This window comes from Streptomyces sp. NPDC030143 (genome assembly GCF_055573695.1).
In genome coordinates this window covers 169,760-225,690 of the sequence record NZ_JBVIAY010000016.1, presented here as the reverse complement: position 1 = coordinate 225,690, position 55,931 = coordinate 169,760, and the positions used below count along the sequence as shown (strand labels likewise).

Sequence of the window (55,931 nt, the reverse complement as noted above, 5' to 3'; positions counted from 1 at the left end):
CCATCAATGGTCGGTTGCGTACTCGTTCTTGGAGGAGTAGATCCTACCCCCTCCCCACCCCCCCCCCCCCCCCCCCCCCCCTCCCTCCCCCCCCCCCTCCCCCCCCCCCCCCCCCCCCCCCTCCCTCGACTGCGCGCGGCTAGGAGATTCTCACCGGGTTCACGACGTCCGCGATGAGGACGAGGATCGTGAAGCAGATGAAGATCCCCGCCACGACGTAGGCGACCGGCATCAGCTTCGCCACGTCGAACGGCCCGGGGTCGGGCCGCTTGAGCACCTTGGCCGTGTTGCGGCGCAGCGACTCCCACAGGGCGCCCGCGATGTGCCCGCCGTCGAGCGGGAGCAGCGGCAGCATGTTGAACAGGAACAGGGACAGGTTGAAGCCCGCGACCAGCATCAACGCCATCGCCAGCTGCTGGGTGGGCGGGATGTCCAGGGTGAAGATCTCACCGCCGACGCGGGCCGCGCCGACCACGCCCATGGGTGAGTCGGGTTCGCGGGGGGCGCCGTCGAAGGCCGCGTCCCACAGGGCGGGGATCTTGCCGGGCAGGGCGGCGAGGGAGTCGACGGCCTCGCCGATGCGCTCGCCCATCCAGGTCACGGACTCTCCGAAGTCCTGTTTGACGATGCCGGTGGCGGCGCTGAAACCGAGGAAGCCGGCGGTGACGAACTGCCCCTGGACGATCTGGCCGCCGGAGTCCTTCCTGGCGACCTGGTTGGTGGCGATGGTCGCCGTGAGGGTGACCTCCCGGCCGTCGCGTTCGACGACGATCGGGACGGTCCGGTCGGGGTTGGCGCGGATCAGGTCGGACAGTTCGTTCCAGTCGTCGGTCCGCACCCCGGCGAAGGAGACGATCTGGTCGCCGGCCTTGAGGCCGGCCGCCGCGGCCGGGGAGGCGGGGTCGCCGGTCCGGCAGGTATCGCGGTTCTCGCTCTGCTTGATGACGCACTGGGAGACCGAGCTGACCGTGGTGGTCTGCTGGGAGATGCCGAAGCCCATCAGGACGGTGAGGAACAGCGCCACGGCGAGGACCAGGTTCATGAAGGGGCCCGCGAACATCACGATGACCCGCTTCCACGGCTTGCGCGTGTAGAACAGGCGGGTCTCGTCGCCGGGCTTGAGCTCCTCGAACGCGGCGGAGCGGGCGTCCTCGATCATGCCGCGCCACGGCGAGGTGGAGCGGGCGGTGATCCGGCCGTCGTCACCGGGCGGGAACATGCCGATCATGCGGATGTAGCCGCCGAAGGGGATCGCCTTGACCCCGTACTCGGTCTCGCCCTTGTGGCGCGACCAGATGGTCGGGCCGAAGCCGACCATGTACTGCGGGACGCGGATGCCGAAGAGCTTGGCGGTGGACAGGTGTCCCAGCTCGTGCCAGGCGATCGAGACCAGCAGGCCGATCACGAAGACGACTATGCCGAGGATCATCATCAGGGACGTCATCAACGCGCCTCCGCGGTCGCCGTCTGTGCTGTCAGTTCCCGGGACCGGGCACGCGCCCAGGTCTCCGCTTCGAGGACGTCCGACACGGTGAGCGAGGTTCCCGTGACCGGCGTGCCGTGTTCCTCGACGACACGGGTGACGGTCTCCATGATCCCGTTGAACGGCAGGGCGCCCGCCCGGAACGCCTCCACGCACTCCTCGTTGGCGGCATTGAACACCGCCGGGGCCGTCCCCGCGAGCTCGCCCACGCGCCGGGCGAGGTTCACCGAGGGGAAGGCCTCGTCGTCGAGCGGGAAGAACTCCCAGGTCGACGCCTTGCTCCAGTCGAAGGCGGGGGCCGCGTCGGGCACCCGCTGCGGCCAGCCGAGGCCGATGGCGATGGGCCCGCGCATGTCGGGGGGCGTCGCCTGTGCCAGTGTCGATCCGTCCGTGAACTCAACCATCGAGTGGACATACGACTGAGGATGCACGACCACCTCAATGCGGTCGAAGGGAATGTCGTAGAGCAGGTGCGCCTCGATGACCTCCAGGCCCTTGTTGACGAGGGTCGCGGAGTTGATCGTGATCACCGGGCCCATGGCCCAGGTGGGGTGGGCGAGGGCGTCCTCGACGGTGACGTGCGCCAGCTCCTCCCTGGTGCGGCCGCGGAAGGGGCCGCCGGAGGCGGTGACGACGAGCTTGCGGACGTCGGCGCGGGTGCCGGCGGCGAGGGCCTGGAAGAGGGCGGCGTGCTCGGAGTCGACCGGGATGATCTGGCCGGGCTTGGCGAGCGCCTTCACCAGCGGGCCGCCGACGATGAGCGACTCCTTGTTGGCGAGCGCGAGGGTGCGGCCCGCCTCCAGGGCGGCGAGGGTGGGCGCGAGGCCGATGGATCCGGTGATGCCGTTCAGGACGGTGTGGCAGTCGGAGGCCGCCACCTCGGTGGCGGCCTGCGGGCCGGCGAGGATCTCGGGCAGCGGCTCCCCGGCGCCGTACTCGGCGGTGAGCGCCTCGCGCAGCGCGGGTACGACGTCCTCGCGGGCGACCGCGACGGTCCGCACCCGCAGTCGGCGGGCCTGCTCGGCGAGGAGGGCGACCCGGCCGCCGTTGGCGGACAGGCCGGTCACCCGGAAGCGGTCCGGGTTGCGCAGCACGAGGTCGATGGCCTGCGTGCCGATCGATCCGGTGGAGCCGAGGACCACCACGTCCTTGGGTCCGTCGCCCGCGACGGGGTCGTAGACGAGGTGTGGATCGGCGAGGGGGGCTGGACTGTCGCTCATCCCCCCATTGTGGCCGTAACGGCCGCACGGCAGGACAGGGTGTCCCCCGCACGGGGGGACACCCTGGGCCCGCTCACCGGATCGGGCGGTGGACGTTCTCCCGCGCGCTCGGGCCGGGTGGGGTGTCGGCGATCCAGGGGCCGTCGCCCGACGGGTCGACGATGCCCTGCTCCAGCCAGGTGTAGCTGCCGGCCATGACGCCCTTGACGACCTTGCGGTCGAGGTCGTCGGTGTTGGACCACAGGCGGCCGAAGAGCTCCTCGACGCGGATGCGGGACTGGTGGCAGAAGGCGTCGGCGAGCTGGTAGGCCTCGCGGCCGTTCTCGCCGCGGGAGCGCAGCAGTTCGGCGCGGACGCAGGCCGCGCTCATCGCGAACAGTTCGGCGCCGATGTCGACGATGCGGCCGAGGAAGCCCTGCTTGGTCTCCATCCGGCCCTGCCAGCGGGACATGGCGTAGAAGGTGGAGCGGGCGAGCTTGCGGGCGTGGCGCTCGACGTAGCGCAGGTGCGGGGAGAGGTCGACGCCGTGCCTGAACTCGCTGTAGGAGTTCGGGAGCTGACCGGGCCCGGCGACGAGCCTGGGGAGCCACTTGGCGTAGAAGACGCCCGCGCCCGCACCGGCCCTCGCCTTGTCCTGGAGGGACTTGTCGGGGTCGATGAGGTCGCCGGCGACCGAGAGGTGGGCGTCGACGGCCTCGCGCGCGATCAGCAGGTGCATGATCTCTGTGGAGCCCTCGAAGATGCGGTTGATGCGCAGGTCGCGCAGGAGCTGTTCGGCGGGGACCGCCCGCTCGCCCCGGGCGGCCAGCGAGTCGGCGGTCTCGAAGCCGCGGCCGCCGCGGATCTGAACCAGCTCGTCGGCCATGCGCCAGCCCATCTCGGAGGCGAACAGCTTGGCGAGGGCGCCCTCGATGCGGATGTCGTTGCGGTCCTCGTCGGCCATCTGGCTCGACAGGTCCAGCACGGCCTCCAGGGCGAAGGTCGTCGCCGCGATGAAGGAGATCTTCGCCCCGACGGCCTCGTGGTGGGCGATCGGCTTGCCCCACTGCTCGCGGGCCGCCGACCACTCGCGGGCGATCTTCAGGCACCACTTGCCGGCGGCGACGCAGGACGCCGGGAGCGAGAGCCGGCCGGTGTTGAGGGTGGTCAGCGCGATCTTCAGGCCGGCGCCCTCGGGGCCGATGCGGTGGGCGGCGGGGACGCGGACCCGGTGGAAGCGGGTGACGCCGTTCTCGATGCCGCGCAGACCCATGAAGGCGTTGCGGTTCTCGACCGTGACGCCGGGCGTGTCGGCCTCCACGACGAAGGCGGTGATGCCGCCGGGGTGGCCCTCGGACTTCGGCACCCTGGCCATGACGACGAGGAGGTCGGCGACCACGCCGTTGGTGGTCCACAGCTTCACCCCGTCGAGGACGTAGTCGTCGCCGTCGGGCACCGCGGTGGTCGCGAGGCGGGCCGGGTCGGAGCCGACGTCCGGCTCGGTGAGGAGGAAGGCGCTGATGTCGGTGCGGGCGCACCGGGGCAGGAAGCGCTGCTTCTGCTCGGGTGTGCCGAACAGCTTCAGCGGCTGGGGGGCGCCGATCGACTGGTGCGCCGACAGCAGCACCCCGATCGCGGGGCTCGCGGAGCCGGCCAGGGCCAGGGCCTTGTTGTAGTACACCTGAGTGAGACCGAGCCCGCCGTACTTGGGGTCGATCTTCATGCCGAGCGCGCCGAGTTCCTTCAGGCCGGCCACGACCTCGTCCGGGATGCGCGCCTCGCGTTCGATGCGGGCGCCGTCCACCTGCGTCTCGCAGAAGGAGCGCAGCTTGGACAGGAACTGCTCGCCGCGCCGGACGGCCTCGTCGGTGGGCAGGGGGTGGGGGTGGATGAGGTCGGGGCGGAAGCGGCCGAGGAACAGTTCCTTGGCGAAGCTGGGCTTGCGCCAGTGCTGGTCGCGGGCGGCCTCGGCCACCTCACGGGCTTCACGCTCGGTGACGACGGGTTTCTTCAGGGGTGGTGCGGACATGAGGCTCACCTCGCCGCGAATCGGGATCTCGGACCTGAATCGGTTACTGACGGGTCCTACCCGATCGTTGGTACCCGATCCGGGGCGACCCCACCACCCCTCGCGCGTCCGGTGCCCCGATGCTTGCGCCGAACGGGTGCCCCGGAGGGGGTTCCCGAGGGTTGCGGGGCGGGGCGTTCCGGGGGGACGGTGCGCGTGCGCGGCCCGGTGGGTCGCCGCCCGGCGCGAAAAAGGTGTCGAAGCGCTTCGACAACGTATGGACACCCACTCCCGCTAGAGCTACTGTCGAACCACCCCCACTAGCCCTTGTTCCCACTGCGCGCTGTCGAAGCGCTTCACAAAGCTTGGAGAGCTGGATGGTCACCCTCGCCGAGGTCGCCCAGCACGCCGGAGTCTCGGCGAGCACGGTGAGCTATGTCCTCAGCGGCAAGCGGTCCATCTCCGCGACCACCCGGCATCGGGTCGAGCAGAGCATCCGCGAACTCGGCTATCACCCCAACGCCGGGGCTCGCGCCCTGGCCAGCAGCCGGTCGAACATCATCGCGCTGATGATCCCGCTGCGCACCGACATGTACGTGCCGGTGATGATGGAGATCGCCATCGCGGTGGCCACCACGGCCCGCACGCACGGCTACGACGTCCTGCTGCTCACGGGCGAGGAGGGCCCCGACGCCGTCCGTCGCGTCACCGGCAGCGGGCTCGCCGACGCGATGATCCTGATGGACGTCCAGCTCGACGACGAACGGCTGCCGCTGCTGCGCGGCACCGACCAGCCGTCCGTCCTGATCGGACTGCCCGCCGACACCAGCGGTCTGACCTGCGTCGATCTCGACTGGAGTGCGACCGGCGCGTTGTGCCTGGAACATCTGGCGACGCTCGGGCACCGGGATGTCGCCGTCATCGGCGAGGCCCCCGCGGTCTACGAACGGCACACCGGCTTCGCCGAGCTCACCCTCGACGGACTGCGCTCCCGGGCCCGGGAGCTGGGTCTGCGGGTGCTGCACCGACCGTGCGAGGGCGGTTACGACGCCATGGCCGTGACGCTGGCCCGGATCCTCGACGAGCGGCCGGGCATCACCGGCTTCGTCGTGCAGAACGAGTCGGCGGTCGAACCGCTGCTCGCGCTGTTGCGCCAGCAGGGCCGGGCCGTGCCCGAGGACGTGTCGGTGGTCGCGATCTGCCCGGACCAGGTCGCCGTCCAGGCCTCGGTGCGGCTGACCTCGGTCGCCATCCCCGCACAGGAGATGGGGAGGCGCGCCGTGGAGCACCTCGTGGCCAAGCTCGACGGGCGGGGCAGCGACGAGGTGGTGCTGATCGCCCCCGAGCTGACCGTCCGGGCGAGTTCGGGACCGTCCGCTTCCTGATCCCTGCGCCCCCGCCCGCCGACCGGCACCTCCCCCGTGTGACCCCGCTCGCCGACCATGACCTCCCCCGTCTGGCCCCTGTCGGGGCATCCCCGTGTCCTCTTCCAGGAGTACGCCTCGTGAATCAGCCTGCCGAGATCCACCCCAAGGTCAGCCTGGCCCAGTCCTCCCCCACCGTCGGCACCTTCCGCGAGCGGGACGGCGCGCTGGAGTGGAGCGGCCGTCAGGAGACCGTGCGCGTCGAGCCGTGGGGCCCGGACGCGGTACGTGTGCGGGCCCGGCTCGGCGGGCCGGTCCTTCCGGGGCTGCCGGGCGCCCTGCTCGACACCGCCCCGGCCACCGAGAGCACCGTCAAGATCGAGGACGGTGTCGGGCGGCTGACGGTGGGCGCGCTGACCGTCGAGGTCGACGCCGAGGGCCTGATCCGCTTCCTGCGCACCGAGGACGGCCGTGAAGTGCTGGCCGAGGAGCGCGCCCACTTCTGGTGGCCGGGCTCCCGCCTCTACACGGCCGTCGGCAACGGCTACCACCGGCTGGAGCAGCGGTTCGCCGCCTACGACGACGAGAAGCTGTACGGCCTCGGCCAGCACCAGCACGGGCGGCTGGACCAGAAGGGCCTGGTGCTGGACCTGGTGCAGCGCAACGCGGAGGTCGGCATCCCGGTGCTCACCTCCAGCCGCGGCTACACCCTGCTGTGGAACAACCCGGCGATCGGCCGGGTGGAGCTGGCCGGCAACGGCACCCGCTGGGTGGCGGACTCGGCCCGGCAGATCGACTACTGGATCACGGCGGGCGCCCCCGCGGACGCCCAGCGCCGCTACAGCGCGGTCACCGGCCGCACCCCGATGCTGCCGGAGTGGGCGGCGGGCTTCTGGCAGTGCAAGCTGCGCTACCGCACGCAGGACGAACTGCTCGCCGTGGCACGGGAGTACAAGCGCCGGAACCTGCCCCTCGACGTGATCGTCTGCGACTTCTTCCACTGGACGCATCTGGGCGAGTGGAAGTTCGACCCGAAGGAGTGGCCGGACCCGGCCGCGATGGTGCGGGAGCTGGACGAGCTCGGCATCAAGCTGGTCGTCAGCGTCTGGCCGTCGGTGTCGCCGCTCTCCGAGAACCACCCGGTCATGGAGCAGCGCGGCTACTTCATCGGCACCCAGTACGGCCCCATGGCGCACGCCGACTGGCCGGACAAGGAGGTCGCCTCCACGGTCCAGGTGGCCTTCTACGACGCCACGAACCCCGAGGCCCGTGACTTCGTGTGGTCGCGCGTCCGTGACAACTACCTCGTGCCGTACGGCATCACCGCCTTCTGGCTGGACGCCTGCGAGCCGGAGCTGAAGCCGGGCTTCCAGGAGAACCTGCGCTACTGGGCGGGCCCCGGCCTGGAGGTCGGCAACCTGTACCCGGCCGAGAACGCCCGCACCTTCCACGAGGGCCTGCGCGCGTCGGGCGAGGAGGAGATCATCACCCTCAACCGCTCCGCGTGGGCGGGCAGCCAGCGCTACGGCGCCGCCCTGTGGTCGGGGGACATCGGCACCGACTTCGCGACCCTGCGCCGGCAGATCGCGGCAGGTCTGAACACCGCGCTGTCGGGGATCCCCTGGTGGAACACGGACATCGGCGGCTTCCACGGCGGCGACCCGGACGACCCGGCGTACCGCGAGGTGATGGTCCGCTGGTTCCAGTTCGGCGCGCTGTCGCCGCTGATGCGCCTGCACGGCTTCCGCGACCCCGGCATGCCGCTCGGCCCGGACATGACCGGCGGGCCCAACGAGGTGTGGTCGTACGGCGAGGAGGCCGGCGCGATCCTGGAGAAGTACCTGCGGCTGCGCGAGCGGCTGAAGCCGTACGTCCTCGAGGTCATGCGGGAGGCGCACGAGGAGGGGCTGCCGGTGATGCGGCCGCTGTTCCTGGAGTTCCCGCAGGACGCGGCGACCTGGTCGGTGGACGACTCCTACCTCTTCGGCCGGGACCTGCTCGTCGCACCGGTGCTGACGTCGGGGGCCACGGTCCGCACGGCCTACCTGCCGGCGGGCGCGCGCTGGACGGACGCGTGGACGGGTGAGACGTACGAGGGCGGGACGGCCGTGACGGTCGACGCCCCGCTGGACCGGATCCCGCTGTTCCTGCGGGACGGGGCGCGGCTGCCCGTAGCGGAGTAGCGGCGTCGGGGGGAGGGTGCGGCCGGCCCCGTGGGGGGGGGAGGGACCGGCCGCACCGTCGGGTGCGTCAGCGGCAGACCGAGGCCAGGGAGCGGACGAGGGCGCGGGTGTGCAGGGCGTCCGGGTGGCGTTCGCGAAATCGCATGGCGTCATGCAACCGCACCCGCGCCCGGGCGGGGAGCCGCCCCGCGGACGGCTCCCCGTTTTCTCAACTGCTGCTTACCGTCAGGTTGTTGGTCTGGAAGTTCAGACCCCCGGACGACGAGGTGATCTCGAAGCCGAACTGCACGTCACCGATCGTCTCGTTGCCCATCCAGCCCTTGGTGTCCTTGATCCACTTCATGATCGGCAGGATCTGGACGGTGCCGGCGGTGGAGTCCGAGGTGCGCAGGAACGAGAAGACGTCCCAGTAGGTGCCGTCGCCCCGGTAGACGCGGCCCTTGTAGACGTTCCAGCTGTGCCCGCCGAGCGTGACGCTCTGCTGGAAGGTGCCGAGGGCGCCGACGGCCCCGTTGTAGTTGACCCACAGCATCGTCTCGTAGTCGTAGTCCGTGTCCCAGATGTCGTACGAGGTGTTGTACGCGCCCGAGGACGGGACGGTGACGTTGTAGCTGCTGTTGAGCGAGCCGAGGGAGGTGATCGTCTTGTTGATCACCTTCTTGGCGTTGGGGTAGGACTTGATGCCGCCGGTGTTGGGGTGGTTGGCCCAGACGCCCCAGTTGGTGCCGGAGTTGGCCCAGATGCACTGGCTGCCGGCACCTCCGCCCCAGATGTTGTTGTAGAGGGTGTAGCCGTTCAGGCTGGTGTTGCCCCACCGGTCGCAGGTGTTCCAGACGGCGGCCGAGGCGGGGGCGGAGGCGAGGCCGATGGTGGCGCCCAGCGCGAGGGCGGGGGCCAGCAGGACCTTGGTGATCCTGTTCAGGGTGTGGGAAGCCATGGGGTCCCTTCCAGGGGTGGGGGGAGGTGCGGGGGGAGGATCACCACGACCCCAGAGTGAGGACGTGGTCTTCTCCGGCGACGAGGTCGAGCGGTTCGGCGCCGGAGGAAGTCCGCAGTTCGACGCGGTGGGTGCGGTGCGGTCGCAGGACGGCGCGGGCGCCCTCGGGCCGCCAGCGCAGGTCGAGCTCGGCACCGAACCGGGTGCGGACCCCGCGCAGTTCGCCGGCCGGGAGCGCGGCAGGCAGCGCGGGGAGCAGGACCAGCCGGTCGGGGGTCGACTGGACGAGCATCTCGATCAGGACGGCGGGCAGGGTATGGGCGGCGTCGGCGTTGTAGACGTCGCGGTGGGGGTAGTGGGCGCTCATCAGCGAGTCGTGGAAGAAGTCGCCCTCCAGCACCCGGGCGAGGGCCCGGTCGACGCGCCGGCCGTCGCGCAGCCGGGCGGCGATCAGCGCGTGGTGGAGGTGGCCGTGCGCGGAGTCGTTCTCGGCGCCGCGCAGTTCCAGCGCGCGGTGGGCGGCGGCGGCCAGGCGCGGGGTGTCGTAGGGGTTGATCTCGTCGAGGGGCCAGACGGCGTAGAGGTGGCTGAGGTGGCGGTGGTCGTAGCTGTCGTCGAGGCCGGGGCGGGCCCATTCGGCGAGGGCGCCGTCGGCGTTGGTCCGGTGCGGCGGCAGCCGGTCGGCGAGGGCGCGCCAGCGGTCGGCCTCCTTGGGGCTGTGCGGGTGGTAGTCGGCGGCGGTGAGGAGGGCGTGCCGGGCGGCGGAGAGGTCCATGGCCGCGTTGATCGCGCCCCAGCTCGCGTTCGCGGGCCGGTTCTCCGGGGAGTAGGACGGGACGACGACGAGCCGGCCGTCCTCGTCGGTGCGGGTGAGGAAGTCCTCGTAGAAGCGGGCCACTTCGGCGAGGGCCGCGGCGGTGCGCGGGTCGCGTGCGCCGCGGGTGTCGTCGTGGTCGACGAGCGGCTTGAGCAGCCAGTCGGCGCCGGCGGTCCACAGGTGGAGGGGGTACTCGCGGCTGAAGTGGTACGTCAGCCCCGACTCGCCGTCGGTGTGGGCGGGCGCGACCGCGCCCCGGGCGCCGAAGACGGCGCGGGCGTTCTCCCGCCAGTCCGGCAGCTGGCGCTCGACGAGGGCGGCCAGGGCCGCGGTGACCTCGGGCAGGGCCGCGGCGGCCGCGGACGCGGTCTGGAGGTTGAGGTTGGCGTCGTTGGTGAACGCCCCCGACCAGGCGGTGTCCCAGTCTCCCGTCCACAGACCGGTGAGCCGGGGCGGGAGGAGGCCGCAGGCGCTGAGCAGGTGGTAGCGGCCGGCCGCGAAGAGCCGCTCCAGGAGCGCGCCGCTGCGGGGGCGCTTCAGCAGTTCGGAGCCGGGCAGGGCGCGTTCGTCCGGGTCGGCGGCGAGGTCGAGGGCGACCCGTTCGTAGGCGGCGCGGTGGAGGTCGGTGTGCCGGGCGAGGAGGTCCTCGTACGACCGGTCCGCGAGCAGGGTGCGCAGGGCGCGGGTCTCCGCGGTGACGTCGAGTTCACCGGTGTGCCGCCGCACGCGGGTGAGGAGCAGGACGGAGTCGGCGTCCTCGACGCGGGCGGCGCCGGACGCGGCGAGGGTCACCCGGCCCCCGGTGACCGCGACGAGGGTGACGCCGGTGTAGCCCTCGTCGTCGCCCGGGTAGCGGGCGCGGAGGCTGAGGGCGGCGCCCTCGGGGGTGAGGAGGGTGCCGTGGCCGACGGAGAGGCCGGTGGGGGCGCCCGGGAGACGGTGGTCGAGCTCGATGCCGAGGGTGAGGCCGCGGGCGGTGACGTGCTGGACGATCACGTCGTCGGCGCGGGAGACGAAGACCCGGCTGGTCCAGTCGCCGCGGGTGGCGGTCGTCTCGCCGGTGGCGAAGTCGACCCGGCGCCGGTAGCGGGGGCCGTGGGCGGCGGACCGTCGCAGCCGCACCTGGAAAGCGGGGTGGAAGGGCCGCACCCACTGCATCGGGCGTCCGTCGGTGAAGCTCTCGGCGGCCGTGAGGTCTCCGGCCAGCAGCCGGTCCTGGAGGGCGGGGAGGTCGGCGGCCAGCTCGGGGGGCCGGCGGTGCTCGGTGCCGTTCGGGCGGACGAGGGTGTGGTGCGTGACGACGACCCGGTCGTCCTCGGGGTCGCCGAGGACGAGGGCGCCGTGGTGGCCGTTGCCGCTGAGGAAGCCGTCCTCCCAGCGGGCGGCGGGGTGCGGCTCCCAGGTTCCGTGGACGGGTCCGCTCGTCATGGCGCGAGGACCGCCGCTCCGTAGCGGCCGAGGGCGACCGTGTCCGTGACGGTCGTGCCGGTGAGCAGGTCGCGGTGGGTGCCGGGGACCTCGGCGGTCACCGGTTCACGGCCGTGGTTGAGCAGGAACAGCAGTTCGCCGCGGCGCACGGCCTCGACACCGGCGGGGAGGTCGTCGAGCACGGGCCGGACGCCGGCCCCGGCGGCGATCCGGGCGAGCAGCGCGCGCAGGGCCTGCGGCTCGGGCAGCGTGGAGACGTACCAGGCGCGACCCCGCCGCAGGACGGCGGGCAGCCCGTCGAGCTCGCCGCCCCGGTAGGGGATCGTCTCGGCGACGGCTGCCGGGTCCGGCTCGATCTCCTCGGACCACAGGGTGCCGCGGAAGCCGTCGCAGTCGACGGTCTCCTCCGGTTCCAGCGGCCACCACTCGTGCAGGGTGCGGATGCCGAACAGCGCGCGCAGCCGGGCGTCCATGCCGCCGTCGCGGACCCGGTCGTCCTGGTCGGCGACGCCGGTGAGGAAGCCGGTGACGAGGGTGTTGCCGCCGTCGACGTAGGCGAGGAGGTTGTCGATCGCCGCGTCGGTGAGGAGGTAGAGCTGCGGGACGACGACCATCCGGTAGGCGGTGAGGTCGTGTTCGGGGTGGGCGAAGTCGGTGGCGAACTGCCCCTCCCACAGGGCGCGGTGCCAGGCGTGCAGCAGGGCCGCGTGGTCGACGTGGGTGGACGGGCGGCCGTCCTGGGCGCTCGCCCACCAGGCGTGCCAGTCGTGCAGGATCGCGACGTCCGCGCCGACCCGGCGGTCCGCCACCTCGGGGGCGAGGGCGGCGAGTTCGGCGCCGAGCTGCCTGATCTCCTGGTAGGTCCGGCCCTCCTCCCCGGCGTGGCTGACCATGCCGGAGTGGAACTTCTCCGCGCCCTGGCGGGACTGCCGCCACTGGAAGTAGCAGACGGCGTCCGCCCCCCGGGCCACGGCCTGGAGGGACCAGAGCCGGTTGAGGCCGCGTGGCTTGGGGTGGTTGACGCCGCGCCAGTTGACGGGCCCGGCCGCCTGTTCCATCAGCATCCAGGGGCCGCGCGCCTGGGAGCGGGTCAGGTCCTGGACGAGGGCGCCGTTCTGGGCGCCGAGGGGGTCGCGCGGGTCGGGGTAGAGGTCGACGGAGACGACGTCCTCCTCCTCGGCCCAGCGCCAGGCGTCCTGGCCGGACCACAGCGGCATGAAGTTGGTGGTGACCGGGATGTGGGGGGTGTGCCGGGTGACGATGTCGCGTTCGGCGGTGTAGCACTCCAGGAGCATGTCGGAGGTGAAGCGCCGGAAGTCCAGCACCTGGGTGGGGTTGCGCAGGTAGTGGGGGCGGCGTGCGGGCAGGATGCCGTCCCAGCTGTCGTAGCCCTGGCTCCAGAAGGCGGTGCCCCAGGCCTCGTTCAGGGCGTCGAGGGTGCCGTACTTCTCCCGCAGCCAGCGGCGGAAGGCGGCGGCGGCCTCGTCGCCGTGGTCGAAGGTGCAGTACTCGTTGTTGATGTGCCACATGGTGAGGGCGGGGTGGCCGCCGTAGCGGGCTGCCAGGTCCTCGGTGATGGCGGCGGCGTAGCGGCGGTAGGTGGCACTGGAGTGGGAGAAGTGCTGGCGGCCGCCCCACCACTCGACGTCGCCGTTCTCGTCGCGGGGCAGGGTGTCCGGGTGCAGCCGGCCCATCCAGGGCGGGGGCGCGGAGGTGGGGGTGGCCAGGACGACGCCGACGCCGTTGGTGTGCATCAGGTCCATCAGCCGGTCCAGCCAGCCGAACTCCCGCGCGCCGGGCTCGGGTTCGAGCTTCGACCAGGAGAAGACGCCGAGGGTGACGGAGTTGACGCCGGCGTCCTTCATCAGCCGGACGTCGTCGTGCCAGGTCTTCTCGGGCCACTGCTCGGGGTTGTAGTCGCCGCCGAAGAGGATGCGGCCGCGGGTCGCGTCACGCAGTGTCGGCCTGTCACGCATAGGACGGGCTCCCCGTACTGGATGCCGCTCCCGTTGGTGACGAGGCGGACGCGGCCGGGTGCGCCGGGTCGACGGTCATGGCCTCCACGCCGAGCAGGTTCCGGTCGTCCCGGCCGAGGTGGTCGGTGAGGGGGGTCCAGCGGGCCGCTCGGTCGTCCCGGCGGTGGGCGCCGCCGATATCGGTACGGGCGTGGGCGAGGCCGCGCACGGCCGGGTGGAAGAGGACGCCGGTGACGGAGCCGGTGCCGCCGATCACCGCGTTGCGCCAGCGGTAGGCGGGGGCGGCCGCGGGCGCGGCGGCTCGGGCGGTCGTCCGCCGGGCGGGGAGGCTGGTGAGAGCGGCTGCGGCGGCCGTCCCGGCGAGGACGGTGCGACGGGTGAACATGGGGAACCTCGCAGGGGTGTTCTCATGGGCCTGGGTTCTTGGGTGCCGTGGGTTGCCGCGGCGAGGTGCAGCCCGGTGCTGACCGGGGGGGAGCCGTCTGTGGGTCGGGAGCCGCCCGGGAATCTCCCGGTCCTTCGGGGCCCTGAGGGAGGAGCGCATGCCGGGGTGCACGGCTCGACCGGGCGGCGGGCGGGAGTGCGCGGGCCTCGGCGGCTAGGGCAACCGCGCGACCGGCCGGACTCGGCCCGCGGGTCACCGGACGGGGTCGGTCCGGGCGTCAGCCCTTCACCGCTCCGGTCAGCATCCCCTTCTTGAAGTGCTTCTGGACGAACGGCGACAGAACGGCCACCGGCAGCAGCGCCATCACCATGACCGCCATCTGCACGGCCAGCCCGGACAGTTGGCCCGTCTTGATGGCCTGCCCCAGTCCGACCGGGGCCTCCTGCTTCTGGACGAGCTGGATCATGACGTTCTGCAGCGGCATCATGTTCTGGTCGTTGAGGTACAGCGACGCGTTGAACCACGCGCTCCAGTACCCGACGGCGTAGAACAGCGTGATCACCGCGATGACCGCCCGCGAGAGCGGCATGACGATCTGCCACAGGATCCGGGCGTCACCGGCGCCGTCGATGCGCGCGCTGTCGATCAGTTCCTGCGAGATCCCCATGAAGAAGCCCCGCAGCACCAGGATGTTGAAGACGCTCACCGCGCTCGGCAGGATCAGCGCCAGATAGGTGTCGGTCAGCCCGAGCGACTGCACCAGCAGGTACGTCGGGATGAGGCCGGCGCTGAAGAACATCGTCGCGAGCAGGATCATCAGCAGCCAGCGGTGCGCGAGCGACCCCGTGCGGGACAGCCCGTACGCGCACAGCACGGACACCGTCATCGAGAACGCCGTGCCGACCAGGGTGATCAGCACGCTGATGACCGCCGCGCGGGTGACCTGCCCGCCGCTGAGCAGCTCCCGGTAGGCGACGAAGGTGATGCTCTTGGGCACCATCACCAGACCGCCCGCCTCGTCGATGGTCTTGCGCGAGGAGAGGCTGGTGACGACGACGATCCACAGGGGGAAGAGGATCGCCAGGCAGGCGAGGGACAGGGCCAGCCCCTTGCCCGCGAGGCCGGCCCGGGTGGGTGCCTCCTCCCACACCGGTCGCGGAGGGGCGGCCCACAGGCCGGGCCTGCGCGCGGACTCGTGCACGCTCTCGTCGATGACGGCGGTCACTTCTTGTACACCCCCTGCTCGCCCATGAGATGGGCCACCTTGTTCGCGACGAGGACCAGGCCGAGACTGATGATGCCCTTGATGAGCCCGGCGGCGGCCGCGTAGCCGAAGTCCTGGTTGCGCACGCCGTTCCACCACACGAAGGTGTCGAGGACCTCCGCCGCCCCGGGACCCACCGCGTCGCGTTGCAGCAGGATCTGTTCGAAGCCCACGGTGAGGGCGTCGCCGACGCGCAGCACCAGCAGCAGGGCGATCACCGGGCGCAGAGCGGGCAGGGTGACGTGCCACATGCGGCGCCAGCGGTTGGCGCCGTCCATCGCGGCCGCCTCGTACAGGTCCGGTGGGACGGAGGCCAGCGCGGCGAGGAAGACGATGATCCCCCAGCCGGCGTCCTTCCACACGCTCTGCGCGGTGACCAGGAACGCGAAGGTGTTGGGGTCGGTCATGATGTCGACGCCGTCGTAGCCGTGTTCGCGCAGCAGCTGGGAAAGGATGCCCGCCCCGCCGAACAGTTGCTGGAACACCGCGATGACCAGCACCCACGAGAAGAAGTGCGGCAGGTAGAGGATCGCCTGCGACACCGCCCGCACCCGGGGCCTGACCACGCTGTTGATGAGCAGCGCGAGCAGGATGGGGATGGGGAAGTACAGAACCAGCTGGAGGAAGAACAGCACGAGCGTGTTCTGGACGGCGCCCCAGAAGGCCGAGTCCTCGAAGAGCCGCTGGAAGTTCTCCAGGCCCACCCACGGGCTGTGGAGGATGGAGACGACCCCGTTGTCGCTGATGTAGGGGTCGTATTCCTGGAAGGCCACGACGTTGCCGAGGATCGGCACGTAGTTGAAGACCAGCACCAGGGCGAGCGCCGGCAGGGTCATCAGGAGCAGGACGCGGTCGCGTCTGAACCTGAGCCGCAGATCCACCTTTCCGGAGGGGCGGTGCGCCCCGGGACCGGTGGCGTCGTCGGACGCCACCGGGGTCTTCTCCTTCTCGTCGGCCTCGGCCCTGCTGCGAGGCACCGTGCTGTGCGACACGGCTGTTCTCCTTGCCTGGGTGCCGGGTCAGCTCGCGGTCGAGCCGTTGTCGTCGAGCAGTTTCTTGTACCAGTCGCGCAGCTGGTCGCCGCCCTTCTTGCGCCAGTCGGAGACGGCCTGCTGCATGTCGCTGACCTTCTTGCGGCCGCGGACGATGTCGTCCTCCAGCTGCTCGAAGTCGTTGGAGAGGTTGGTGTAGCGGGCGGGTTCGGTGATCTGCATGCCGTAGAACGACGTCTTCTTGGTGAAGGCGCCCATGCGCTGCTGCCACTCCACCGCGCCCCGGGCGATGTCCGGGAAGTCCGGGCGGGCGATGGTCGCGGCGGGGCTGGCGACCATGACGTAGGCGTTGGCGACCTCGATGTTGCCCTTGTCGTTCTTGGCGGGCACACCGTCCTTCACCGTGTAGTGGGTGCCCTCGACGCCGTAGTTGGTGAGCATGTACTCCTTCGTGCCGTACGGGGCGGCGGTCACGTTGGCGACGGCCAGGACGTCGCGGACGACGGCCTCGGAGGCGCGCTTGTTGACGAACGCGAAGATGTTCGCCGGGTTGGTGGCGAAGAGCGTCGGGGCGCCGCCGTCGTGGCCGAAGATGTCCATGCCCCAGATCCTGAAGTCCGGGTTCTGGGCCTGCTGGATGGCCTGCTGACCCCACCAGTTGGAGAGGTCGTTGTTGTAGATCAGGAACTCGCCGGCGGCGAACTTGGTGCTCGGGTCGACGGCCTGACTCTTGCCGAGCCGGCCGTCGGGGTGGACGTATCCCGCGGCGAACAGCTTGCGCGTCCACTCCAGCGCCTCGAGGTACTCCTCGGTCTCCACGCGGTAGACCAGCTTGCCGTCGACGAGGTTCCAGCCGAGCGCCTTCTCGTTCCCGGGCATCACGCCGAAGACGGAGAACGCCGTCCACTTCATGTCGTTGCAGGCCCAGCGCTTGGCCCTCGCGTTGGTGATGTCCTTGGCCAGGGCCATGAACTCGTCCGCCGAGCGGGGGACCTCGTAGCCCTCCTTGTCGAAGACGTCCTTGCGGTAGAAGGGCACGATGTTGTTGACGTACGAGGAGGGCATCGGCAGTCCGCGCAGGGCGCCGCCGAAGATCGACCGCTGCCAGGCGTCGGTCGGGATCGCCGCGAGGTTCGGGTACTCCTTGACCTTGTCCCCGGCCAGGTAGGGGCTGAGGTCGGCGAACTTGCTGATGATGGCGCTGGGTATCTTGCCGCCCATGTTCCAGCCCGGGACCACCACGACGTCGGGGACGTCGCTGGAGGCGAGGACCGCGCCGAGCTTCTGGTCGTAGGTGTTGCCGTCCTGGTTCTGCCACTGGACGTCGACGCCGATCAGGTCGTTCATCGCCTTGTAGTAGGCGTTGCCACTCTTGGGCGGCGAGCCCCAGAACGGCGACATGACGGTGATCCTGCCGCCCTTGCCGAGCTTCTGGGGCACCGAGGTCTTCAGGGTGGCCGTGTCCACCTTGCCGGTGAAACCCATCGCCGAGCCGTTCTTGGCGGGGATGTCGGGCGGGACGACGTTGCTGGCGACGTACGCAGGGAGGATCTTCTTGGCTTCCTTGCCCGAGGTGGTGCCCTCGCGCGATCCGCCGTCAGAACCGCCGCAGGCGGCCAGCAACGGCATCCCTCCCGCCACCGCTGCGGTGGCGACCGCCGTGGAGGCGAGGAAGCTTCTCCGGCTGGGCCCGGAGGAGGCGGAAGCGGCGTTCGGCGTCATTGCGTCAACCCTTCATGGCGCACCAGGACACCCGGCGGTGGCCGTCGGCAGCGGTGTCTCGAGTGGAACTGGCTGAGCTGAAGCGGTTCCCGGCCCTAGCGTCGGACCCGCGAGCCTCGTCGGCGGCGACTCCGCACAGTCGAAGGATCGTCGAAGCGCTTCGATGTTGCTGTGAGGTTAAGTGAAGCCATGGGGGCGCACAAGAGTCGCATCCAAGATTCCTCCGAGCCATCCCGATTTCCGTCGTGCTCGTATACGGCGGGAAATGACGCCCGTACGCCGGAGTTGTTGCGGTGGGGTCTCTTGACACCCACCCCGCCGCCGAATGAGCATCGAAGCGCTTCGAAAGCTTCTCCCCGCTCCATCGCAAAGGGAACTCCACGTGACCGCACCCACGCCGCCCACGCCGCCTTTCCGCGATCCGCACCTGCCGTTCGTGAAGCGCATCGACGACCTGCTGTCGCGACTGTCCCTGGACGAGAAGGTCTCCTTCCTGCACCAGTTCGCCCCCGCCGTCGAGCGGCTCGGCATCCCCGCGTTCCGCACCGGTCAGGAGGCTCTGCACGGAGTGGCGTGGATGGGCCCGGCGACGGTCTTCCCCCAGGCCGTGGGCCTCGGCGCGACCTGGAACCCGGAGCTGGTGCGCCGGATCGGCGACGCGGTGTCCAAGGAGGCCCGCGCGATGCGGGCCCGCGACGAGCGCGTCGGCCTGAACGTCTGGTCCCCCACGGTCAACCTGCTGCGCCACCCCCTGTGGGGCCGCAACGAGGAGGGTTACAGCGAGGACCCCCGGCTGACGTCGGCCATCGCCGTCGCGTACACGCACGGGCTGCGCGGCGAACATCCCACGTACTGGCGCACGGCCCCGGTGCTCAAGCACTGGCTGGCACACAACAACGAGACCGGCCGGGACGTCACCTCGTCCTCGGTGCGTCCGCGCGTGCTGCACGAGTACGACCTGCGCGCCTTCCGCGAGACGGTGGAGGCGGGCGCGGTGGCCGGGGTGATGCCGGCGTACAACCTGGTCAACGGGCGCCCCAACCACGTCTCGCCGCACCTGCGCGAGCATCTGCGCACGTGGACCGAGGAGGACCTGCTGGTCTGCTCGGACGCGGGCGCGCCCTCGAACCTGGTCGACTCCGAGCACTACTTCGACACCCACGAGGAGGCGACGGCGGCCTCGCTGGTCGCCGGCGTGGACAGCTTCACCGACCACGGCACGGACGGTTCGAAGATCACCGCACGGGTGCGGGGAGCGCTGGAGCAGGGCCTGCTCACCGAGGCCGACATCGACACGGCGGTCCGCCGCCAGCTGTCGGTCCGCTTCCGCCTCGGCGAGTTCGACCCGCACTACGACCCGCACGCGGGAACCGGTGAGTTCGACACCCCGGCGCACCGGGAGCTCGCGCGGGAGGCGGCCGAGCAGGCGGTCGTGCTGCTGCGCAACGACGGGGTGCTGCCGCTGGCCGCCGACGCGCGGATCGCGGTCGTCGGCCTCCTCGCCGACGAGTGCAAGCTCGACTGGTACAGCGGCACCCTGATCCACCGCTCCACGCCCCTGGAGGGGCTGTACGAGCGGTTCGGCGCGGATCGGGTCGACTTCGCGGAGGGGGTGGACCGGGTCCGGCTGAGGACCGCCGCGGGAACGTTCCTGACGGTGCCGTCCGCTCCGGAGACCGCCGACGAGGTGCGCGGCGCCGAGGGCGCCCTGGACCCGGCGCTGCTCACCGGCCGCACCGACCTGCCGCCGCTCACCACCACCGCGGAGGGCACGGAGTTCGCGCTCGTCGACTGGGGCGAGGGCGTCCTGACGCTGCGCGCGCCCGACGGCCGCTGGCTGTCGGTCGCCGAGGACGGCTTCCTGCGCGCCTCCGCCGACGAGCCGGGCGGCTGGATCGTCCAGGAGACGTTCCGCCTCGAACCGCATGAGAACGGTCACCTCCTCCAGCACCTGGGAACGGGTCGCCCTGTCTGTGTGACCGCCGAGGGCGTGAAGGTTGCCGAGAACGATCCCGAGGTGTTCGAACTCGTCGTCGGTGAACGGGGCGAGGACGCCGTGGCGCGCGTCGCGGCCGAGGCCGACGTCGTGATCGTCGTGGCGGGCAACGACCCGCACATCAACGGCCGGGAGACCGAGGACCGCACCACGCTGCGACTGCCCGCACAGCAGGAGCGGATCCTCGAGGCTGCCCGTGCCGCGAACCCGCGGACCGTGCTGGTGCTGGTGTCGGCGTACCCGTACGCCTTCGAGCCCGGCCGGCTGTCGGCGGCGCTGTGGACCGCGCACGGCGGGCAGGCCGCGGGCACCGCCCTGGCGCGGGTCCTGGCCGGTGACGTCTCCCCCGCGGGCCGGCTGCCGCAGACCTGGTACGCCGACGACGCCGACTTGCCGGACCTGCTCGACTACGACGTGATCGGCGGCCGGCAGACGTACCTGTACTTCGAGGGTGCCCCACTGTTCCCGTTCGGCCACGGCCTGTCCTACGCCTCGTTCCGGTACGCCGACCTGGCGGTGAGCGTCACCGACGACCGCGTGCGGGTCACCTTCACCGTCGCCAACACCGGGGACGTCACCGCCGACGAGGTCGCCCAGCTCTACACTCGGGCGGTGGACCCGTCGGTCGTCCGTCCGCGCCGCGAGCTGCTGGCCCACCACCGGGTGACGCTGGACCCCGGGGCGAGGACCGAGCTCGCCTTCGAGGTGCCGCTGTCCGCCTTCGCGTTCTGGGACGTGGCCCGGGGCGGCTGGCGCCGCGAGCCGGGCGCGTACGACCTGCTGGTCGGCGCGTCCAGCGAGGACGTGCGACTGCGGACGACGGTGACGCTCGACGGCGAACCGGGCGCGCCCCGCGCGGTCCGCGGGCAGGGCCTGGACGCGGTCGACTTCGACGAGCAGAGCGGCACGCGGATCGTGGACCGGACGAAGGTCTCGGGCGACGCGGTGACGCCCGCGGCGGGCGGCTCGGGCGAACTGCTCTACCGCTCCTGCGACTTCGGGACCGGCGTCGGACACGTCCGGGTGGAGGTGGCGGGCGAGGGCACGGTCGAGGTGTCCCTGGCCGACGGCCGGGCCCTGGCCGTGCTGACCCTCGACGCGCCCACGCAGGGCCCGTACGACTACACCGCCCTCGAGGCCCCGTTCGCCGCCGAGGGCGTGCGGGACCTGCGACTCGGACTGCGCGGCCCGTTGCGGCTGGCGCACGTCGGCTTCTCCGGTTGAGGGTCCGGAACAGGCCGACGCGAAGAAGGGGCCCGGCACCGGAAGGCATCGGTGCCGGGCCCCTTTGGGCCCACCTTAGCTGAAAATGGTTCCCATTAACTAGAGGGCGAGCCCGGTCAGGACCAGGACGCGCTCGTAGGTGTAGTCGTCCATCGCGAACCTCACGCCCTCGCGGCCCACGCCCGACTGCTTGGCGCCGCCGTACGGCATCTGGTCGGCGCGGTAGGAGGGCACGTCACCGATGACGACACCGCCGACCTCCAGTGCCCGGTGGGCGCGGAACGCGACCTGGAGGTCGTGTGTGAAGACGCCCGCCTGGAGGCCGTACTTGGAGTCGTTGACCGCGGCGAAGGCCTCGGCCTCCCCGTCCACCCTGCGCACGGTGAGCACCGGCCCGAAGACCTCCTCGCAGGCGAGAGTGGTGTCCGCGGGCACGTCGGTGAGGACGGTCGGCGCGTAGGAGGCGCCGTCGCGCTTGCCGCCGGTGAGGAGCCGCGCGCCGGCCGCGACCGCCTCGTCCACCCACGCCTCCACCCGCCGGGCGGCGTCCTCGCTGACCAGCGGGCCGACGTCGGTGCTGTCGTCGGAGGGGTCACCGGTGACCTGCGCCTCGACGGCGGCGACGATGCGCGGCAGCAGCCGGTCGTACACCGAGGAGTCGGCGATGACCCGCTGCACCGAGATGCAGGACTGGCCGCCCTGGTAGTTGGAGAAGGTGGCGATGCGGTCGGCCGCCCGGTCGAGGTCGGCGTCGGAGGCCCAGTCGCCGAGGACGACGGCCGCGCCGTTGCCGCCCAGCTCCAGGGTGCAGTGCTTGCGCGGCACCGAGTCCATGATCGCGTAGCCGACCTTCTCCGAGCCGGTGAAGGAGATGACCGGCAGCCGCTCGTCCTGGACGAGGGCGGGCATGCGGTCGTTGGAGACCGGGAGGATGGACCAGGAGCCGGCGGGCAGCTCCGTCTCGGCGAGCAGGTCGCCGATGACCAGACCGGACAACGGGGTCGCGGGGGCCGGCTTGAGGATGATCGGCGCGCCGGCCGCGATCGCCGGGGCGACCTTGTGGGCGCACAGGTTCAGCGGGAAGTTGAACGGCGCGATGCCGAGGACGACACCCTTCGGGAAGCGCCGGGTCAGGGCGAGCCGGCCCTGGCCGCCGAGGTCGGTGTCGAGCCGCTGGGCCTCGCCCCCGTTGAACCGGCGGGCCTCCTCGGCGGCGAACCGGAACACGGAGACGGCGCGGCCGACCTCGCCGCGCGCCCACTTGATCGGCTTGCCGTTCTCGGCGGAGATCAGCTGCGCGATCTCCTCGGTGCGCTCGACGAGCCGCTTGCTGACGTGGTCCAGGGCGGCGGCGCGGACGTGGGCCGGGGTGGCGGCGAACTCGTCCCGCACGGCGTACGCGGCGGCGACGGCCTCCTCGACCTGGGCGTCGGTCGGCACGCTGACCCTGCCGACGAGCCGGCCGTCCCACGGGGAGGTGACGTCGAAGCTGTCCTCGCCGGTGACCTGGCGGCCGGCGAGCCAGAAGGCGTGGGTGGCTGCCACATCGTTCCTTGGCATAGTCGGGTTCCCGGCCCTTCCGCGTTGGGGGTGTGCGTTGGCTTGCGTGGTCCACGGTAGGGGCGGGAAGTCGGAGGGTCGCTTGTCCGAGTCGTAGTGGTGGGATGCCGGGGCGCGCCGGTTTGGCGCGGTCGGCTACCGCATCGCCCGCCGCAGGAACAGCCACAGCCCGCCCAGCAGCAGCGCCCCCAGACACCAGCTGGCCACCACGTCCAGCGGCCAGTGGTAGCCGCGCCGCACCAGTCCGAAGGAGACGGCGACGACGAGGACGGCGGCGGTGGCGACGACCGCGCGGCGCAGGGCGGCCGTGACCAGCCAGGGCAGCAGCAGGAGCGCGGCGGCCCCGTAGGCCACGGCCGCCGTCGCCGTGTGCCCCGACGGGTAGTACCCGGGGGCCGGCGGCACCACCGGCGTTCCGAACCGGTCGGTCCACTCCTTCAGGGGGACGACGACCAGCGGCACCAGCGTCATGAGCAGGAACGCGGCGACGGGCGGCAGCCACCACCGGCGCACGCGCGCCGCGCTCCCCCGCCAGGCGACGCACGCGGCGGCCAGCACCATCACCGGCAGCGCGATCTGCACGTCCCCCAGGTCGGACAGCACCTCGGAGGTCCGGTCCGGATGGACGAGAGCGCGGCTGAGGCGCTCGTCGACGCGCACCAGGGGGCCGTCGGCGGTGACCTGCCAGGTGAACAGGGCGAAGAGCAGGGCGGGCAGACCGAGCAGGAGGGCGAGGAGGGAGGTGCCCGGCCGTGTCGGCGCGGGCGCCGCCACGGTGGTGCCCTCGGTCTGCGGGCGGTGGCTGGTCGGCATGTCCTCCAGCTTGGCAGGACTCCCGCGCGACGGCATGGGACGGGACGGGCCCGGGCCACGGGCGAGGAGACGGGCCGTGCCGTCGGCGGCCGGGGCGGGTCGGATCGCGACCGCCGGGACGGGTCGTGTTCGCCGGGCGCCGGTCGTTCGCCGGCCGCCGGGCGGGTCGTAGCGCGTGGTGACGACGGAGAACGCGTGGTGACGACAGAAAAGAGACCCCGGTGGGAACCGGGGTCCGCGTACCGCGTGTGCGTGTGGAGAAGGAGGTCGGCCACCCCGGAACAGGGGGGGTGGTTCCGGGGTGGCCGTCCGGATCGGGATTGCCGCGCGCCCCGGGGGGTTTGGGGCGCTCGACGGTCCGATCGGTGAGGAGATCCGAAGCCGGAGGCTCCGGGTGTGTGCGCGAGGCACGACCAGGTCGAAGCTGGGGAGGCCCCGGCCTGGGTTCGCCCGCAGTCACCTGCGGACGGGTGTATCTCTCATCTGGGAAGAACCTACGGCAGTGACCGGCGGGACGACAGACGGATACCGGTCCCGCCATCCACCTCGCACACCTTCTTCACACGCTCTGCCGCCGACGGGAACCAGCTGTGTGCGGCCCCGGCTCAGATGCGCGCGAAGGCCTGCTCAATGATGTCCAGGCCCTCGTTCAGCAGGTCCTCGCCGATCACCAGCGGCGGCAGGAAGCGCAGCACGTTGCCGTAGGTGCCGCAGGTCAGGACCAGCAGGCCCTCCTGGTGGCAGGCCTTCGCCAGCGCGGCGGTGACCTCGGGGTTCGGCTCCTTGGTCGCGCGGTCCTTGACCAGCTCGATGGCGATCATCGCGCCCCGGCCGCGGACGTCGCCGATGACGTCGAACTTCTCGGCCATGGCGGTGAGGCGGGCCTTCATGGTCGCCTCGATGTCCTTCGCCCTCGCGTTGAGGTCCAGCTCCTTCATCGTCTCGATGGAGCCGAGCGCACCGGCGCAGGCCACCGGGTTGCCGCCGTAGGTGCCCCCCAGGCCGCCCGCGTGCGCGGCGTCCATGATCTCGGCGCGGCCCGTGACGGCGGCCAGCGGCAGACCGCCGGCGATGCCCTTGGCCGTGGTGATCAGGTCGGGGACGATGCCCTCGTCCTCGCAGGCGAACCACTGGCCGGTGCGGCAGAAGCCGGACTGGATCTCGTCGGCGACGAAGACGATGCCGTTGTCGGCGGCGAACTGCCGGATCGCGGGCAGGAAGCCCTTGGCCGGCTCGATGAAGCCGCCCTCGCCGAGAACCGGCTCGATGATGATCGCGGCCACGTTGTCCGGGCCGACCTGCTTGGTGATCTGGTCGATGGCCTGCGCGGCGGCCTCCGGGCCCGCGTTCTCCGGGCCGGTCGGCCAGCGGTAGCCGTAGGCGACCGGGACGCGGTAGACCTCGGGCGCGAACGGGCCGAAGCCGTGCTTGTACGGCATGTTCTTCGCGGTCAGCGCCATGGTGAGGTTCGTACGGCCGTGGTAGCCGTGGTCGAACACGACGACCGCCTGGCGCTTGGTGTGGGCGCGGGCGATCTTGACGGCGTTCTCGACGGCCTCGGCGCCGGAGTTGAACAGCGCGGACTTCTTCGCGTGGTCGCCCGGGGTGAGCTCGGCGAGGGCCTCGGCGACCTCCACGTAGCCCTCGTACGGGGTGACCATGAAACAGGTGTGGGTGAAGTCCGCGAGCTGCGCGGAGGCGCGGCGCACGACGGCCTCGGCGGAGGCGCCGACGGAGGTCACGGCGATGCCGGAGCCGAAGTCGATCAGGCGGTTGCCGTCGACGTCCTCGATGATGCCGCCGCCCGCGCGCGCGGTGAACACCGGCAGCACGGAGCCCACGCCCTGCGCGACCGCGGCGAGGCGGCGGGACTGCAGCTCCTGCGACTTCGGGCCGGGGATGGCGGTGACGACGCGGCGCTCCTGCGGAAGTGCGGTCATGGGGGCTCCCTGATGATCTTGCGAACCGGAGTGTCCGGGTGGGCGTGCTGAGGACGCTCGACTTCTTTTCTCGCAGGCTAGGGCGGGGACGGAGGGGTGGGCATGCTCCATGTGGGCGTTGTCTGCGGCGCCGGTTGTCCGTCGTGGACATAGCGGCCGCCGGGCCGGCCGCGCGGGCTCGGCCGTGTAAGCGGTGAACTCCCCAGGCGGGCGCGTTAGATTGACTCGCTGATGGTGGACGGAACGGCTGGTCAGGGGGCAGGGGCGATGGACAGCGACGGGACACGGGACGCGCGGGGCACGCATGCGAATCCTGTACCGCGCCCGGCGGGACCGCCACCGGCGTCGTCCACGCCCGGAGGACCTGGAACGTCCGGGGCGCCGGACCCGACCGGGGCAGCCGGAGCCGGACCGGCCGAAGGACCCGGGGCGCCCGGCGTACCCGGAGGGACCGGCGGGCCGCCTCCGCCGCCGTCGGTTCCGCCTCGGCCGGCCGGCGTGCCCGGGGCGGCGGGTCCGTCCGGGAGCGGGTTCGAGGCGGCCGGCGTGCCCGGGGCGGCGGGTCCGTCCGGGAGCGGGTTCGAGGCGGCGGGTGTGTCCGGGAGCGGGCCCGGGTCGGCGGGTGTGTCCGGGAGTGCGCCCGGAGCGTTCGCGCAGGGCTCGTCCGCTGTCGCGGAGTGGCTGAACGAGGTCCGGCCGGCCGCCCGCCCCGGCATCTGGCGCTTCGGCTACCGCCCCTCGAAGGCCGCGCGGGCTGCCGAGCGCCTCGCGCCGGTCACGGTCGTCGGCATGCTGATCCCGCTGGTGGTCGCGCTGGTGCTGTGGTCGTTGTGGCGGCAGGGCGGTCTGCCGTACCAGTTCGCCCTGTTGCGACTGTTCACGCCGGACGACTGGTGGTGGGGCGGCACCATCGCCTCCCCGCGGACCATGGAGGGCGCCGAGGCGCGGGTCGTCTACGACGGTGTCTTCTTCGCCGTCCTCCTCTACGCCATGGGCCGGCTGGGCAGTTGGGCCGACGCCGTGCGGCACTTCGTCGGCCGCCGGCCGCAGCCCGCGCGGGTGCTGCTCGCCCTGCTGTGCGCGCTGGCCGCGCTGAGCTTCGTGTTCCCCGACGCCTTCCCGGGCGTCGGCTGGAACGCGCTGCCGGTCGTCGACCCCCTGTTCTCCCTGATCGTGCTGGTCTCCGGCAGCTACGAACTGTTCGCCTCCCCCACCTTCACCAACACGCTGTACGCCGTGATCACCCTGCTGGTGGTGTGGCCGTTCGCGCTGGTCGGCGGCTGGTGGCCGTATGTGAGGGAACGACTCGCCGCGCGGCGCGCGGGCCCCGAGCGGCTCGCCCCCGCGCACGTCGATCGCCCCCGCGCGCAGTGGCCCGCGCTGCGCGACGCCGGGCAGGTCGAGGCGGCCGACGTGCTGACCGCCGAGGTCGCGGCCGGACGGATGAACGACGTGGACTGCGCGCGCGTCACCCGTGTGTGGACGGCGGGGGCCGCCGACTTCCGGGAGACCGTGCTGCGGGAGGGCGGCGCCGCCTGGACGCATCCCTCCGGCTCCCGCGACCTGCCCCGGCGCGGTGCGCGCCACGACCTGCTGGCCGGGCAGGTGCGCATCGGCCGCTGGGTGGCCGCCGAGCGCGCCCCGTCCGCCTACCACGACGCGGGAGCCGCGCTCGGCCCGGAGGTGCTCGGCACCTCGCTGCTCGCGGTCGGGCCGTCGGGCTCGGGCAAGACGCGGACGCTGATCGAGCCGGTGACCGAGGCCCTGGCCCTCCAGGCGCTCACCGGCGGGTGCGCGCTGGTCGCCGTCTCCTCCCCCGGCAGCCCGCTCGGGGCGGACTCCGCGTTCGACGTGATCGTGCGGCTCGGCGACCCGGCGTCCGTGCACGACCTGGACCCCTACGCCGACTGCGACGACCCCGACGAGGCGGCCGCCGTCCTGGCCGAGGCGCTGGTGGGCGACCTGGACACCGTCGGCACCCAGAGCGCGGCGACCGCGCTCGCCCAGGTGCTCGGCCCCCACAAGGCCGCGCACGGGTGTTTCCCGTCGTTGCCGAGGCTGCGGGAACTGCTGGAGGGTGAGCCCGCGGCGCTGTCCGCGCTGCGGGACGCCGTGGCCGGGGACGAGGTGATGCGCCGCGAGCTGGAGGCACGGGTCCGGCAGACCGGCGTGCCCGGCGACCCGGGGCGTGCCCTCGCCGACCGGCTCGCGCTGCTGAACCGACCGGCGTTCGCGGAGTTCTTCGGCGGAGGCACGGCCGAGGGCGCGCACCGGCCGTTCTCCCTGCGCGCCGTCGCCCACCACCCGCTGCGCGTCCGCGTGGACCTGCCGGAACGCGGCCACGAGGAGGCCGGCCGACTGATCACCCGGCTGGTGCTGGCCCAGTTCCACGCCGTCGTACGGGAGGGCCGGCGCTCGCACTTCGCCTGCCTGGTCCTGGACGACGCGACGGGCACGGTCACCGCCGAGTCGGTGCGCCGCCTGCAGCGGCTGCGCTCCCAGAACGCCGGCGTGGTGCTGGCGCTGCGCAGCGTCGGCGACGTGCCGGAGGCGCTGCACGGGCCGCTGTACGGGGCGGTCGGCTGCCGGATGGCGTTCTGCGGCATCACCACCTGGGACGGCAGCCGGTTCGCGCAGACCTGGGGGACCGAGTGGGTGGAGACCACGGAGGTCGCCAAGCACACCGTCTTCGCCGACCAGCCGATGACGCGGGCGATCCACGCCCTGCGCAAGCTGGTGACGGGCAAGGCGGTGACGACGGACGCGGTGACCGTGCGGCAGGTGGAGCGGGAGCGGTGGTCGGCGTCCCAGTTGGCGCACGAGGTGCCGCCGGGTCACGCGGTGCTGTCCCTGACGACCGTGCGGGGCGAACACGCGCCGCCGCTGCTGGTGGACCTGCGGGGATGAAGCACCGCCCCCGGACCGTACGGTGAGGCAGAATCGGCACAGGCCCTTCATACGTTGTGGCCAAAAGATCACCACTCCGACCTGAAGGCCCCATGCCTCCCACGCTCGCCTCGCTCGTCCACCACTCCGCGCTGAAGCTGACCGTGCGGGCGGGCGAGGACCGTCTGGACGTGCCGGTGCGCTGGGCGCACGTCAGCGAGCTGGCCGACCCCGTGCCGTACATGGAGGGCGGGGAGCTGCTGCTGATCACCGCGCTGAAACTGGACGCGGAGGACCCGCAGACCATGCGGCGCTATGTGAAGCGCCTGGTCGGAGCGGGGGTGGTCGGGCTCGGCTTCGCCGTCGGGGTGAACTACGAGGACATCCCGCAGGCGCTGGTGGACGCGGCCGGCGAGGAGGGCCTGCCGCTGCTGGAGGTGCCGCGCCGCACCCCCTTCCTCGCGATCAGCAAGGCGGTGTCGGCGGCGATCGCGGCCGACCAGTACCGGGCCGTGACGGCCGGGTTCGCGGCCCAGCGGGAGCTGACGAGGCAGGCGCTGACGGCCGGCCCCGAGGGCCTGGTGACCGCGCTCGCCGCGCAGGTCGACGGATGGGCGGCGCTGTACGACGCCTCGGGCGCCGTCGTCGCGGCGGCGCCGGAGTGGGCGGGGCGGCGGGCGGCGCGGCTGACGGCGGAGGTGGAGCGGCTGCGGGAGCGGCCGGCGCCGGCGTCGTCGGTCGTGGGCGGGCCGGAGCACGCCGACCACGACGACCGGGTCGAGCTGCACTCGCTGGGCACCGGCCGGCGCCCGCGCGCCGCGCTCGCCGTCGGCACCGCGGCGGCCCTCGGCACGGCCGAGCGGTACGCCGTCCACTCGGCGATCGCGCTGCTCACGCTCACCACGGAACGCTCCCGCTCACTGCACGCGGCGGAACAACGCATCGGCGCGGCGGTGCTGCGCATGCTGCTCGCGGGCGAACCGGACCATGCGCGGGCCGTCGCCGGGGGCTTGTACGGCGACCTGCTCGACGCGCCCTTCCGGGTGATCGTCGCGGAGGCGGCGCACGGGGGCGGGGACGCGCTCGGCGCGCTCACCGAGGTCGTGGAGTCGGCGGCCGCCCGTTCCGGGGAGGCCGTGCTGGTGGTGCCCGAGGGTGAGCGGCTGGTGGTGCTCGGCGCGGACGGGGGCAGGGCGGTGCTGGCGTGCGGGCACCACGCGTCGGCGCTGGAGCAGGCCCGTGCCGCCGGGTCGGTCCGCGAGGCCGGCGAGGAGGACGACCTGGTCGTCGGCCTCTCGGCGCCGGCCGGCCCGATCGCGGCGGCCGCGGCCTACAAGCAGGCCGAGCAGGCCCTGTCCGTGGCGCGGCGCCGGGGGCGGGTCATGGTCGAGCACGAGCAGCTCGCGGCGGGCTCGGTGCTGCCCCTGCTCGCGGACGACGCGGTGAAGGCCTTCGCGGACGGTCTGCTGCGGGCCCTCCACGACCATGACGCCACCGGCCGCGGCGACCTCGTGGCCTCCCTGCGCGCCTGGCTCTCCCGCCACGGCCAGTGGGACGCGGCGGCGGCCGACCTCGGCGTCCACCGGCACACCCTGCGCTACCGCATGCGCCGGGTGGAGGAGATCCTCGGCCGCTCCCTGGACGACCCGGACGTCCGCATGGAACTGTGGCTGGCCCTGAAGGCCACGGCACCGGAGTAAGGGGTCCGGCACCGGTCACGGCGGGCTCGCGGCCGGGGGCCGGGCGGGGCGACGGGGGTCTGGGCGGCCGGTCCCCCGGTGGCCCGGGGCCCTCGGGCGTTGCGGGTCACGGGGGTGGTCGCGGCGCGTCAGACGGCGGGGGCCTCCGGTGGACCCGCTGCCGCTTCGTGCATGGCCAGTTCGAGCAGCGACGGATCGGTGAGGGTGCCCGAGCCGTCCGGGGGGATCAGCCAGCGGATGCCGCCGGTGGAGCGGCCCGGGTACGGCACGACGATCCAGGTGCCCGCCCCGGCCGTGCGGATGCCGGTGCCGATCCAGCGTGCGGCCGTACCCGGCGGCACGAGGAACCCCATCCGGTCGTCGCCGAAGTCGGCGAGCACCGGGCCGGGTTGGTCGAGGATGCGGGTGAGCACGTCGAGCGTGGGGTAGCCGAGTTCGCCCGGCAGGATGAGAACGTCCCAGGCTCTGCCCGCGGGCAGCAGCACGACCCCCAGGGGGTTGCGCTCCCATTCCCACCGGCAGGCCTCGGGGTCCGGTGCGACGGATGCCAGCCATGCGACGGCCGTCTTCGCCCCAGCCATGAGAAGACCTCCCTCTCTTTCGTGGACGCGTGCGCGTCCACGAAAGAGAGGGAGGTCCCCGCCGGGCATTACGCGGGTTTCGGCACTCGTCGGGGTGAACCCGGCCCGCGCCGGGCCGCCGTTGCGGCCGGATCCGCGTCCCCGCCGGGTGCCGTCCCGGCCGGATGCCGTCCCGGCCGGATGCCGTCCCGGCCGGATGCCGTCCCGGCCGGATCCGCGTCCCGGCCGGATGCGCTCCCGGCCGGGTGCGGCCGTCAGCTGTCGAAGCCCAGCCCCAGCCGGTCCATCGTCCGCAGCCACAGGTTGCGCCGCCCGGCGTGCGCGTCGGCCCGGGCCAGCGACCACTTGGTGAGGGCGATGCCGGTCCAGGCGAACGGCTCGGGCGGGAAGGGCAGCGGCTTGCGGCGGACCATCTCCAGCTCGGTGCGCTCGGTGCGCTCCCCCGCCAGCAGGTCCAGCATCACCTCGGCGCCGAACCGGGTCGCCCCCACGCCCAGGCCGGTGTACCCGGCCGCGTACGCCACCTTCCCCCGGTGCGCCGTGCCGAAGAACGCCGAGAAGCGCGAGCAGGTGTCGATCGCGCCGCCCCACGCGTGCGTGAAGCGGACGCCCTCCAACTGCGGAAAGCAGGTGAAGAAGTGCTCGGCGAGCTTGGCGTACGTCTCGGGCCGGTCGTCGTACTCGGCGCGGACGCGACCGCCGTAGGGGTAGATCGCGTCGTAGCCGCCCCACAGGATCCGGTTGTCGGCGGAGAGACGGAAGTAGTGGAACTGGTTGGCGCTGTCGCCGAGCCCCTGTCGGTTCTTCCAGCCGATGGCGCCGAGCTGCCCGGCCGTCAGCGGTTCCGTCATCAGCGCGTAGTCGTAGACCGGCACGGTGTAGGCGCGCGCCCGCTTCACCAGGCTCGGGAAGATGTTCGTGCCGAGCGCGACCTGCCGGGCGCGGACCTGCCCGTAGGGGGTGCGGACGGCCATCCCGGCGCCGTACGGCTTCAGGGTGAGCGCGGGTGTGTGCTCGTAGAGGCGGACGCCCAGCCGCGCGCAGGCCCGCTTCAGGCCCCAGGCGAGCTTGGCGGGGTGGAGCATGGCCACGCCCCGGCGGTCATGGAGGCCCGCCGTGAACGTCGGGGAGTTCACCTGCTCGCGCACCGCGTCGGCGTCCAGGTACTCGATGCCCCCGGCCAGGCCCCTGCGGTCGATCTCCTCGTACCACTCGCGCAGTTCCCGGGCCTGGTAGGTCTCGGTGGCGACGTCGATCTCGCCGGTGCGTTCGAAGTCGCAGTCGATGCCGTGCCGGGCGATCGCCGCCTCGATCGCGTCGAGGTTGCGCGCGCCCAGCTCCTCCAGCGTGCCGATCTCGTCGGGCCAGCGGGCCAGCCCGTTGGCCAGGCCGTGGGTGAGGGAGGCCGCGCAGAAGCCCCCGTTGCGGCCGGAGGCGGCCCAGCCCACCTCGCGGCCCTCGACCAGCACCACGTCCCGCAGCGGATCGCGTTCCTTGGCGAGCAGCGCGGTCCACAGTCCGCTGTAGCCGCCGCCGACGACCAGCAGGTCGCAGGTCTCGGCGCCGGTGAGCGCGGGCTCGGGGCGGGGCCTGCCGGGGTCTTCCAGCCAGTACGGGACCGGCTGGGCTTCGGAGAGGGACTTCGTCCAGTTGCCGTCTCTGCCACTGCTCATGGCGCTCGGGGCCATGATTCCAACTCCCTACGGGCGTTTCAGGGGTCCTCGCACCATGAGCGCCTGATCGGACAGCGCGGCCCGGGCGTGCACAGTGCCAGGCCTCTCAGGCCTTCTGCTTGGTGCGGCGGTTTCCGATGACCATGGAGGTGAGCACGAGCAGTACGGCGACGAGGAACATGGCCGTACCGATGACGTTGATCTGGACGGGCGTTCCGCGCTGTGCCGAGCCCCAGACGAACATGGGGAAGGTGACGGTGGAGCCCGCGTTGAAGTTGGTGATGATGAAGTCGTCGAAGGAGAGCGCGAAGGCGAGCAGCGCGCCGGCCGCGATGCCGGGGGCCGTGATCGGCAGGGTGACCCGGACGAACGTCTGGAACGGCCCGGCGTAGAGGTCCTGCGCCGCCTGTTCCAGCCGCGGGTCCATCGACATCACCCGTGCCTTCACCGCCGTCACGACGAAGCTGAGGCAGAACATGATGTGCGCGATGAGGATCGTCCAGAAGCCCAGCCGGGCACCCATGTTGAGGAACAGGGTGAGCAGCGAGGCCGCCATGACGACCTCGGGCATGGCCATGGGCAGGAAGACGAGCGAGTTCACGGCGCCCCGCGCGCGGAAGCGGTAGCGCACGAGCGCGAAGGCGATCATCGCGCCGAGGACGGTGGCGCCGAGCGTCGCCCAGAACGCGATCTGCAGGCTGACCGACAGCGAGCCGCACATGCCGGCGACACCGCACGGGTCCTTCCAGGCGTCCGTGGAGAACTGCTGCCACTCGTAGTTGAAGCGCCCCTTCGGCTTGTTGAAGGAGAACACCGTGACGATGACGTTCGGCAGCAGGAGATAGCCGAGCGTCAGGAGTCCCGCGATGACGACGAGATTCCTCTTGAGCCGGTCGACGATGGGCATCAGACCAGATCCTCCGTCCCGGACCTGCGGATGTAGAAGGTGACCATGAAGAGGATCGCGGCCATGAGGATGAAGGACAGGGCCGCGGCCGTGGGGTAGTCCAGCACCCGCAGGAACTGCGTCTGGATGACGTTTCCGATCATGCGGGTGTCGGTCGAGCCGAGCAGTTCGGCGTTGACATAGTCGCCGGCCGCCGGGATGAAGGTCAGCAGCGTGCCGGAGACCACGCCGGGCATCGACAGCGGGAAGGTGACCTTGCGGAAGGTGGTCAGCGGCCTGGCGTACAGGTCGCCGGCCGCCTCGTGCAGCCGCCCGTCGATCCGCTCCAGGGAGGTGTACAGCGGCAGGATCATGAACGGCAGGAAGTTGTACGTCAGCCCGCACACCACCGCGAGCGGGGTGGCGAGGACGCGGTCGCCCGAGGTCCAGCCGAGCCAGCTCGTCACGTCCAGGACGTGCAGCGTGTTGAGCGCGCCGACCACCGGTCCGCCGTCCGCGAGGATCGTCTTCCAGGCGAGGGTGCGGATCAGGAAGCTGGTGAAGAACGGCGCGATCACCAGGATCATGATCAGGTTCCGCCAGCGGCCCGCCCGGAAGGCGATCAGATAGGCCAGCGGGTAGCCCAGCACCAGGCACAGCACGGTCGCGGCGGCCGCGTAGGCGACCGAGCGCAGGAACTGCGGCCAGTACGCGGACAGGGCGTCCCCGTAGGCGGCGAAGTGCCAGGTGACCTTGTAGCCCGCCTCCAGGGAGCCCGTCTGCACGGACGTGGAGGCCTGGTAGATCATCGGCAGCGCGAAGAAGACCAGCAGCCAGAGCATGCCGGGCAGCAGCAGCCAGTAGGGCGTGAAGCGGCCGCGCCTGCGGGGCGGGGCGGTCCGCGGGGCCGTCGGGGAGAGGGGCGGGGGCGCCTCGGTGAGGGTCGCCATCAGACCGCCGCCTCTTCGTCCAGGCCCGCATCGATGTCCTGGGCGGCGTCCAGGCCGAAGGTGTGCGCGGGGCTCCAGTGCAGGACGACCTCGGCGCCGGGGACCAGCCGGGCGTCACGGTCGACGTTCTGGACGTAGACCTCGAGCTCGGGGCAGACCGAGCTGTCGACGACGTACTGCGTGGAGACGCCGATGAACGACGTGGCGGCGATGGTGCCGGTGACGCGGTTGCGGCCCCCGGGGATCGCGCCGGCGTCGTCGGCGTGGGTGAGGGAGATCTTCTCCGGGCGGACGCCGAGCAGCACCCTGCCCCCGGCCTCGGCCGGCGCGGAGCAGCGCGCCCCGGGCAGGACCAGCTTGCCGTCGCCCGCCTTCAGCACGATGTCGTCGCCGCTCCTGGTGTCGACCTCGGCCTCGATGAGGTTGGAGGTGCCGAGGAAGTTCGCGACGAACGTGGTCTGCGGGTTCTCGTAGAGGTCGGCGGGCGAGCCGAGCTGCTCGACGCGGCCCGCGTTCATCACCGCGACCGTGTCGGCCATCGTCATGGCCTCCTCCTGGTCGTGGGTGACGTGGACGAAGGTGATGCCGACCTCGGTCTGGATGCGCTTGAGCTCCAGTTGCATCTGGCGGCGCAGCTTCAGGTCGAGGGCGCCGAGCGGCTCGTCGAGGAGGAGCACCTTCGGGTGGTTGATGAGCGCGCGGGCGACCGCCACGCGCTGCTGCTGGCCGCCGGAGAGCTGGTGCGGCTTCTTGCGGGCCTGCTCTCCGAGCTGGACGAGGTCGAGCATCTCCTCCACCTGCTTCTTCACGCCCTTGATGCCGCGCCGGCGCAGACCGAAGGCGACGTTCTCGAAGATGTCGAGGTGCGGGAAGAGGGCGTAGGACTGGAAGACGGTGTTCACCGGGCGCTTGTACGGCGGGAGCGCCGTCACGTCGTGGTCGCCGAGGTGCACGGTGCCGGCGGAGGGTTCCTCCAGGCCGGCGATCATGCGCAGGGTGGTGGTCTTGCCGCAGCCGGAGGCACCGAGCAGGGCGAAGAAGGAGCCCTGCGGGACGGTCAGGTCCAGCGGGTGGACGGCGGTGAAGGAGCCGTAGGTCTTGCTGATGCCGGAGAGGCGGACGTCGCCGCTGCTGTCTGTGGTGGTCTTCATCGTCGTCACGCCCCAGTGAGCTTCGCGAACTTCGCCTCGTAGGCCGTCTCCTCCGCCGCGCTCAGCGAGCGGAAGGCGTGGGACTTGGCCTGCATGGCCTTGTCGGGGATGATCAGCGGATTGTTCGCCGCGTCCGCGTCGATCTTCGCCAGTTCCGTCTGCACGCCGTCGACGGGGCAGACGTAGTTGATGTACGCGGCGAGCTCGGCCGCCGGCCGCGGCTCGTAGTAGTAGTCGATGAGCCGCTCGGCGCTCGTCTTGTGCCGTGCCTTGTTGGGGATCAGCAGGTTGTCGCTGGACGTCATGTAGCCGCTGTCGGGGATGACGAAGTCGATGTCGGGGCTGTCCGCCTTGAGCTGGACGACGTCACCGGCCCAGGCGATACAGGCCGCGAAGTCCCCGCTGGAGAGGTCCGACGTGTAGTCGTTGCCGGTGAAGCGGCGGATCTGACCGGAGTCGACGGCCTTCTGGAGGCGGGCGACGGCCGCGTCGTAGTCGTCGGCGGTGAACTTCCCCGGGTCCCTGCCCATGTCGAGCAGCGTCATGCCGATGCTGTCGCGCATCTCGGTGAGGAAGCCGACGCGCCCCTTGAGCCTGGGGTTGTCGAGCAGGTCGGAGACCGACGTCACCTCGATACCGTCGAGCGCCCTCTTGTTGTAGGCGATGACCGTCGAGATGCCCTGCCAGGGGTAGGAGTACGCCCGTCCCGGGTCCCAGTCGGGGCTGCGGAACTGGCTCGACAGGTTGGCGTAGGCGTGCGGCAGGTGGGAGGGGTCCAGTCTCTGGACCCACCCCAGGCGGATGAGGCGGGCGGCGAGCCAGTCGGTGAGGACGATCAGGTCGCGGCCGGTGTCCTGGCCCGCGGCGAGCTGCGGCTTGATCTTGCCGAAGAACTCGTTGTTGTCGTTGATGTCCTCGGTGTACCTGACCTTGATACCGGTCCGCCGGGTGAACGCCTCCAGGGTCGGGTGGTGCTTGCCCGAGTCGTCGACGTCCATGTACTCGGTCCAGTTGGAGAAGGAGACGGTCCTCTCCTTCGCCGAGTGGTCCTCGGCGGAGGTGCCGCCCTCGGTCTTCCCCGCCGGGGGGATGCCGCAGGCGCTGAGCGCCCCGAGGCCGCCCAGGGTGAGCGCGCCGCCCGCGGAGGCGCGCAGCAGCGACCGGCGGGTCAGGGCGGCCCGGCCGTTGCGGAGACTGCGCCTGAGGGCGGCCGCTCGGGCCGGGGACAGGCGGTCGGGCTCGTACTGCTCCATGCGCGTGGTGCCCTTTCGGGAGGTTCGGCCGTGGTCAGGGCCGGAGGTCGTCGCTAACAGTCCCCGAAGACGGTGCGGTGCCAGGGCTTCCGGGCGACCGCGGTGTTATCGAACATTACGTGCTTGATCTGGGTGTATTCCTCGAACGAATACGCCGACATGTCCTTGCCGAAGCCGGACGCCTTGTACCCGCCGTGAGGCATCTCGCTGATGATCGGAACATGGTCGTTGATCCACACGCACCCGGCCTGGATCTCGCGCGTCGCCCGGTTGGCCCGGTAGACGTCCCGGCTCCAGGCGGAGGCCGCGAGCCCGTAGGGGGTGTCGTTGGCGAGCCGGATGCCCTCGTCGTCGCCGTCGAAGGGCAGGACGACCAGGACCGGACCGAAGATCTCGGACTGGACGGCCTCGCTGTCCTGGGCCGCGTCCGCGATCAGGGTGGGGAGGTAGTACGCGCCGTTCTTCAGCTCCCCCTGCGGGACCGCTCCGCCGGTCACCACGCGCGCGTGGGCGCGCGCCCGGTCGACGACGGCGGCGACCCGGTCGCGCTGGGCGTGCGAGACGAGCGGGCCCAGGTCGGTGCCCGGGGCGAACGGGTCGCCGAGCCGGACGGTCTCCATGAGGGCGGCGGTCTGCTCGACGAACGCCTCGTAGAGGGGTCGCTGCACGTACGCGCGCGTGGCGGCCGTGCAGTCCTGGCCGGTGTTGATGAGGGCGCCGGCGACCGCGCCGTGGACGGCGGCCTCCAGGTCTGCGTCGTCGAAGACGACGAAGGGCGCCTTGCCGCCGAGTTCCAGGTGGAGCCGTTTGACGGAGGCGGTGGCGATCTCGGCGACCCGCTTGCCGACGGCGGTGGACCCGGTGAACGAGGTCATGGCCACGTCGGGGTGTCCGACGAGGTGCTCACCGGCCTCCCGGCCGGTGCCGGTGACGATGTTGACGACCCCGTCGGGGATTCCGGCGTCGGTCGCGGCCTGAGCGAAGAGCAGCGAGGTCAGCGGGGTGAGTTCGGCGGGCTTCAGCACGACGGTGTTGCCCGCGGCGATCGCCGGGAGGATCTTCCAGGCGGCCATCTGGAGCGGATAGTTCCAGGGGGCGACGGAGCCCACGACGCCGATGGGTTCGCGGCGGACGTAGGAGGTGTGGTCGCCGGAGTACTCGCCCGCCGACTGCCCCTGGAGACAGCGGGCGGCCCCGGCGAAGAAGAACGTGTTGTCGAGGGTTCCCGGGACGTCGAACTCGCGGGTGAGCTTCAGCGGCTTGCCGCACTGGAGGGACTCGGCGCGGGCGAGGTCCTCGGCGCGGTCGGCGAGGACGGCGGCGAAGCGGTGCAGGGCGTCGGAGCGCTCGCCGGGGGTGGCCCCGGCCCAGCCGGGGAAGGCGGCACGGGCCGCGGCGACGGCCGCGTCGACGTCGGCGGCGCCGGCGAGGGCGTAGGTGAGGACCGGCTCGCCGGTCGCCGGGTCGACGACGGTGTGGGTGCGGCCCGAGGTGCCGTGGGCGAGGTGGCCGGCGATGTACTGAGCGCCGTCGGCGAAGCGCCCCCGTGCGGGGAACCGTTCGGATCGGTCCGGGGTGGCGGTGCCCGGGTTCTGCATGTCGCTCTCCTCCGCCTTCGCCCCACTTCACATGACAGCGGGTGGCGTAGCTCCAGCTTGATTTGAGTGCCGATCCTGACAGAGCGACGGGACTCCAACAAGTGATTCCGTTGTTGCCTTTTGGTTACGCGACGGAATCTGTCGACCAGGTGTCGAGTCGCGGAGGAAAAGGCAGGACGCAGTGTCAGTGGTGCGTGCCAGAGTGGCGTGCATGGAGCGGATCGACGGCCGTACGGCCCTGGTCGAACAGGTGCGGGCCGGGGCGAGGATCAGGTACCTGCACTTCTGGGGGCACCGGCCGCTGCCGGACGGCCGGGTGGGTCCGAGCTGTCTGAGCCAGTGGTGGCCGTCGCCCTTCGAGGTGGACGGTGTCGGCTATGCGACGGCCGAGCACTGGATGATGGCCGGCAAGGCGCGGCTGTTCGGGGACGCGGAGGGCGAGCGGCGGGTGCTGGCCGCCGGTCATCCCGCGGAGGCGAAGAAGGCCGGGCGGCTGGTCCGGAACTTCGACGAGGCGACCTGGGAGCGGGAGCGGTTCCGGATCGTGGTCGAGGGCAGCGTCCACAAGTTCGGCTCGGATCCGCGGCTGCGGGCGTTCCTGCTGGGCACGGGCGACCGGGTGCTGGTGGAGGCGAGTCCGGTGGACCGTGTGTGGGGCATCGGACTCGCGGCGGACGACGAGAGGGCGTCGGATCCGGAGCGGTGGCGGGGCCCGAACCTGCTGGGTTTCGCGTTGATGGAGGCCCGGCGGCGACTGCGGGCGGCCGCGGCGGCCTGAGCCTACGGCTCCGGGGGGCCGGACACGCGGCGGCTCAGGGCGCCGTGATCATGCGGCTGACGGCGCCACGGTCAAGCGGCTCAGGGCGCCACGGTCCGGCGGCTCAGGGCGCCACGGTCATGTGGTCCCGGGGACCACGATCAGCAGGACCAGCAGGCCGATCGACAGGACGGTCCCGGCCGCGCCGCAGATGATGCCGGCCAGGGCCTGTCCGCCGTTCGTGGCCTCGCCCCGCCGGGCCTTGCCCCGGCCGATCACGCCGAAGACGACGGCGAGGATGCCGAGCACGATGGACATCGGCCACAGGCAGAACCCGGCGGCCGCCAGGATTCCGAGCACCATCGCCGTGATGCCCGTCCCGTTGCTCTCCATCGGCGGCATCCCGGGCCAGCCGTAGCCCACCGGGGCGGCCGGGTGCCCGTAACCGCCGGGGTAGCCGTACGCCATCGGCGTCTGCGTCGTCGGTATCAGCTGCATCTGCATCGGCCCGGGACCGTCGGGTGCGATGGGTGGCGGGGGGACCGAACCCTCGAGCGGCGGGGCGAAGAGGTGGGGCGGCGGCCCGCCGGACACCGTGGCGGGGTGGGGCGGCGGGAACGAGGCGAGGACGTCGCCCGCCGCGGGGGTGGGGGCCGCCGACGGCACCACGCTCGGCAGCGAGGTGACCGTCTGCTGATCGTGCACGGGCGGAGAGCCCGGGCTGGACGGGGCCGAGGGCACCGCGGGGCTCGGCGAGACCGACGGCGTGCCCGAGGCGAGGGTGGTGCCGGGGCCGGGGACGGTCGGCTCGTCCAGGGAAACCCTCGCGTCGGCCGGCGCCTCGGAGGCGTCGGCCCCCGCCGGAGCGGAATCCGGTACCGGCCCGACGACAACCCCCGGATCAGCGGCCCCGGACACCGCCTTGCCCAGGGAAACCCTCGCGTCGGCCGGCGCCGAGCCCGGGGCGAGGTCCGGTGCCGGCAGGGCGGGGGGCTCCGCGTCGGCGTCGGGTCCCGGTGCGGTCCATGAACCGCGGCCGGGCTCTTCTGCCGGGCGCGGACCGGAGGCCGTCGTGTTCTCCGGCGTCTCCGGTGTAGGCGCGTCGTCGGACATGCGCGGGACCCCCCTCTGTCGTGCGTCCCGCAATGCTACGGGCCCGGGGCGGAGCGGCGCGGGCCGCGATGGGACGGGGCGGGCGAGCAGCACCGCCACCGCCCGCGACCGCCGTACGTCCCCCCGACCGCGACCGCCGCCCCTCCCCCGCCCACGACCGCCGCACGCCCCCACCCGGACCGCCGCCCCTCCCCCGCCCACGACCCCCGCACGCCCCCAGCCCGACCGTCGCAGGGCCCCCGCCGCCGTGCCCACCGAGAGGCCCCCGCCCCCGTGCCCGGCCCCGCCTCCGTGCCCGCGGCCTACGCCGCCCGCCCACCGACCGGCCCCCGCCGCCGGGCGGCGGCTTCCGCCTACGATGATCCCGTCTCAGCGATCAGCCGATCACCCGCGTCCCGTCCGGCCCGTGGCCCGGGGCGCCGTCCCGGGGAGGACCCCTTGACCGAGCACTCCGCCGACTCCGCCGCGACCCCCGCCGACGCCACCGCGGCCGCCCCGTCCGGTGCGCGCTTCGAGCCCGACACCCACGCGCTGCACGCCTTCATCGCCGAGCTGCCCAAGGCCGAACTGCACGTCCACCATGTCGGCTCCGCCTCCCCGCGGATCGTCTCCGAGCTGGCCGCACGCCACCCGGACTCCAGGGTGCCCAGCGATCCCGAGGCCCTCGTCGACTACTTCACCTTCACCGACTTCGCGCACTTCATCGACGTGTACCTGTCGGTCGTGGACCTGGTCCGCACCCCGGAGGACGTCCGGCTGCTGACGTTCGAGGTGGCCCGCGACCTGGCGCGGCAGCAGGTGCGGTACGCCGAGCTGACCATCACCCCGTTCTCCTCGGTCCGGCGCGGGATCGACGAGCGCGCCTTCATGGAGGCGATCGAGGACGCCCGCAAGGCGGCCGAGGCCGAGTTCGGGACCGTGCTGCGCTGGTGCTTCGACATCCCCGGCGAGGCCGGACTGGAGTCCGCCGAGGTGACCGCACGGCTCGCCACCGACGACCGGGTACGCCCCGAGGGACTGGTCTCCTTCGGGCTCGGCGGGCCCGAGGTCGGTGTGCCGCGGCCGCAGTTCAAGCCGTACTTCGACCGCGCGATCGCCGCCGGGCTGCACTCCGTGCCGCACGCCGGTGAGACCACAGGACCGGACACGGTGTGGGACGCGCTCACCCACCTGAGGGCCGAGCGCATCGGGCACGGCACCAGCTCCGCGCGGGACGAGCGGCTCCTCGCCCACCTCGCCGAGCACCGCATCACCCTGGAGGTGTGCCCGACGTCCAACATCGCCACCCGGGCGGTGCGCACGCTGGACGAGCACCCGATCAGGGAGTTCGTGAAGGCGGGCGTGCCGGTGACGGTCAACTCGGACGACCCGCCGATGTTCGGCACCGACCTCAACACCGAGTACGCCGTCGCCGCCCGGCTGCTCGACCTCGACGAGCGGGGCGTGGCCGCGCTCGCGAAGGACGCCGTGCAGGCGTCGTTCCTCGACGCGGCCGGCAAGGCCCGCATCACCGCCGAGATCGACGCCTTCACCACCGGGTGGCTCACCCCCTGAGCGCCCGCGCCCCGGTGGCCGCCCAGCACAATGGGCCCATGCAGACCCTGACGGCCGTGGCCCACCGCGGCGATCCCTACCGCTTCCGTGAGAACACGCTCGCCTCGCTGCGGTCCGCGCTCGACCGGGGCGCGGACGCCGTGGAGATCGACGTACGGCTCACCAAGGACGGCGTGCCGGTGCTGCTGCACGACGAGACGCTGAAACGGCTGTGGGATCAGGAGCGGCCGCTGCGGTCGCTGTCGGCCGCCGAGGTGCGGGGGCTGACGGCGGGCGGGGTGCCGACCCTGGAGGAGGCGCTCGCGGCGACCGGGGGCAGCCGGGTGATGGTCGACCTGCCGGGCACCCGCGACGTGCGGACGGCCCGGCGGATCGTGGACGTCGTCCGGGCGGCCGACGCCGCTGACCGGGTGTACTACTGCGCCGACGCCGTCGCGATGCTCGCCGTGCGCGCGGCCGACCCCTCCGCCGAGATCGCCCTGACCCGCACGAGCCGGGCGCCCGTGCGGCCCGCGCTGCTGGCGGCGGTGCGGCCGCGCTGGCTCAACTACCGCTTCTCGCTGGTCGACCGCGAGCTGGCGGCCCGCGTCCACCGCGACGGCCGGCTGCTGTCCGTGTGGACGCCCGACACCCGGCGCTCGATGCGCCGCCTGATCGACCTGGGCGTCGACTCGATCACCACGAACCGCATCGACGTCCTGTGCGGTCTGCGCACGGGCTGACCGCCCGGCCCGCGAGCCGGCCGCGTCCCCGCCCGGGACCGACGCGGCCGGCGCCCGGGCCTTCGCGCACGGGTACGGCGTACGGGCCGCCCTGGACCGTCACACGCGGGAGCGTTGGGCCACGGTCGCCGGGTCGGCGGGGGTGTCCCGGGTGACGTACTGGGGGACCGGGGTGTCGTCCGCGCCGGTGTCGCGGACCAGGCCGTAGCGCTTCGCGCCCTGCCCGGGGCCGGTCGTGACGTCCTTCTCCACGGCCTCCCAGGTCGTCGGGAAGACGTTCAGTCCGTAGTCGGCGCCGCGTTCGTTCTGGGTGAGGACGACCGTGCCGTCGAGGTAGAAGTACTCGTTCTGCCACATCTGCTGGGCGCCGGAGGGCAGGACGATGTAGCCGACGGCCGGGTTGCCCATACCGGTGGCGGAACCGTCGGCGGCGACCGGGTCGTCCATGCGGCGGCCGCCGCCCGAGGCGACGTGGAACAGCCGGCCCGTCAGGCCGGTCCAGGCGGGCATGACGAGGCTGCCGGCCCGGTACTGCGGCGAGAGCTGCCAGCGGACCAGGACGTAGCCCCGGCCGGTCAGCGTCACGCTGTCGCCGCGGTGGTTCATGGTGGCGTGCGGGCCGCCGCTGCTGGTGAGGCCGGACGCGGGTCGCCGCGGCAGGGCGGCGGGCCGGGTGTCCGGGGCCGGTGCCCGGTCGACGGCGTCGACCACACTCCCGTACAGCGCCTGCGGCGCCCGGGTCGCCGACGCGGACGGGGAGGGCGCCGCCGAGGGGGAGGCGGGGGCGGGGGGCTCGGACGGGCCGGGGGTGCGGGCCGCCGTCGGGGAGGCGGTGGTTCGGGGCGGCGGGCCGTCGGGGGTCCGGACGACGACGTAGGCGCCGCCGGCGGCGAGGGTGGCGCCCGCGGTCACCGCGACGGCCGGCTTGGTCAGCGCGGCGAGCACCTTCGCGGACCAGCCGGCGGACATGGCGGAGGCGGCGGCCGCCGCGGTCTTGCCGCCCAGGGACAGGGAGAGGGTGAAGCCCACCGGGACCGGCACCAGCGCGATGCCGACGAGGAGCCGTTCGGCCGGTACGGCGGACGTGCGGGCGTCGCCGCAGTAGGCGCAGCCCCTGATGTGCCGGGCCAGCCGCTTGCGCCAGACCGAGTCGGGGCGGCCGTTCCAGCGGGCGGTCAGTTCCCGCAGGTCGGGGCAGGCGCCGTCGAAGGCGCGGACGATGCCCCGGGAGACCTCCAGGCGTTCCTTCATCCGCTGCACGCGGACGGCCGCGTGCTGGCGGGTGATGCCGACGGCTGCGGCGAGTTCCCGGCGGGTGAGTTCGCCGGCGACCTCCAGCCACCACAGGGACAGCAGTTGGCGGTCCTCGTCGTCGAGCCAGCGCACGGCCTCGGCGACCTCGCGCCGCTCGCCCTTTAGTTGCAGGCGCAGGACGGTGAGTTCGGCGAAGTCGGCGGCACCGTCGGGGGCCGCCCCCTCCTCCAGGCGCTGCGGGGTGCGGCGGCGCGCCCGGTCCCGGACCTGCCGCATGGCGATCGCCACCAGCCAGGAGCGGAAGCTGTCGGGGTCGCGCAGCGAACCGAGGTGGTCGACGGCGCGCAGCATCGTCTCCTGGACGACGTCGTCGACGTCGGCGTGGCCGTTCAGCGCGCGGCCGACGATGTTGTAGACGAGCGGCAGCCAGCCGGCGACCAGTTCGTCCAGGGCCCGCCGGTCGCCGGCCTGCGCGGCCGCGATCGTGGCGGTCCACTGCCGTCCGGCCCGGTCGTCCGCGTACGTCCTCATGCCCGCACCTTCTCAGCAGGGACCGCGCACCGGGCAAGGGCGGGGATCACACGGGGCATCGCACGGGAGGTCACACAGGGGGTCGCACGGGTGGTCACGGGGAGGAGACGGGCGGTGTGCCGCGGCGATAACACTTTTCCGGGGCTCCCGGACGCGCCTCATACCCCGTGGGGGTATATAGTCGATCCGTATACCCCCCATAGGTATACGTGAAGTGTCCGCGACGTCGGCGCCAAGTGGGCCGAGGAGCAGGGACGGGAGCCCGTCATGACCCCCTGGAAGAAGATCGGCGCGTTCGGTGCGGCCCTCGCCGCGACGTTCGGCACCGCCTACGGTGTCGGCACGACCCTCGCACCGGACTCGCCGGAGAAGCCCCCCGCCGCCCACGGCGAGGGCCACACCCCGGGGCCGACCGCCCCGAGGGCCACGTCCGGTGACCTCGTCCCGGCCGGTCTCCAGGTCTCCCAGGACGGCTACCGCCTCGACCTGGCGACCACCGCCGTCCCCGCCGGGCGCAGGAGCACCCTGAGCTTCGTCGTGCGCGGCCCCGACGGCGACCCGGTGACCGGGTACGAGACCGCCCACGGCAAGCAGCTCCACCTGATCCTCGCCTCACGCGAGCTGACCACCTACCGCCATCTGCACCCCGTCCGGGCGGCCGACGGCACCTGGAGCACCCCGGTCGACCTCCCCACCGCCGGCGGCTACCGCGTCTTCGCCGACTTCGTCCCGGCCGGCGCGACCGAGGGCCTCACCCTCGGCTCCGACCTGACGGTCACGGGCACGTACCGGGCGAGTGCGCCGCCCCCGCCCTCGGCCACCTCCACGGTGGACGGCTACACCGTCACCCTCGGCGGCACGCTCACGGCGGGCGGTGCGAGCGACCTGACGTTCACCGTCCGCCGCGCCGGCCGCCCGGTCACCGACCTCCAGCCCTACCTCGGCGCCTACGGCCACCTGGTCGCCCTGCGCGCCGGCGACCTCGCCTACCTGCACGTCCACCCGCACGAGGAGGCCGCGGGCGAGGCGACGTCCGGCCCCGGGGTGGCCTTCTCCGCGACCGCGCCGAGCGCCGGCACCTACCGCCTGTTCCTGGACTTCAAGGTCGACGGCAGGGTGCGGACGGCGGCCTTCACCGTCACCACCGGCCTCGGCGCACCGGCCGCGCACCCCTCGCCCTCGGGCGGGGAGGAGACCCCGCACGGCCACTGACGCGGGACCCCGCACCGCCACTGGTCACAGCCGGGCACACATGTGCGACCCTTCCCTCCGTGCGTGTTCTCTTGCGTCTGCATGTGCTGGACAGGGTGGCGATCGGTCTGCTCGTGACCGGACTGGTGTGCTGGGGCACGGGGTTGCTGCCCTCCGCTCCGGCCGCCGATGCGATGACCCGCGTCGCCCCGCTGCTCGCGTTCCTCGGCACGGTGATCGTGCTGGCCGATCTCACCAGCCGCGCCGAGGTGTTCGATGTGGTGGCGGCTCGTGTCGCCCGGGCGGGCCGCGGCAGTTACGTGCTGCTCTTCCTGCTCTGCGTGGCCTTCGCCTCGGTCACCACGATCGCCCTCAACCTGGACACCACGGCGGTGCTGCTGACGCCGGTGATGCTCGCGCTCGCCTCCCGCGTCGGCATCGCGGCGGTCCCCCTGGCGATGACGACGGTCTGGCTGGCCAACACCGCGAGTCTGCTGCTACCGGTCTCCAACCTGACGAACCTGCTGGCGGCGGACCGGGTGGCCCTCACCCCCCTGGGCCTGGCGGGCCGCATGTGGGCACCGCAGCTGGCGGCGATCGCGGTGACGGCGGCGTGCCTGTGGGGCTTCTACTGGCGCCGGGGCAGGCGGGGCACCGCGCACCCGGAGGGCACGGGGACGGCCGGGCCGGGCCCGCACACCCACGGTGCCGGCCCGGGAGCGGCCCGCGAGGCGGACGTACGCGAGCGGACGGACGTACAGGAGCCGGCGGACGTACAGGAGCGGGACGACGTGCGGGGGCGGGGCGACGCACCGGCAGGGGGCGACGCACCGGCAGGGGGCGCCGGGCGCTACACGCCCCCCGGCCCGCACCGGCCCGCCGACCCGGTGCTGTTCCGGGCCTGTGCCCTGGCCTGTGCGGGGTTCCTGCTGGCGATCCTCGTCGCGGACGTCGAGCTGTGGATCGCGTCCGCGACGGCCGCGGCCGTCGTCGTGACCGCCTTCGCGGTGCGCGACCGCTCCGCGCTGCGGCTGTCGCTCGTGCCGTGGCGGCTGCTGGTCATGGTGCCCGGCATGTTCCTGGTGGTCGAGACGGTCAACGCCAACGGCCTGCACGACCTGCTGGCCGCGGCGGTCGGCGACGACTCCGGCATCGTCGGCATGATCCGCGCCGCGGCGGTCGGCTGCGGGCTCTCGAACGTCCTGAACAACCTGCCCGTCTACCTGGCCGGCGAGGCGGCCGTCCCGGTCGGCCACCACGACCAGCTGCTCGCCCTGCTCATCGGCACCAACGCGGGCCCGGTGATCACGCCGTGGGCCTCCCTGGCGACACTGCTCTGGTACGAACGCTGCCACGCCGTCGGCGTACGGGTCCCGCTGGCCCGCCTGATGGGCACGGGCGCGGTCCTGGCGGTGACCGCGGTCACCGCGTCGGTCGCGATGCTGGCGGTGACGGGCTGAGCACCGGCACGACGGCGGCGGCCACCGCGCAGCCGAAGCGGCGCCGCCCCCGGGCCGCGCAGCGGAAGCGGCGCCGACGATGCCGGGGCGCACACCGGCGACACCGGCGGCCCTCACCCCGGTCCCGATCCGACGACCGCCCCGGTCCCGTATCCGGCAGCCCTCACCACCCGGCCGGGTGTCGGCCGCCCCCCCCTCACGTCATCCCTCGCATCACCGCCGCCGACAAGCCGCCCGCCGGCGCCTCCCCCGCCGTCACCGCCCCGGCCGCCGGGTCGGCGGCCGGGGGGGCGGGCGTCGGTGTGGTCCCCTCGGGGGCCGCCCCCGCCGTCAGGTCGAGCACCTACGGCAGGACCTCCGGTCGGCCCGCGACGAACGACCGTTCCGTGTCCGGACCCCGGAAGCCGCCGGCGAACTCCCGGCCGTCGAGGTGCCGCAGGACCACCCCGGCCTCGCGGGCCAGCAGCGCCCCGGCCGGCAGGTCGATCGCCTCGGCGCGGTAGCCGACGAAGCCGTCGATGTCCCCGCGGGCCAGCATCGCCCAGGCCAGCAGCGGCGCCCACAGCTGGAGCAGCCGCCGGGAGCCGAGTTCCACGGTGTGCCGCAGGCCGCGCACGGCGGGGTCGTCGCGGCGCACCGCGTGCCCCTGGGTCCAGGCGAGCACCGGGCCGGCGGTGCGCGGCCGGCCGCCGGGGGCCGGCGCGAGCCGCCCGTCCGGCCCGTACGCCCCGCAGCCCCGGCGCGCCGACCAGGTCCGTCCGCTCACCGGCTCGTGCACCACCCCCACCACCGGTGCCCCGTCGACGCACAGGGCGACGCCCACGACGTACACCGGCAGCCCGATCACCACGTTGTTGCTGCCGTCGAGGGGGTCCACCAGCCAGGTGCGGCCGCCGCCCCCGTCCCCGCCCAGTTCCCCCACCTCCTCGGCGAGGATCCGGTCGTGCGGGAACCGCTGCCGGATACGGTCCACGACGATCCGTTCGGCCAGCAGGTCCAGGTCGGTGACGACGTCACCGAGTTCGCCCTGGGGACGGGCGGCGACGCCGTCGGGCAGGCGGGACCGCAGCAGCGCCCCGGCCTCCTCGGCGGCCGCCACCGCCGTGCGGCATTCGGGGGCGAAGGGGGCCGGGGGGTCAGACGGGCGGACCGGGTTCGGGGTCATGGATCCTCCTGAGGGCGGCCTGGGCGATCCGGGCGGTCTGGCCCGCGTCGCACATCCTGCGGACCATCCGGCGGCCCGGGGCCCGCAACGGGCCGAGAGAGAGGTCCGCCCGGCCGGGCAGTGTCCGCCCCAGCACCAGGGTGGCGGCCGGGCGGCCGTCCGGCACCACCGTGGTGTGGAACGCGCCCGCCGGAAGGTGGTAGGTCTCGCCGCGCGCGCTGGTCTGCTCGGCGCCCGGCAGACAGCGCACGAGCCGCCCGGTGGGCCGCAGTTCGTCCACGCCCGAGGGGTCGCTGTGCACCTCGAACACCCGGTGCGTCGGCGTCTCGGAGTCCTCGCGGACGTGCACCCGCCGGTTGCCCAGCCGCCCGTACAGCACGGTGCTGGTCAGGTCCCAGCTGTGCGAGTGCACCTGGTGGTCCGTCAGGACCGGGTCGGCGGGTTCGAAGACGTGCACGCAGACACCGTCGGCGCCGGCCCGCAGGACGGGCAGGCAGACGAATCCCAGCGGATGGCGCACCGCCCGCAGCGCCCGCCGGCCGGTGACCACCCGTTCCAGCTCCGACGCGGCCTGCCGCATCACCTCGCCGGCGGCCCCCCGCCGGGCGGCCCGCTCCAGGGCCGGGTAGTCCATCGCTCCCCCCTCGCCCACCCCGTGGCTACCCGCGGTACGGGTCCTCCGCGTGCAGCGCCTTGTCGATGAGGTCGCCGACGTCAGCGTCGGTGAAGCTCGTCGGCAGCGGCACTCCGAGCCGTTCCAGCAGGCGGCCGACCTCGTCGACGGTCGGCTCGTCGCTCAGCGGGGTCGCCTCCCGCAGGTCCAGCTTGAGCGCCTGCTCGCGGCTCTGGTGCAGTTCGGTGACGTAGTAGTCGTACAGCGGCCGTTCGCGCTCGACGTACAGGCTGACGCGGCGCGGGTCGTCCTGCGTGATGATCAGACAGGTGTCGGAGAGGTCGAAGCGCAGGGTCGGCGCCACCGAGGACAGGTGCACGTCGATCTCCAGGGTGTCCAGCCGCTGCCGGTGCCAGGCGGCGGCGACCACGGTGGCGTAGGACTCCTTGCGGGTGCGCTCGGTGGTCCACTCGGTGAACGCCCCGCCCTCCTGCCGGTGCCCGAAGGTGACACGTCACCCTCCCCCGACGGTGACTTTCCGTGCTAGGAGCATCCCCCCGCGCCCGGCTACGGTGCGTGCACCGGCCCCGACCGCGCGTACCGGACGCCGAGGGCGCGAGGGGGCCGCGCCGGGCGCGCGGCGTCCGAGCGGGGGTCACAGTCGGGCCCGGCAGCCGCCGCGGGCCGGCGACGCAGAAGGGAGCCGCCATGCCGCCGTACAGCCTCGAGAACCGTCTGGTGATCGGGATCGCCTCCAGCGCCCTGTTCGACCTGGAGGAGTCCGACGCCGTGTTCCGGCGGGAGGGCGAGGAGAGTTACCGCGTCTACCAGCGGGAGAACCTGGACGACACGCTCCGGCCCGGGGTCGCCTTCCCGTTCATCCGCCGCATCCTGTCCCTGAACGACCTGGCGCCCGAGGACGATCCGCTGGTCGAGGTGATCATCCTGTCCCGCAACGACCCGGACACGGGACTGCGGGTCATGCGCTCCATCGACGCCCACCGACTGCCCATCACCCGCGCGGTCTTCACGCAGGGCCGGGCGCCGTACCGGTTCATGCGCGCGCTGCACATGTCCCTGTTCCTGTCGGCGGACGGCGACGACGTGCGGGAGGCCGTGGCGTCGGGGCTGCCGGCGGGCCAGGTCCTGGGCTCGGCGGTGGCCGACGACGCCGGCGACGAGGACCTGCGGATCGCCTTCGACTTCGACGGCGTCCTCGCCGACGACGCCTCGGAGCGGGTGTTCCAGCGGGACGGCATGGAGGGCTTCCGCGACCACGAGACCCTGAACGTGGCCACCCCGCACGACGCGGGCCCGCTGCGGGACTTCCTCCGCGAGGTCAACACGCTCCAGCGCCGGGAGGAGGAGCGGCGCCGGGAGGACCCGGACTACGCGATCCGGGTCCACGTCTCCATCGTCACGGCCCGCAGCGCGCCCGCGCACGAGCGCGCCGTCCGGAGCCTGAACAACTGGGGCGTGCGGGTCAACGACGCCTTCTTCCTGGGTGGCGTCGACAAGAGCACGGTCATGGACGTCCTGCGGCCGCACATCTTCTTCGACGACCAGGAGAGCCACCTCCTGGGCACGTCCCGGACGACCCCGAGCGTCCACATCCCGTTCGGGGTCGTCAACGACGGGCCCGGCCCGCGGGGCTGACCGCGCGCGTCAGGCGTCCAGGGACGTCATGACGTGCTTGATCCGCGTGTAGTCGTCGAAGCCGTACCCCGACAGGTCCTTGCCGTAGCCGGACTTCTTGAAGCCGCCGTGCGGCATCTCCGCGACCAGCGGGATGTGGGTGTTGATCCACACGCAGCCGAAGTCGAGCTTCTTCGACATCCGCATCGCACGGCCGTGGTCCTTGGTCCACACCGAGGAGGCGAGGGCGTACACGACGCCGTTGGCGTAGGTGACGGCCTGGTCCTCGTCGGTGAAGGACTGGACGGTGATGACCGGGCCGAAGACCTCGTTCTGGACGATCTCGTCGTCCTGCCGGAGACCGGAGACGACGGTCGGGGCGTAGAAGTAGCCCTTGTCGCCGACCTGGTGACCGCCGGCCTCGACCTTGGCGTGGGCGGGGAGCCGCTCGATGAACCCGGAGACCTGCTTGAGCTGGTTGGGGTTGTTCAGCGGGCCGAAGAGCACGTCCTCGTCGTCCGGGTGCCCGGTCTTCGTCTCGGACGCGGCCTTGGCGAGCGCGGCGACGAACTCGTCGTGGATCGCCTCCTGCACCAGGACGCGGGTGGCGGCCGTGCAGTCCTGGCCGGCGTTGAAGAAGCCCGCCACGGAGATGTCCTCGACGGCCTTGGCGATGTCGGTGTCCTCGAAGACGACGACGGGCGCCTTGCCGCCCAGCTCCAGGTGGACGCGCTTGAGGTCCCGGGACGCGGACTCGGCGACGGACATGCCGGCGCGGACCGAACCGGTGATGGACGCCATGGCGGGGATCGGGTGCTCGACCATCAGGCGCCCGGTGTCGCGGTCGCCGGTGATGACGTTGAAGACGCCCTTGGGCAGGATCGAGCCGACGATCTCGGCGATGAGGACCGTCGACGCGGGCGTCGTGTCCGAGGGCTTCAGCACGACCGTGTTGCCCGCCGCGATCGCCGGGGCGAACTTCCACACGGCCATCATCATCGGGTAGTTCCACGGCGCGACCTGCGCGCAGACGCCGACCGGCTCCCGGCGGACGATGGAGGTCATCCCGTCCATGTACTCGCCGGCGCTCCGCCCCTCCAGCATCCGGGCCGCGCCCGCGAAGAAGCGGATCTGGTCGACCATCGGCGGGATCTCCTCGGACCGTGTGAGCCCCACCGGCTTGCCGGTGTTCTCGACCTCGGCCGCGATGAGCTCCTCGGCACGCTCCTCGAAGGCGTCCGCGATCTTCAGCAGGGCCTTCTGGCGCTCGGCCGGGGTGGTGTCGCGCCAGCCCGGGAAGGCCGCCGCGGCGGCCTGCATGGCGGCGTCCACGTCCGCCTGGCCGGACAGCGGGGCCGTCGCGTAGGCCTCGCCCGTCGCGGGGTTGACCACCTCGGTGGTCCGTCCGTCGGCGGCGTCCCGGAACTCACCGTCGATGTAGTTGCGCAGACGACGCAGCTCGGTGCTCACTGCCGGCCCTCCAAGTTCGGGTGTCCAATGACTGAGACACCCACCCTAATCGCTGCTTCCACGTTTTCAACACCCCTGATCCCGCCCGCACTGCGGAATCCGCAGATATCAGTCACGTAAACAACGAATTTCATCGCCCGGGCCTTGCGGAACTGTCGATACGTCGTGCACAGTGAGCTCGTGGCCAGTCGAAGCGCAGAGCACCGGGACTCCCGCGAGTCCAAGAACGGCACCCCTCACCTGGATGCCGTCAGCCTCGCCATCATCGAGCAGCTCCAGGAGGACGGCCGCCGTCCGTACGCCGCGATCGGCAAGGCCGTCGGCCTGTCCGAGGCGGCCGTGCGCCAGCGCGTCCAGAAGCTGCTCGACCAGGGCGTGATGCAGATCGTCGCCGTCACGGACCCGCTCACCGTGGGCTTCCGCCGCCAGGCGATGGTCGGGGTCAACGTCGAGGGCGACGTCGAGGCGATCGCCGACGCGCTCACCGACATGCCCGAGGTCGAGTACGTGGTGATGACCGCGGGCTCGTTCGACGTCCTCGCCGAGATCGTCTGCGAGGACGACGACCACCTGCTGGACGTCATCAACAAACGCATCCGTGCCCTGCCCGGCGTGCGCTCCACCGAGAGCTTCGTCTACCTGAAGCTGAAGAAGCAGACCTACATGTGGGGAACCCGATAACCGTGAGGACCCGATAACCGTGAGCACCAAGGACCTCAGCCGCACCGCGTACGACCACCTGTGGATGCACTTCACCCGCATGTCCTCGTACGAGAACTCCCCGGTCCCGACGATCGTCCGGGGCGAGGGCACCCACATCTACGACGACAAGGGCAGGCGCTACCTCGACGGTCTCGCGGGTCTGTTCGTGGTGCAGGCCGGTCACGGCCGCACGGAGCTGGCCGAGACGGCCTTCAAGCAGGCCCAGGAACTGGCGTTCTTCCCGGTGTGGTCCTACGCCCACCCCAAGGCCGTGGAGCTGGCGGAGCGTCTCGCCGACTACGCGCCCGGCGACCTCAACAAGGTCTTCTTCACCACCGGCGGCGGCGAGGCGGTCGAGACCGCCTGGAAGCTGGCCAAGCAGTACTTCAAGCTCCAGGGCAAGCCGACCAAGTACAAGGTCATCTCCCGCGCGGTCGCCTACCACGGCACTCCGCAGGGCGCCCTGTCCATCACCGGCCTGCCCGCCCTGAAGGCCCCCTTCGAGCCGCTCGTCCCGGGCGCGCACAAGGTCCCGAACACCAACATCTACCGCGCCCCGATCCACGGCGACGACCCCGAGGCCTTCGGCCGCTGGGCCGCCGACCAGATCGAGCAGCAGATCCTCTTCGAGGGCCCGGACACCGTCGCCGCGGTCTTCCTGGAGCCGGTGCAGAACGCCGGCGGCTGCTTCCCGCCGCCGCCCGGTTACTTCCGGCGCGTCCGCGAGATCTGCGACCAGTACGACGTGCTGCTCGTCTCCGACGAGGTCATCTGCGCCTTCGGCCGTCTGGGCACGATGTTCGCCTGCGACAAGTTCGGCTACGTCCCGGACATGATCACCTGCGCCAAGGGCATGACGTCCGGCTACTCGCCCATCGGCGCCTGCATCGTCTCCGACCGGCTGGCCGAGCCGTTCTACAAGGGCGACAACACCTTCCTGCACGGCTACACCTTCGGCGGCCACCCGGTCTCCGCCGCGGTGGGCCTCGCCAACCTCGACCTGTTCGAGCGCGAGAACCTCACCCAGCACGTGCTGGACAACGAGGGCGCGTTCCTGCGGACCCTCCAGAAGCTGCACGACCTGCCGATCGTCGGCGACGTCCGCGGCAACGGCTTCTTCTACGGCATCGAGCTGGTCAAGGACAAGGCGACGAAGGAGTCCTTCGACGCCGAGGAGACCGAGCGCGTCCTGTACGGCTTCCTGTCCAAGGCCCTCTTCGACAACGGCCTGTACTGCCGCGCCGACGACCGCGGCGACCCGGTCGTCCAGCTCGCCCCGCCGCTGATCTCCGACCAGGAGACGTTCGACGAGATCGAGCAGATCCTGCGCGCGACGCTGACGGAGGCGTGGACGAAGCTCTGACCCTCAGCATGATCAGATGAACGACACCGACCCCGGTGCCGTCCGTTCGAGTGAGAAACGGCGGCCCGGGGCCGTGTGCTGTCCGGATGCCCGACATGTGCTGCCTAGCGTGCCAGTGACCGATCGGCCCTGCCTTCGTTCCCTCGGACGGGGGAACGGCATCGGGAACTACGGATCTGAACCGAGGTGTACGCCCATGGAGGCCCCGCCGGACAACGACGTGCTGTGGGCACGGTCCCTGCACTTCACCCACCGCGACGGCTCCCCCGCGCTCGGCGGCGTGTCGCTCGCGGTGCGGGAGGGCGAGATCCTCGCCGTCACCGGCCCGCGCGGCAGCGGCAAGACGACGCTGCTGCACTGCCTGGCCGGCCTCGTGCCCGCTCAGCGCGGCGAGGTCTGGTTCAACAGCGTCCCCGTGCACACGATGGGCCCGCTGGCCCGCGAACGGCTGCGCCGCGACCGCTTCGGCTGGATCGACCCCGCCCCCGCGCTCGTCCCCGAGCTCACCGTCTGGGAGAACGCGGCCCTCCCCCTCATGCTGCGCGGCACCAGCCGCCGCCGCGCCAAGGTCGCCGCCCTGGAGTGGCTGGAACGCCTCGACGTCGGCGACAAGGCGCGCCTGCGGCCCTGCGAGCTGACCCAGGCCGAACGCCAGCGTGTCTGCATCACCCGCTCCCTGGCCCCGGCCCCCTCCGTCCTCTTCGCGGACGAGCCCACGGCCCCCCTGCACCGCGCCGACCGCGCGCACGTCCTGCGGACCCTCACGACCGCGGCCCGCTCGCACGGCATCACGGTCGTCCTGGCCACCCACGACGCCGAGACCGCGGCCCTCGCCGACCGCACGGTGTCGCTGCTGGACGGCCGCCGGGTCAACACCGTCCACCTCCCGCCGGTCGCCGAGACGGAAGGCCGGGCGGCGTGCTCGCTCTCCGCCTGACCCGCAGCGCCCACCCCGCCGTCCAACTGCGCCGCCTGCTCGTGGCGACGGCCTCGGCGGGCACCGGCTTCCTCCTGCTGTGCACCCTCGGCCACGCCCTGGCCCACCCGGACACCACCGGGGCCTCCGGGCTGCGGCTGGCCTGGTGCGCGGTCCCGCTGGCCGCGACGGTCCACTTCGCCGTCGCCGTGGCCCGCACCGACCCCGGCACCCGCCCCCGCCCCGGACTCGCCGCGATCGGCCTGGGTCCCGCCCGCCTCATGGCGATCTCGGCGACCACGACCGCGCTGGCCACGACGCTCGGCTCGATGGTCGCGCTGCTCCTCTTCCTCCACCTGCGCGGCGACCTCACCGGCATGCCCTTCGACGGAGCGGCCGCCCCATCCCTGGGGGCCGGCATCCCCCTTCCCGTCCCGGCCGCCCTGACCCTCCTCTCCCTGGTCCCGGCCACGGCCTCGCTCTCCGTGGCCCTGACCCTCCGCCCCCGGGACATCCGGCCGACCCCGGCCCTCCTCACCCCGGGCCACACCTTCCGCCGCCTCACCACCCGGTCCGCAGCCGACCGGCCCGGGCGGCCCGCAGCCGTCCGAGCCCGTCCGACCGCGGGCGCGCGTGCCGCCGGGGCGGCACCCGTCGCACGCGAAGACGGCACCCCGCAAGGGCCGGGCGACACACCCCACCCCCCGGCGGCGGCCGACGACGCGCCGGCCCGGCCGGCCAGTCCCGCACCCCCCAACCCCACCGCCCTCCCCTGGGGTGCCGCCCTCCTCGCCACCGGCCTGGCCGCCGAGACCTACGCGAGCCGCACCGCGGGCGACAGCCACCACCTCGCCCTGCCCGGCGGCCCCACCGGCCCCACCGCCGTCCTCATCGGCTGGACCCTCACCGCCCTGGGCCTGGCCCTCGCCGGCCCCGGCCTCACCCACCTCTGCGGCCGGCTGCTCCAAGCGGCCCGCCCCGGCGCCCTCCGCCTCCTCGCCGGCCGGGGCCTGATGGAGGAGGCGTCCCGCATCGGCCGCCCGCTGGGCATCCTGTGCGCGGTGGCCTCCGGCGTCCACACCATGGCCGCGCTGTACGACCCCGCCGACCTGTCCTTCGGCCCGCTCACCGCCCTCGGCGCCGTCCTGGTCGTCGGCTGCGCACTCGCCACCCTCCTCACGGCGGCCGTGGAAGCCCGTCAGGCCCGCGCCGGCACCACCGCCGCGCTGCTGCGCCTCGGCGCCCCGACCACCACCCTGCGCAGCGCCGCCGCCCTGCGCGCCGGCGCCCTCGCGGCCCTCTTCCTCCCCCTCACCCTGATCGTCGCGGAGCTGGCGGCGCTCCCCCTCACCGCCTGACCCACGCACGGCACCACCCACGAGCACCCACGAGCGCTTCAAGGGGGCCTTGCACTGTGCCCGGCCTGGGGCGGGGGGGGGGGGGGGGGGGGGGGGGGGGGGGAAGAAGAAGAAGAAACACCCCAAGAAGAGGAGGAAGAAGGGAAAACAAGAGGAAA

At 72.7% G+C, this 55,931-nt stretch carries 40 protein-coding genes and 1 pseudogene; 15 read left to right on the top strand and 26 right to left on the bottom strand.

Annotation, left to right across the window (positions count from 1 at the left end; all coding sequences use genetic code 11):
• Positions 1 to 139: 139 nt before the first annotated feature.
• From ACZ4YY_RS26175 to ACZ4YY_RS26165, 3 genes are all read right to left on the bottom strand, one after another.
• Positions 140 to 1,432, bottom strand: coding sequence for a M50 family metallopeptidase (locus ACZ4YY_RS26175; RefSeq protein WP_468294867.1), 1,293 nt, complete (start codon positions 1,430 to 1,432; stop codon positions 140 to 142).
• Between the two features lie 11 nt (positions 1,433 to 1,443).
• A complete protein-coding gene (dxr, locus tag ACZ4YY_RS26170) occupies positions 1,444 to 2,703 on the bottom strand; it encodes a 1-deoxy-D-xylulose-5-phosphate reductoisomerase (RefSeq protein ID WP_468294845.1) in 1,260 nt (419 codons plus the stop codon).
• A 73-nt stretch (positions 2,704 to 2,776) separates the two neighbouring features.
• Positions 2,777 to 4,711, bottom strand: coding sequence for an acyl-CoA dehydrogenase family protein (locus ACZ4YY_RS26165; RefSeq protein WP_468294842.1), 1,935 nt, complete (start codon positions 4,709 to 4,711; stop codon positions 2,777 to 2,779).
• 356 nt (positions 4,712 to 5,067) lie between these two features.
• Here ACZ4YY_RS26165 and ACZ4YY_RS26160 point away from each other — a divergent pair, with 356 nt between their 5' ends.
• Both ACZ4YY_RS26160 and ACZ4YY_RS26155 read left to right on the top strand, forming a co-directional pair.
• Positions 5,068 to 6,075 carry a LacI family DNA-binding transcriptional regulator gene (locus tag ACZ4YY_RS26160; protein WP_468294839.1) on the top strand — a complete coding sequence of 336 codons (1,008 nt, stop codon included), beginning with the start codon at positions 5,068 to 5,070 and terminating at the stop codon, positions 6,073 to 6,075.
• Positions 6,076 to 6,194: 119 nt separating this feature from the next.
• Positions 6,195 to 8,237, top strand: a complete 2,043-nt coding sequence (locus ACZ4YY_RS26155; protein WP_468294837.1) for a glycoside hydrolase family 31 protein — start codon at positions 6,195 to 6,197, stop codon at positions 8,235 to 8,237.
• A gap of 208 nt (positions 8,238 to 8,445) precedes the next feature.
• Here ACZ4YY_RS26155 and ACZ4YY_RS26150 read toward each other — a convergent pair whose 3' ends face one another.
• From ACZ4YY_RS26150 to ACZ4YY_RS26120, 7 genes and pseudogenes are all read right to left on the bottom strand, one after another.
• Positions 8,446 to 9,174, bottom strand: a complete 729-nt coding sequence (locus ACZ4YY_RS26150; RefSeq protein WP_468294835.1) for a glycoside hydrolase family 12 protein — start codon at positions 9,172 to 9,174, stop codon at positions 8,446 to 8,448.
• Between the two features lie 40 nt (positions 9,175 to 9,214).
• On the bottom strand, positions 9,215 to 11,419 hold the full coding sequence (locus ACZ4YY_RS26145) for a glycosyl hydrolase family 95 catalytic domain-containing protein (protein WP_468294832.1): 2,205 nt from the start codon (positions 11,417 to 11,419) through the stop codon (positions 9,215 to 9,217).
• Positions 11,416 to 13,395 carry a beta-galactosidase gene (locus ACZ4YY_RS26140; protein ID WP_468294829.1) on the bottom strand — a complete coding sequence of 660 codons (1,980 nt, stop codon included), beginning with the start codon at positions 13,393 to 13,395 and terminating at the stop codon, positions 11,416 to 11,418. The genes ACZ4YY_RS26145 and ACZ4YY_RS26140 overlap by 4 nt, the downstream gene beginning before the upstream one ends.
• Positions 13,396 to 13,450: 55 nt before the next feature.
• A pseudogene (locus tag ACZ4YY_RS26135) lies at positions 13,451 to 13,780 on the bottom strand (1,4-beta-glucanase); the annotation flags it as partial.
• 277 nt (positions 13,781 to 14,057) lie between these two features.
• A complete protein-coding gene (locus tag ACZ4YY_RS26130) occupies positions 14,058 to 15,005 on the bottom strand; it encodes a carbohydrate ABC transporter permease (protein WP_468294826.1) in 948 nt (315 codons plus the stop codon).
• A complete protein-coding gene (locus ACZ4YY_RS26125; protein ID WP_468294823.1) occupies positions 15,002 to 16,036 on the bottom strand; it encodes an ABC transporter permease in 1,035 nt (344 codons plus the stop codon). Before ACZ4YY_RS26125 ends, ACZ4YY_RS26130 begins: the two co-directional genes overlap by 4 nt.
• 27 nt (positions 16,037 to 16,063) lie before the next feature.
• Positions 16,064 to 17,758 (bottom strand): extracellular solute-binding protein, encoded by a 1,695-nt coding sequence (locus ACZ4YY_RS26120; RefSeq protein WP_468294820.1) that lies wholly within the window; start codon positions 17,756 to 17,758, stop codon positions 16,064 to 16,066.
• A 382-nt stretch (positions 17,759 to 18,140) separates the two neighbouring features.
• On the opposite strand from ACZ4YY_RS26120, the gene ACZ4YY_RS26115 reads away from it, so the two are divergent.
• Complete coding sequence (locus tag ACZ4YY_RS26115) at positions 18,141 to 20,978, top strand: glycoside hydrolase family 3 C-terminal domain-containing protein (RefSeq protein WP_468294817.1); 2,838 nt, start codon at positions 18,141 to 18,143, stop codon at positions 20,976 to 20,978.
• 99 nt (positions 20,979 to 21,077) lie between these two features.
• Here ACZ4YY_RS26115 and ACZ4YY_RS26110 read toward each other — a convergent pair whose 3' ends face one another.
• The 3 genes from ACZ4YY_RS26110 to gabT all read right to left on the bottom strand — a co-directional run bounded on the left by ACZ4YY_RS26110 (position 21,078) and on the right by gabT (position 25,291).
• The gene (locus ACZ4YY_RS26110; protein WP_468294814.1) at positions 21,078 to 22,523 is read right to left on the bottom strand and encodes an aldehyde dehydrogenase family protein; all 1,446 of its coding nucleotides are present in this window, start codon (positions 22,521 to 22,523) and stop codon (positions 21,078 to 21,080) included.
• Between the two features lie 150 nt (positions 22,524 to 22,673).
• Positions 22,674 to 23,351 (bottom strand): phosphatase PAP2 family protein, encoded by a 678-nt coding sequence (locus tag ACZ4YY_RS26105; RefSeq protein ID WP_468294811.1) that lies wholly within the window; start codon positions 23,349 to 23,351, stop codon positions 22,674 to 22,676.
• A 605-nt stretch (positions 23,352 to 23,956) separates the two neighbouring features.
• A complete protein-coding gene (gene gabT, locus ACZ4YY_RS26100) occupies positions 23,957 to 25,291 on the bottom strand; it encodes a 4-aminobutyrate--2-oxoglutarate transaminase (RefSeq protein WP_468294808.1) in 1,335 nt (444 codons plus the stop codon).
• 267 nt (positions 25,292 to 25,558) lie between these two features.
• On the opposite strand from gabT, the gene ACZ4YY_RS26095 reads away from it, so the two are divergent.
• Both ACZ4YY_RS26095 and ACZ4YY_RS26090 read left to right on the top strand, forming a co-directional pair.
• Positions 25,559 to 28,198: a type IV secretory system conjugative DNA transfer family protein gene (locus ACZ4YY_RS26095; protein ID WP_468294805.1), complete on the top strand. Its 2,640-nt coding sequence runs from the start codon at positions 25,559 to 25,561 to the stop codon at positions 28,196 to 28,198.
• Between the two features lie 92 nt (positions 28,199 to 28,290).
• Entirely contained in the window at positions 28,291 to 29,877 is a 1,587-nt protein-coding gene (locus ACZ4YY_RS26090) for a PucR family transcriptional regulator (protein WP_468294802.1), read from the top strand.
• Positions 29,878 to 30,005: 128 nt separating this feature from the next.
• Here the strand turns inward: ACZ4YY_RS26090 and ACZ4YY_RS26085 are convergent, their stop codons facing one another.
• The 7 genes from ACZ4YY_RS26085 to ACZ4YY_RS26055 all read right to left on the bottom strand — a co-directional run bounded on the left by ACZ4YY_RS26085 (position 30,006) and on the right by ACZ4YY_RS26055 (position 37,969).
• On the bottom strand, positions 30,006 to 30,458 hold the full coding sequence (locus ACZ4YY_RS26085) for a hypothetical protein (protein WP_468294799.1): 453 nt from the start codon (positions 30,456 to 30,458) through the stop codon (positions 30,006 to 30,008).
• Between the two features lie 254 nt (positions 30,459 to 30,712).
• Complete coding sequence (locus tag ACZ4YY_RS26080) at positions 30,713 to 32,146, bottom strand: NAD(P)/FAD-dependent oxidoreductase (protein ID WP_468294796.1); 1,434 nt, start codon at positions 32,144 to 32,146, stop codon at positions 30,713 to 30,715.
• A 91-nt stretch (positions 32,147 to 32,237) separates the two neighbouring features.
• Complete coding sequence (locus ACZ4YY_RS26075; protein ID WP_468294793.1) at positions 32,238 to 33,038, bottom strand: ABC transporter permease; 801 nt, start codon at positions 33,036 to 33,038, stop codon at positions 32,238 to 32,240.
• Entirely contained in the window at positions 33,038 to 33,967 is a 930-nt protein-coding gene (locus tag ACZ4YY_RS26070; RefSeq protein ID WP_468294790.1) for an ABC transporter permease, read from the bottom strand. The genes ACZ4YY_RS26075 and ACZ4YY_RS26070 overlap by 1 nt, the downstream gene beginning before the upstream one ends.
• A complete protein-coding gene (locus tag ACZ4YY_RS26065; RefSeq protein WP_468294787.1) occupies positions 33,967 to 35,118 on the bottom strand; it encodes an ABC transporter ATP-binding protein in 1,152 nt (383 codons plus the stop codon). The genes ACZ4YY_RS26070 and ACZ4YY_RS26065 overlap by 1 nt, the downstream gene beginning before the upstream one ends.
• A 5-nt stretch (positions 35,119 to 35,123) precedes the next feature.
• Complete coding sequence (locus ACZ4YY_RS26060) at positions 35,124 to 36,371, bottom strand: polyamine ABC transporter substrate-binding protein (protein ID WP_468294784.1); 1,248 nt, start codon at positions 36,369 to 36,371, stop codon at positions 35,124 to 35,126.
• Between the two features lie 53 nt (positions 36,372 to 36,424).
• Positions 36,425 to 37,969, bottom strand: a complete 1,545-nt coding sequence (locus ACZ4YY_RS26055) for a gamma-aminobutyraldehyde dehydrogenase (protein ID WP_468294781.1) — start codon at positions 37,967 to 37,969, stop codon at positions 36,425 to 36,427.
• Positions 37,970 to 38,180: 211 nt separating this feature from the next.
• Between ACZ4YY_RS26055 and ACZ4YY_RS26050 the strand changes: the two genes are divergently transcribed.
• The gene (locus ACZ4YY_RS26050) at positions 38,181 to 38,747 is read left to right on the top strand and encodes an NADAR family protein (RefSeq protein WP_468294778.1); all 567 of its coding nucleotides are present in this window, start codon (positions 38,181 to 38,183) and stop codon (positions 38,745 to 38,747) included.
• A 117-nt stretch (positions 38,748 to 38,864) separates the two neighbouring features.
• Here the strand turns inward: ACZ4YY_RS26050 and ACZ4YY_RS26045 are convergent, their stop codons facing one another.
• The gene (locus ACZ4YY_RS26045; RefSeq protein WP_468294775.1) at positions 38,865 to 39,839 is read right to left on the bottom strand and encodes a DUF4190 domain-containing protein; all 975 of its coding nucleotides are present in this window, start codon (positions 39,837 to 39,839) and stop codon (positions 38,865 to 38,867) included.
• A gap of 291 nt (positions 39,840 to 40,130) precedes the next feature.
• On the opposite strand from ACZ4YY_RS26045, the gene ACZ4YY_RS26040 reads away from it, so the two are divergent.
• Together ACZ4YY_RS26040 and ACZ4YY_RS26035 are read left to right on the top strand one after the other, a co-directional pair.
• On the top strand, positions 40,131 to 41,393 hold the full coding sequence (locus ACZ4YY_RS26040) for an adenosine deaminase (protein ID WP_468294864.1): 1,263 nt from the start codon (positions 40,131 to 40,133) through the stop codon (positions 41,391 to 41,393).
• A 38-nt stretch (positions 41,394 to 41,431) separates the two neighbouring features.
• Positions 41,432 to 42,115 (top strand): glycerophosphodiester phosphodiesterase, encoded by a 684-nt coding sequence (locus ACZ4YY_RS26035; RefSeq protein ID WP_468294772.1) that lies wholly within the window; start codon positions 41,432 to 41,434, stop codon positions 42,113 to 42,115.
• 99 nt (positions 42,116 to 42,214) lie between these two features.
• Here the strand turns inward: ACZ4YY_RS26035 and ACZ4YY_RS26030 are convergent, their stop codons facing one another.
• The gene (locus tag ACZ4YY_RS26030; RefSeq protein ID WP_468294769.1) at positions 42,215 to 43,900 is read right to left on the bottom strand and encodes an RNA polymerase sigma factor; all 1,686 of its coding nucleotides are present in this window, start codon (positions 43,898 to 43,900) and stop codon (positions 42,215 to 42,217) included.
• A gap of 267 nt (positions 43,901 to 44,167) precedes the next feature.
• Here ACZ4YY_RS26030 and ACZ4YY_RS26025 point away from each other — a divergent pair, with 267 nt between their 5' ends.
• Positions 44,168 to 45,112 (top strand): hypothetical protein, encoded by a 945-nt coding sequence (locus tag ACZ4YY_RS26025; RefSeq protein ID WP_468294766.1) that lies wholly within the window; start codon positions 44,168 to 44,170, stop codon positions 45,110 to 45,112.
• A gap of 59 nt (positions 45,113 to 45,171) precedes the next feature.
• The gene (locus ACZ4YY_RS26020; protein WP_468294763.1) at positions 45,172 to 46,551 is read left to right on the top strand and encodes an ArsB/NhaD family transporter; all 1,380 of its coding nucleotides are present in this window, start codon (positions 45,172 to 45,174) and stop codon (positions 46,549 to 46,551) included.
• A gap of 343 nt (positions 46,552 to 46,894) precedes the next feature.
• On the opposite strand, the gene ACZ4YY_RS26015 is transcribed toward ACZ4YY_RS26020, so the two are convergent.
• The 3 genes from ACZ4YY_RS26015 to ACZ4YY_RS26005 are packed head-to-tail and all read right to left on the bottom strand — an operon-like array spanning position 46,895 to position 48,759.
• Positions 46,895 to 47,716 carry an inositol monophosphatase family protein gene (locus tag ACZ4YY_RS26015; protein ID WP_468294760.1) on the bottom strand — a complete coding sequence of 274 codons (822 nt, stop codon included), beginning with the start codon at positions 47,714 to 47,716 and terminating at the stop codon, positions 46,895 to 46,897.
• On the bottom strand, positions 47,688 to 48,350 hold the full coding sequence (locus tag ACZ4YY_RS26010; RefSeq protein WP_468294757.1) for a hypothetical protein: 663 nt from the start codon (positions 48,348 to 48,350) through the stop codon (positions 47,688 to 47,690). The genes ACZ4YY_RS26015 and ACZ4YY_RS26010 overlap by 29 nt, the downstream gene beginning before the upstream one ends.
• A 25-nt stretch (positions 48,351 to 48,375) precedes the next feature.
• Complete coding sequence (locus ACZ4YY_RS26005; protein ID WP_468294754.1) at positions 48,376 to 48,759, bottom strand: hypothetical protein; 384 nt, start codon at positions 48,757 to 48,759, stop codon at positions 48,376 to 48,378.
• A gap of 278 nt (positions 48,760 to 49,037) precedes the next feature.
• On the opposite strand from ACZ4YY_RS26005, the gene ACZ4YY_RS26000 reads away from it, so the two are divergent.
• Positions 49,038 to 49,985, top strand: coding sequence for a 5'-nucleotidase (locus tag ACZ4YY_RS26000; RefSeq protein WP_468294751.1), 948 nt, complete (start codon positions 49,038 to 49,040; stop codon positions 49,983 to 49,985).
• 9 nt (positions 49,986 to 49,994) lie between these two features.
• On the opposite strand, the gene ACZ4YY_RS25995 is transcribed toward ACZ4YY_RS26000, so the two are convergent.
• The gene (locus tag ACZ4YY_RS25995) at positions 49,995 to 51,434 is read right to left on the bottom strand and encodes a gamma-aminobutyraldehyde dehydrogenase (protein WP_468294748.1); all 1,440 of its coding nucleotides are present in this window, start codon (positions 51,432 to 51,434) and stop codon (positions 49,995 to 49,997) included.
• 165 nt (positions 51,435 to 51,599) lie between these two features.
• Here ACZ4YY_RS25995 and ACZ4YY_RS25990 point away from each other — a divergent pair, with 165 nt between their 5' ends.
• The 4 genes from ACZ4YY_RS25990 to ACZ4YY_RS25975 all read left to right on the top strand — a co-directional run bounded on the left by ACZ4YY_RS25990 (position 51,600) and on the right by ACZ4YY_RS25975 (position 55,773).
• Positions 51,600 to 52,115, top strand: a complete 516-nt coding sequence (locus ACZ4YY_RS25990; protein WP_468294745.1) for an Lrp/AsnC family transcriptional regulator — start codon at positions 51,600 to 51,602, stop codon at positions 52,113 to 52,115.
• A 19-nt stretch (positions 52,116 to 52,134) separates the two neighbouring features.
• On the top strand, positions 52,135 to 53,499 hold the full coding sequence (locus tag ACZ4YY_RS25985) for an aspartate aminotransferase family protein (RefSeq protein WP_468294742.1): 1,365 nt from the start codon (positions 52,135 to 52,137) through the stop codon (positions 53,497 to 53,499).
• Between the two features lie 196 nt (positions 53,500 to 53,695).
• A complete protein-coding gene (locus ACZ4YY_RS25980) occupies positions 53,696 to 54,436 on the top strand; it encodes an ABC transporter ATP-binding protein (protein ID WP_468294739.1) in 741 nt (246 codons plus the stop codon).
• A complete protein-coding gene (locus tag ACZ4YY_RS25975) occupies positions 54,418 to 55,773 on the top strand; it encodes a hypothetical protein (protein WP_468294737.1) in 1,356 nt (451 codons plus the stop codon). Before ACZ4YY_RS25980 ends, ACZ4YY_RS25975 begins: the two co-directional genes overlap by 19 nt.
• Positions 55,774 to 55,931: the final 158 nt, after the last annotated feature.

What these genes read in the sequence shown, in the direction of transcription:
- ACZ4YY_RS26120 (WP_468294820.1), bottom strand. Translation starts at nt 17,758, where the DNA reads ATGACGCCGAACGCCGCTTCCGCCTCCTCCGGGCCCAGCCGGAGAAGC.
- ACZ4YY_RS26160 (WP_468294839.1), top strand. Translation starts at nt 5,068, where the DNA reads ATGGTCACCCTCGCCGAGGTCGCCCAGCACGCCGGAGTCTCGGCGAGC.
- ACZ4YY_RS26145 (WP_468294832.1), bottom strand. Translation starts at nt 11,419, where the DNA reads ATGACGAGCGGACCCGTCCACGGAACCTGGGAGCCGCACCCCGCCGCC.
- ACZ4YY_RS26175 (WP_468294867.1), bottom strand. Translation starts at nt 1,432, where the DNA reads ATGATGATCCTCGGCATAGTCGTCTTCGTGATCGGCCTGCTGGTCTCG.
- ACZ4YY_RS26055 (WP_468294781.1), bottom strand. Translation starts at nt 37,969, where the DNA reads ATGCAGAACCCGGGCACCGCCACCCCGGACCGATCCGAACGGTTCCCC.
- ACZ4YY_RS26050 (WP_468294778.1), top strand. Translation starts at nt 38,181, where the DNA reads ATGGAGCGGATCGACGGCCGTACGGCCCTGGTCGAACAGGTGCGGGCC.
- ACZ4YY_RS26000 (WP_468294751.1), top strand. Translation starts at nt 49,038, where the DNA reads ATGCCGCCGTACAGCCTCGAGAACCGTCTGGTGATCGGGATCGCCTCC.
- ACZ4YY_RS26140 (WP_468294829.1), bottom strand. Translation starts at nt 13,395, where the DNA reads ATGCGTGACAGGCCGACACTGCGTGACGCGACCCGCGGCCGCATCCTC.
- ACZ4YY_RS26095 (WP_468294805.1), top strand. Translation starts at nt 25,559, where the DNA reads ATGGACAGCGACGGGACACGGGACGCGCGGGGCACGCATGCGAATCCT.
- ACZ4YY_RS26080 (WP_468294796.1), bottom strand. Translation starts at nt 32,146, where the DNA reads ATGGCCCCGAGCGCCATGAGCAGTGGCAGAGACGGCAACTGGACGAAG.
- ACZ4YY_RS26015 (WP_468294760.1), bottom strand. Translation starts at nt 47,716, where the DNA reads ATGACCCCGAACCCGGTCCGCCCGTCTGACCCCCCGGCCCCCTTCGCC.
- ACZ4YY_RS25980 (WP_468294739.1), top strand. Translation starts at nt 53,696, where the DNA reads ATGGAGGCCCCGCCGGACAACGACGTGCTGTGGGCACGGTCCCTGCAC.
- ACZ4YY_RS26045 (WP_468294775.1), bottom strand. Translation starts at nt 39,839, where the DNA reads ATGTCCGACGACGCGCCTACACCGGAGACGCCGGAGAACACGACGGCC.
- ACZ4YY_RS26075 (WP_468294793.1), bottom strand. Translation starts at nt 33,038, where the DNA reads ATGCCCATCGTCGACCGGCTCAAGAGGAATCTCGTCGTCATCGCGGGA.
- ACZ4YY_RS26025 (WP_468294766.1), top strand. Translation starts at nt 44,168, where the DNA reads ATGACCCCCTGGAAGAAGATCGGCGCGTTCGGTGCGGCCCTCGCCGCG.
- ACZ4YY_RS26105 (WP_468294811.1), bottom strand. Translation starts at nt 23,351, where the DNA reads ATGCCGACCAGCCACCGCCCGCAGACCGAGGGCACCACCGTGGCGGCG.
- ACZ4YY_RS26070 (WP_468294790.1), bottom strand. Translation starts at nt 33,967, where the DNA reads ATGGCGACCCTCACCGAGGCGCCCCCGCCCCTCTCCCCGACGGCCCCG.
- ACZ4YY_RS26060 (WP_468294784.1), bottom strand. Translation starts at nt 36,371, where the DNA reads ATGGAGCAGTACGAGCCCGACCGCCTGTCCCCGGCCCGAGCGGCCGCC.
- gabT (WP_468294808.1), bottom strand. Translation starts at nt 25,291, where the DNA reads ATGACCGCACTTCCGCAGGAGCGCCGCGTCGTCACCGCCATCCCCGGC.
- ACZ4YY_RS26150 (WP_468294835.1), bottom strand. Translation starts at nt 9,174, where the DNA reads ATGGCTTCCCACACCCTGAACAGGATCACCAAGGTCCTGCTGGCCCCC.
- ACZ4YY_RS26165 (WP_468294842.1), bottom strand. Translation starts at nt 4,711, where the DNA reads ATGTCCGCACCACCCCTGAAGAAACCCGTCGTCACCGAGCGTGAAGCC.
- ACZ4YY_RS26090 (WP_468294802.1), top strand. Translation starts at nt 28,291, where the DNA reads ATGCCTCCCACGCTCGCCTCGCTCGTCCACCACTCCGCGCTGAAGCTG.
- ACZ4YY_RS26030 (WP_468294769.1), bottom strand. Translation starts at nt 43,900, where the DNA reads ATGAGGACGTACGCGGACGACCGGGCCGGACGGCAGTGGACCGCCACG.
- ACZ4YY_RS26010 (WP_468294757.1), bottom strand. Translation starts at nt 48,350, where the DNA reads ATGGACTACCCGGCCCTGGAGCGGGCCGCCCGGCGGGGGGCCGCCGGC.
- dxr (WP_468294845.1), bottom strand. Translation starts at nt 2,703, where the DNA reads ATGAGCGACAGTCCAGCCCCCCTCGCCGATCCACACCTCGTCTACGAC.
- ACZ4YY_RS26065 (WP_468294787.1), bottom strand. Translation starts at nt 35,118, where the DNA reads ATGAAGACCACCACAGACAGCAGCGGCGACGTCCGCCTCTCCGGCATC.
- ACZ4YY_RS26085 (WP_468294799.1), bottom strand. Translation starts at nt 30,458, where the DNA reads ATGGCTGGGGCGAAGACGGCCGTCGCATGGCTGGCATCCGTCGCACCG.
- ACZ4YY_RS26035 (WP_468294772.1), top strand. Translation starts at nt 41,432, where the DNA reads ATGCAGACCCTGACGGCCGTGGCCCACCGCGGCGATCCCTACCGCTTC.